Raw genomic sequence first — 55572 nt, 5'->3', positions numbered from 1 at the left:
TCGACAAATCCTTCAACGAGGCCGCCTATCACGGCGCCGAGAAATTCAAGACCGAAACCGGCGTCGCCTATGTCGAATTCGAAGTCTCCAACGCCTCGCAGCGCGAGCAGGCGCTGCGCCGCTTCGCCGAGGACGGCCGCAACCCGATCGTGATGGCCGGTTTTGCCTGGGAAGACGCCCTGAAGGCGGTCGCGAAAGATTATCCCGACCTGAAATTCGCCATCATCGACGACGCCGTCGACCTGCCCAATGTGCGCTCACTGGTGTTCAAGGAAAACGAAGGCTCCTACCTGGTCGGCATCATGGCGGCGATGGCCTCGAAGTCGAAGAAGGTCGGCTTCGTCGGCGGCATGGACATCCCGCTGATCCGCAAGTTCGAATGCGGCTATGTCGGCGGCGCCAAGTCGGCCGGCGCCACCGACGTCATCCAGAACATGACCGGCGACACGCCGGCCGCCTGGAACGACCCGGCCAAGGGCGGCGAGATCGCCAAGACGCAGATCGACCAGGGCGCGGACGTCGTCTACGCGGCGGCCGGCGGCACCGGCGTCGGCGTGCTGCAGGCCGCGGCTGATGCCGGCAAGCTCGGCGTCGGCGTCGATTCCAACCAGAACGGCCTGCAGCCCGGCAAGGTGCTGACCTCGATGCTGAAGCGCGTCGACGTTGCCGTCTACAACGCCTTCATGGATGGCAAGAACGGCACCTTCAAGGGCGGCCTCGAAAACCTCGGCCTCAAGGAAGGCGGCGTCGACTACGCCATGGACGACAACAACAAGGCGCTGGTCACCGACGAGATGAAGGCGGCGGTCGAAAAGGCCAAGGCCGACATCATCTCCGGCAAGGTCCAGGTGCACGACTACACCACGGACAATGCCTGCCCGTATTGATCGGCAAGAATCGATTTTGAAAGCCGCCGGGTGAAAGCCCGGCGGTTTTGTTTTTGGGCCTGTCGAGGTTTCGGTTATCGAAACCCAGTACATCGTGAAGGAGGTATTTTGGGCTGGGTAATCAAAAACGTTGTGGGGGGGCTTATTAGATCAGCCGTTCAAACGCTATTCCTAGGTATATGTCTGTTCTTTGGTATTGCTCCAGATCGGTGGATCGCCTCCTTGATTGGCGCGCATGCAGATTTGTTTAGGCTATGGCCGGTTCGAGTTGGCATTGTGCTTGCTGCAGTCGCAGGCTTTTGGATCGTGTACAGATTTTGGCCTAAACCGCCACCGTCACGAATCCTCCTGAAAGAAGTGCGGCCAAACACATTTCAATTCGACTGCGCCGTCGGAGTATCTTTTGAATTGCAATTAACGGACAACGTGACATTGCTCACGCCATCAAACGCTAAGGAGGGCAATTATCGACTTCTAATTAGGCAATGTGCTGACAGTACTAAAGCGGTGACGTTCGTTGGATACGAAATTGAGGTAAACTCCAAACCGCTATCATCGCTACCAGGAGCAATCAACGTTATAGAAATCGAAGTAATATCTTCGCCGAATGGATTTCGGTTTCTTGCCCACGTTGTCCGATAGGTAGCTTTTTTCTCCTACAGCTACCTGGCATTCCCCTGGGTCTATAGCGTTCCGGCGAGGTAGCCGAGCGCGAAGGCGGCAACCAGGGCAAGCGCGATCACGAAGCCAAGCCTGCCGCCAAGAGCATGCAGGCCAATGCCATAGGGCTTGCGTTGCAGTCGGTGAATGACAACCGGCGGCGGTTCCGACTCGGCCACCGTCAGGGCGGCAAGCCGGTTGTGCATCTGCGGCAATGCGGCGAGGCGTTGCGTGACCAGCTCCCAGCGATCGTCGCGCCCTTCGGATGCCGCGGGATCGAGGACGCGCAAGCGCTCGGCCAGCCGCAGCACCGTGTCGCGAAAGGCGGGATCGACCTCGAGGTCGCGCTCGGCGCGGGCGCGCTCCCGGTCGTTCATCAGGCCGAAGACATAGTCGCCGGCCCGGGCGACGCGGTCGCTTTCACTGGACATGGCCGTCTTCTCCCATGCTCCTCACCAATGCGGCGGCTTGGTCACCGGCACGTCGGGCGCCGTCTGCTCCTCCAATTCCAGGAACCGGTCGGTCAAAGCGGCGAGCTTGCGCTCCATGCGCTCGATCACCTTCCACTGTTCGGCGATCTGGCCGGACAGTTCCTCGATCGTCTTTTCCTGCTCGGCGGCGCGGATCTCCAGCGTCGTCAGCCGGTCGGCGGGCGTGTTCATCCGAAGACTCGCTCCCAGCGCATGATGCGAATTGCAGCATCGCCATATTAATGCATGTCGCCCAAAAGTGCGCAGCGGTTTTGGGGCAACGACATTGATAAGAACAACAACCTGAAGCGCGTCGCATAAACCCGTTCAGATGCGACGCGCTTTAGCGAATGTGAGCCTCCCGGCCACGTTCGAAATTGACAAGCGTGCGGGGATTTGTCGAGAGTGAACGGCCGATTGGCATAAGCGGGGCATCATGCTAGGCATTTTGACCAAGCGATAAAAAAACTAAGTGGGAACAGGCTGCATGGCGCAAGCCGCAATCGAGCTCATAGGCATCAACAAGAGCTTTGGCGCCGTGCGCGCCAACCGTGACATCAACCTGGAAGTCGCGCGCGGCACCATCCACGGCATTGTCGGCGAGAACGGCGCCGGCAAGTCGACGCTGATGTCGATCCTCTACGGCTTCTACCAGGCCGACAGCGGCGAAATCCGCGTCGGCGGCAAGCCTGTGTCGATCCACACCTCCAACGACGCCATCGCGCTCGGCATCGGCATGGTGCACCAGCACTTCATGCTGGTCGACAATTTCACCGTGCTGGAAAATGTCATCCTCGGCGCCGAAAACGATGCGCTGCTGAAGAGCAGCATCGCCAAGGCGCGCTCGGAACTCGAGCGGCTCGAGCGCGAATACGGGCTCGAGGTCGATCCCGACGCCGTCATCGAGGAACTGCCGGTCGGGCTGCAACAGCGCGTCGAAATCCTCAAGGCTCTCTATCGCGGCGCCGAGATCCTGATCCTCGACGAGCCGACCGGGGTGTTGACGCCGGCAGAGGCCGACCACCTTTTCCGCATCCTCAAGCAATTGAAGGATCAGGGAAAAACGATCGTGCTCATCACGCACAAGCTGCGTGAGATCATGGCCATCACCGACACGGTTTCGGTGATGCGCCAGGGCACGATGGTCGCCACCAGGACGACGAAGGAAACCACGGTCGGCGAACTGGCCGAACTGATGGTCGGCCGGCGCGTTCTTCTGCGGGTTGAGAAGGGCCAGTCGGAAGCCGGCGCGATAAAACTCTCGGTCAAGAACCTGACGGTGAAGGATTCGCGCGGCGTCACCATGGTCGACAACGTCTCCTTCGACGTGCGCGGCGGCGAGATCGTCGGTATCGCGGGCGTCGCCGGCAACGGCCAGTCCGAGCTGCTGGAGGCGATCTCCGGCATCAGGCACGCGGTGTCCGGCGAGGTGACGCTCGACGGCAAGCCGATCGATCTCACCGGCAAGGCCGATCCCGGCGAATTGCGCGACCGGGGCCTCGCCCATGTGCCGGAGGACCGCCACCATGTCGGGCTGGTGCTCGCTTTCGAGGAGAACGAGAATTCGATCCTCGGCTATCACGACGACGAGCGCTATCTGAAGGGGCCGTTCCTCGACATCGACGCCATCATGGCCGACGCCAAGGACAAGATCGAGAAATACGACATCCGTCCTGGCAATCCGCGCTTGAAGACAGCCAATTTCTCCGGCGGCAACCAGCAGAAGATCGTGCTGGCCAGGGAAATGGAGCAGGATCCCGGCGTGCTGATCGTCGGCCAGCCGACGCGCGGCGTCGATGTCGGCGCCATCGAATTCATCCACAAGCGGCTGATCGCCATGCGCGACCAGGGCAAGGCGGTGCTGGTGGTGTCGGTCGAGCTCGACGAGATCCGCTCGCTCTCCGACCGCATCCTGGTGATGTTTGCCGGCCGTGTCGTCGGCGAGCGCGGGCCGGAGGCGACCGAAGGCGAACTTGGCCTCTTGATGGCCGGTGTCGAACACCAGGAGGCCGCCGAATGAGCACGCCTTACGCAAAGTTGCCGGCCTGGGCCGATTATGGGTTGATTCCGTTGATCAACCTCTCCGTGGCCTTCATCGTCGCCGGCCTTGTCGTCGTGCTGGTTGGCGAGAATCCGTTTCGCGCCGCCGTCATCCTCGTCGAAGGCGCATTCGGCAAAGGCACCGGCATAGCGTTCACGCTGTTCTACGCCACGACCTTCATCTTCACCGGCCTGTCGGTGGCCGTGGCGGCGCATTGCAGCCTGTTCAACATCGGCACCGAGGGCCAGGCCTATATCGGCGGCCTCGGCATCGCGCTGGTCTGCCTGAGCCTGGACAGCACGCTGCCCTGGTGGCTGCTGTTTCCGTTTGCCATTGTCGCTTCGGCCGCGTTCGGCGCGCTCTGGGGCTTCATTCCCGCCTATCTGCAGGCCAGGCGCGGCTCGCACATCGTCATCACCACCATCATGTTCAACTTCATCGCCGCCTCGACGATGGTCTATCTGCTGGTCGGTCCGCTGAAGCCGCTCGGCTCGCAGGCGCCGCAGACGCGCAATTTCGTCGGCGGCGCTGAACTGCCGAAGCTCAACTGGGTGATCGAGCTGTTCGGCGCCAAGATCCGCTCGGCGCCGCTCAACATCTGCTTCCTGCTGGCGCTGGTCATGGCCTTCCTGGTCTGGCTTCTGATCTGGCGCACCAGGCTCGGCTACGAGATGCGCACCTATGGCCACAGCCCGAAAGCGGCGCGCTATGCCGGCATTTCGGAAACCCGCATCGTGCTGACCGCCATGATGATCTCGGGCGCGCTGGCCGGTATGATGGCGCTCAACCCGGTGATGGGCGACCAGCACAATGTCGCGATCGATTTCGTTTCGGGCGCCGGCTATGTCGGCATCGCGGTGGCGCTGATGGGCCGGCTGCATCCGGTCGGCATCGTGCTGGCGGCAATCCTGTTCGGCATGCTCTACCAGGGTGGCGCCGAGCTTTCCTTCGAGATGCCGTCGATCACCCGCGACATGATCGTCATCATCCAGGGTCTGGTGATCCTGTTCGCCGGCGCGCTGGAGCACATGTTCAGGCCCTATATCCAGGCGATTTTCGCCTCGTTCAGCCCCAAATCGGTCGGCATGGAAGCGATCAAGGGAAAGGGCGCCTGAGATGGATATCTTCATCGCCATCGTCCAGATCCTGGACTCCACCATCCGCCTGTCGGTGCCGCTGCTGCTCGCCTGCCTTGCCGGCCTCTATTCGGAGCGCGCCGGCGTGTTCGACATCGGGCTGGAAGGCAAGATGCTGGTCGGCGCCTTCGCCGGCGCCTCGGCGGCCGCGGTCTTTCACTCGGCACTGATCGGCCTCGGCATGGCGATCCTGATGTCGATCGCCTTCGCCATGGTGCATGGCTTCGCCTCGATCACGCATCGCGGCAACCAGATCGTTTCCGGCGTGGCGATCAATTTCATCGCCGCCGGCTCGACCATCATGCTCGGTCAGGCCTGGTTTCAGCAGGGCGGGCGCACTCCGGCGCTGCAGCCGGGCGAACGGTTCGAGGCGATCATCTGGCCCGGCGCCGACGCGGTCAGGGATGTGCCGATCATCGGCCCGATCTATGCCGAGCTGATCTCCGGTCATTCCATCCTGGTCTACATCGCCTTCCTGATGGTGCCGTTCACCTGGTGGGTGCTCTATCGCACCCGCTTCGGCCTCAGGATGCGCGCGGTCGGCGAAAATCCGGCCGCCGTCGATACAGCCGGCATCTCGGTCGCCTGGTTGCGTTACCGCGCGCTCATCTGCACCGGCATCCTCACCGGCATTGCCGGCGCCTATCTCTCGATGGTGCAAAATGGCGGCTTCGTGAAGGATATGACGGCGGGCAAGGGCTATATCGCGCTGGCGGCGCTGATCTTCGCCAAATGGAAGCCGGTCAACGCCATGTTCGCCTGTCTCTTGTTCGGCTTCCTCGACGCGGCGTCCATTCGCCTGCAGGGTTCGCCGCTGCCGCTCATCGGCAAGGTGCCCGCGCAATTCATGCAGGCGCTGCCCTATGTGCTGACCGTGATCCTGCTCGCGGGCTTCATCGGCAAAGCGATTCCGCCGCGCGCCGGCGGCGTGCCTTATGTCAAGGAACGCTGAGGCGGGATTTCGCCCGGCGCGACCGGCATTTGAACAAGATCGTGGGAGAGAACAACCGGATGTCGCATGATCTGTTCGAGGCGGCGAAGACGGCGATGGCCAAGGCCTATGCGCCCTATTCGAAATTCCCGGTGGGTGCAGCACTTCGCACCGAGGACGGGCGCGTCTTCACCGGCGCCAACATCGAGGTGGCGTCCTACCCTGAAGGCTGGTGCGCCGAAACGACGGCGCTCGGCCACTACATCATGGGCGGCGGCGGCAGGATCGTGGAGATCGCGGTGATTGCCGAACGCATGGCCAAATGCTCGCCCTGCGGCGGCTGCCGGCAGCGGCTGGCGGAATTCTGCCGGCCGGACACCAAGCTTTATCTGTGCGACAACACCGGCGTGGCCGAGACGGTGACCATGGGCGACATGCTGCCTTACGGCTTCAGAGGCGACATCTTGAAATGATGGAAGCGCTGGATCATCTGGTCGAGAAGCTGGACGGGCTGGCGCCCACGGCGGCGCTCGTGCTGGGCTCGGGCCTCGGCGGGCTGGTCGACCAGGTCAAGGATGCCAGGCGCATCGCCTATGCCGAGCTGCCGGGCTTTCCGCGCAGCGGCGTTTCCGGCCATGCCGGCGATGTGGTTGCCGGGCATTTCGCCGGCACGCCGGTACTGATGCTGTCCGGCCGCGCGCATTATTACGAGCATGGCAATGCCGCGGCGATGCGTCCGGCGCTCGAAGTGCTTGCCGGCATCGGCGTCTCGCATTTGATCCTGACCAATGCCGCCGGCTCGGTCGATCCCGAGATGGGACCTGGGTCGGTGATGCTGATCACCGACCACATCAACTTCTCCGGCTCCAATCCTTTGATCGGCGAGCCGAGCGACCGCCGCTTCGTCGGCCTCACCGAGGCCTATGATGCCGGCCTGCGCGGCGCGATCGAAAAGGCGGCGAAGGCGACCGGCACGGCGCTGCATCAGGGCGTCTACATGTGGTTCTCCGGGCCATGCTTCGAGACGCCGGCCGAGATCCGCATGGCGCGCGTCATGGGCGCCAATGCGGTCGGCATGTCGACGGTGCCGGAAGTCATCCTCGCCCGTTTCCTCGGGCTCAAGGTCGCCGCCTGCTCGGTCATCACCAATCTGGCGGCCGGAATGACGGGAGCAGAGCTTTCGCACCAGGAAACCAAGGACATGGCGCCGATCGGCGGCGCGCGGCTGGCGACGGTCCTGCGGCGCGTCTTCCAGGACGGTCTGCCCGACTGATGCTGCCGCAGGAGATCATCCGCCGCAAGCGCGACGGCCACAGGCTCTCGACCGACGAGATCGCTGCCTTCGTCAAAGGGTTGACGGCCGGCACCATCTCCGAGGGCCAGGTCGGCGCTTTCGCCATGGCCGTGTTTCTCAACGGCATGAGCCGCGAGGAAGCGGTGGCGCTGACCATCGCCATGCGCGATTCCGGCGATGTGCTCGACTGGTCCGATCTGCCGGGCCCGGTCACCGACAAGCATTCGACGGGCGGCGTCGGCGACAATGTCTCGCTGATGCTGGCGCCGATCGTCGCCGCCTGTGGCGCCTATGTGCCGATGATCTCCGGCCGCGGCCTCGGTCACACCGGCGGAACGCTGGACAAGATGGATGCCATTCCGGGCTATGCGAGCCAGCCGGACGTGGCGCTTTTCCGCAAGACGGTGCTCGAGACCGGCTGCGCCATCATCGGCCAGACCGCTGACCTCGCGCCCGCCGATCGCCGGCTCTACGCGATCCGCGACGTCACCGGCACGGTCGAATCGATCCCGCTGATCACCGCCTCGATCCTGTCTAAGAAGCTTGCCGCCGGGCTCGGCTCGCTGGTGCTCGACGTCAAGGTCGGCAGCGGCGCCTTCATGGAAAAGTCGCGCGACGCGGTCGCCTTGGCGAACAGCCTGGTCGAGGTCGCCAATGGCGCCGGTTTGAACGCATCCGCGCTGGTGACCGGCATGAACGAGCCGCTGGCTTCGGCAGCCGGCAACGCGGTCGAGGTGAAGAATGCCGTCGATTTCCTCACCGGCCGTTTTCGCGATCGGCGGCTGGAGGATGTGACGCTGGCGCTGGCCGCCGAGATGCTGCAGTCGGCTGGGCTGGTCTCGTCCAACCAGGATGGCATCAGGCGCGCCACAGAGGCGCTTGCCGGCGGCCGGGCCGCCGCCGTCTTCGCGCGTATGGTGGCAGCACTTGGCGGTCCAGGCGATTTCATCGAGAACCCGGAAAATTATCTGCCGACGGCGCCGGTCGAACTGGCTGTGACGGCGGGACAGGACGGATTCGTGACCGGCATTGCCACGCGCGATATCGGGCTTGCCGTCGTCACGCTCGGCGGCGGGCGTTCCCATCCGGACGACAAGATCGATCATGCCGTCGGTTTGACCCGGCTGCTGCCGGTCGGCGCCGAGGCGCGTTCGGGCGAGGCGCTGGCGCTGGTGCATGCCCGCACCGACGCGGAGGCTGAAGCGGCTGCCGCCGCCGTGCGTGCCGCCTATACGATCGGAGTTTCCAAGCCGCCCGCCGAGAAGACGGTGCTCAGGCGGATATTGCCTCGGTAAAGCCGGTTACTGCACCAGCAGCAGCGCGCCGTCCTGGACCTGGTATTTCTGCAGACGCTGCAGGAAGCTCATGCCGATCAGATTGGTCTGCAGCGCCCTGTCGTCGAGGACCATCGCCTGGACGTTGTCGACGGCGATCTTGCCGATCTGCAGATGGTCGAGCGACACCACTGCGGCCTTGATGGCGCCGTTGGCGGTGTTCACCTGATGATTGAAATCGGACGGGTTGAGCGAGATGCCGATCCTGCGCGCCGTCGAGGTGTTGATGGCGACCAGCGTCGCGCCGGTGTCGATCATGCCGTCGACCTGGCGGCCGTTGAGCTTGAACTGCGATGTGAAGTGGCCGCGGGCGTCGGCATTGACCAGCACCTGTCGGCCAAGCGGCAACGGCGCCGCCGGCTTGTCCGGGACTGAAGCGAGATTGACCTGAGGCTGCGCTTCCGGCGCCGCCGGCTGCGAGGCGACGGTCGATTGCAGCATGCCGTCCACCAGATGCGGATTCGCCTGGTAAAGGATCGGAATCGAAGCCGAGGTTCCGGCAAAAATGCCAAGGATGAGAAGCTTGCGCAGCATGGATGACGCCCCTAGGTCCAGGGTGCATCCTTAGATCGACATGGTGTTTTCCGCTTTAACGCGTGCCGGAACCGCGCCTTTGCGTAAACGCTTGGTAAACGGATGCGCTCACTTGGTCCCGTACATGCGGTCGCCGGCGTCGCCGAGGCCGGGCATGATATAGCCCTTGTCGTTCAGCTGGCGGTCGATCGAGGCGGTGAAGATCGGCACATCCGGATGCGCCTTGGTGAAACGCTCGATGCCTTCCGGGGCGGCCAGGAGGCAGAGGAAGCGGATGTTGGTGGCGCCGCGCCCCTTCAGCTTGTCGATGGCGGCGATCGCCGAATTGGCGGTCGCCAACATCGGATCGACGACGATCACCAGCCGGTCGGCAAGATCGCTCGGCGCCTTGAAGAAATATTCGACCGCTTCCAGCGTGTCATGGTCGCGGTAGAGGCCGATATGGGCGACACGCGCCGCCGGCACCAGGTCGAGCAAGCCTTCGAGCAGGCCGTTGCCGGCGCGCAGCACCGAGGCGAAGACCAGCTTCTTGCCCTCCAGCGTCGGCGCCTCCATCTCCTCGATCGGCGTCTCGATCATGGTGGTGGTCAGTTCGAGATTGCGGGTCACCTCATAGCCGAGCAGCAATGAGATTTCGCGCAGCAGCCGCCGGAAGCCGGCCGTCGAGGTCTCCTTCTTGCGCATGATGGTCAGCTTGTGCTGGACAAGCGGGTGGTCGACGACGGTGACGCCCTGCATGATGTGCTCCGACTGGTTCGCAGTGGGTGGTAGTCAGTAGTGAGTAGTGAATAGTGAGCCGATTTGCGAGTCCTCGCCCGGGGAAAGCTCCGGCCTTCAACTGCTCTATGCGCGCTCGGCCAAATCCATGACTACTGACTACCGACTACTCCCCACCCACTCACCGCACCTTCGCGTCCAGCCGGCCTAGCAGCATCACCTTGGTCTTCCTGTCGACGAAGGCCGCTTCGATGGCCGTTCTGGTGATCGCGGTGAGCGCCTTGTCGGTCATGGCGAAATGCTCGGCGGCGATATCGTATTCGCGCTTCAGCGAGGTCCAGAAATAGGGCGGGTCGTCGGAGTTGAGCGTCACCTTGCAGCCGGCGGCGCGCAGCGTCGGAAAGGGATGGTCGGCGAAGCTGTCGAACACTTTCAGCGCGATGTTGGAGCCCGGGCAGCATTCCAGCACCACGCCCTGGTCGGCGATGCGGCGCACGAGGTCCGGGTTCTCGATGGCGCGCACGCCATGGCCGATGCGTGAGGGGCGGATGTGGTCAAGGGCCGCCTTGACGCTTTCCCAGCCCATCAGCTCGCCGGCATGGATGGTGATGCCGAGGCCGGCTTCCCGCGCGATCTCGAAGGCGCGGACATAATCCTCGAAATCGCCCATGCGCTCGTCGCCGGCGACGCCGAAACCGGTCACCAGCGGATGGCCGCAGCGGGCGGCGAAGCGCGCCGCCTGCTCGATCGCCTCGACCCCGACATGGCGCACGCCGGTGACGATCATGCGGCCCTCGATGCCGGTCTTGGCCTTGGCGCGGGCCATGCCTTCGCCAAGTGCGTCGGTATAGGCTTTCGGCGACAGGCCGGCCTTTTTGGCATGGTCAGGCGAGGTGAAGACTTCGGAATAGATGGCGCCGTCGCGAGCGAGGCTGGTCAGGTAATGGTCGGCGAGGCGCGCATAATCCTCTTCGGTGCGGAACAGGTCGGAGGCGAAATCGTAGGCGGCGAGAAACGAGGTGAAATCGTGCCAGACGAAGGACCCGTCGTGGATGTAGGGCGAAGGATCCTTGCCATATTTGCGGGCTTGGGCGACGACGAGCTCGGGCGCCGCCGCCCCTTCGATGTGGCAGTGCAATTCGGCTTTCAAAATCATGCGGTCATCCTGTCCGGTATGCTGCTCGCGCGCAGATTCTGGCCGAAAAATCATGCGAGACCTTTCCCGGCCGGGTTTTGAAAGCGCGGCCGAAAACCGCGCCTTGGACAATAGCGTCGGCACCATCGATCGGCTATGGTCCCGCCGGTTTTATGACGGATCAAAATAATGTCAGTTGAGAGAACCACCGCCGCAGGCGGCATGGAAACCTCCTATGGTTTCAGGAAGGTGGAGGAGGGCGAGAAGCAGCCGCTCGTCAACGACGTCTTCCACAAGGTGGCCAATCGATACGACCTGATGAACGATCTGATGTCGGCCGGGTTGCATCGCTTGTGGAAGGACGCGATGGTCGCCTGGCTGAACCCGCCGAAGCGGCCCGGCTGGAAGGTGCTCGACGTCGCCGGCGGCACCGGCGATATTGCCTTCCGCATCGTCGAGGCAAGTCAGCGCCAGGCCCATGCGACGGTGCTCGACATCAATGGCTCGATGCTGGCCGTCGGCCGCGACCGCGCCGAGAAGCTGGGCCTTGCGGCAAACACCGATTTCGTCGAGGCCAATGCCGAAGAGCTGCCGTTCGCGGACGATAGCTTCGATGCCTATACGATCGCCTTCGGCATCCGCAACGTGCCGCGCATCGAGGTCGCCCTTGCCGAAGCCTATCGGGTGCTGAAGCGGGGCGGGCGGCTGCTCTGCCTCGAATTCTCCGAAGTCGAGATGCCGCTGCTCGACAAGGTCTACGAGGCCTGGTCGTTCAACGCGATTCCCCGGATCGGCAAGGCGGTCACCGGCGATGGCGAGCCCTATTCCTATCTCGTCGAATCCATCCGCAAGTTCCCCAACCAGCAGAATTTCGCGGCCATGATCACCCGCGCCGACTTCGACCGCGTCACCTTCCGCAACTATTCGGGTGGCATTGCCGCCCTTCATTCGGGCTGGAAGCTTTGAGGCAGGATCCTTTGAAGCAGGCCCCTTTGACCAAGGCCCTTTTGAATCAGGACGGACAATGAGCAGCGTCGCCGCCGCCTTCAGGCTCGCCAGGGCCGGCTGGGTGCTGGTTCGCGAGGGCGTCGTCGCGGCGCTGCCGGGCGAAGAACTCTCCGGCATGCCGAAATTCGGCTGGCAGGTGGCGCGGCTTTTCACCCGCCGCCGGGCGCTGAGCTATCAGCGTGGCGACAGGCTGGCGCGCGCGGTGGTGCGGCTCGGGCCGTCCTACGTCAAGCTCGGCCAGTTCCTGGCGACGCGTCCCGATGTCGTCGGCAACGACATGGCGCTCGACCTGGCGCTGCTGCAGGACAAGATGCACACCTTCCCGAAGGCGGAAGCGGTGCATGCGATCGAAGCCTCGCTCGGGCGCAGAATAGACGATCTCTATTCCAGCTTTGGGGATCCCGTTGCCGCCGCCTCGATCGCGCAGGTGCACGGCGCAGACGTCGCTCGTGAGGGAGCGACGTCGCGGGTGGCGGTGAAAGTCATCCGGCCCGGCGTGCGCCATCGCTTCTTCCAGGATCTCGAAAGCTATTTCCTCGCCGCCCACTTGCAGGAGAAATACATCCCCTCGTCACGCCGCTTGCGCCCGGTCGAGGTGACCCAGACGCTGGCGCAGACCACCAGGATCGAGATGGATCTGAGGCTCGAGGCGGCCGCGCTTTCGGAGCTTGGCGAGAACACCAAGGACGACCCGGGTTTTCGTGTGCCGGCCGTAGACTGGGAGCGGACGGGCCGCGACGTGCTCACCATGGAGTGGATCGACGGCGTCAAGATGAACGACATCGCCGGCCTTGCCACCGCCGGTCACGATCTCAAGGCGATTGCCGCCAACCTGATCCAGTCGTTCCTGCGCCACACGCTGCGCGACGGTTTCTTCCATGCCGACATGCATCCGGGGAACCTGTTCGTCGAGGCCAGCGGCACCATCGTCGCGGTCGATCTCGGCATCGCCGGCCGGCTCGGCAAGAAGGAGCGGCGTTTCCTCGCCGAGATCCTCTACGGCTTCATCGTGCGCGACTATCAACGCGTCGCCGAGGTGCATTTCGAGGCGGGCTACGTGCCGCGCCAGCACAATGTGTCGGCCTTCGCGCAGGCCATCCGCGCCATCGGCGAGCCGATCCACGGCCAGTCGGCCGAGACGATCTCGATGGCGAAGCTGTTGACGCTGCTGTTCGAGGTCACCGAGCTCTTCGACATGGCGGCCCGGCCGGAACTGATACTGCTGCAGAAGACCATGGTCGTGGTCGAGGGGGTGGCGCGCACGCTCGATCCCGCCTTCAACATGTGGAAGACGGCGGAGCCGGTGGTCGGCGACTGGATCGCCGGCAATCTCGGCCCGCGCGGGTTGCTCACCGACGCACGCGACGGCGCCAAGGCATTGTTGACGCTGGCAAGGCAGGCGCCGGACCTCGCAGCCCGGACGGATCGGCTGTCGCGCGAGATCGACCTGATGGCGGAGAACGGCCTGCGCTTCGACGAAGCGACCGCGCGCGCCATCGGCAAGGCCGAAGCGCGCCACACCCGCTCCGGCCGCGTGGCGCTGTGGGTGATCGCGCTGACCTTGATCTACATCGCGTGGAAGCTGCTCTGAGCGCCATTCGGCTTGCTGTCATTTGATTGCATTGCTATCATTGCAAGCGCGTTCCTGAAAGCGAGTGCAATCACATGGCCAGCATCACGATCCGCAATCTCGATGACGAGGTCAAGGACCTGCTGCGGCAGCTCGCCGCCGAAAATGGTTGCTCGATGGAGGAGCAAGCGCGGGCGATGATCCGCGCCGCGGTCGAAGGCAGGGCAGGGCAGGCCGACCGCATCGGCCAGATCGAGGAGGCGCTGCGTGCGCTGAAAGGTTCGAAGGAGCAGGCAACGACGGTTGTCGCCGCTTCCGGCAAGCGGGTCCCGCGAGGCTCGCTCTCCGGCAAGCGCATCCTGCTCATCATCGGCGGCGGCATCGCCGCCTACAAGGCGCTCGACCTGATCCGGCGGCTGCGTGAACGCGGCGCGTCGGTGCGGGTGGTCATGACGGCGGCCGCGCAGGAATTCGTCACCACGCTGTCGGTCGGCGCGCTGTCGGCCGATCATGTTTTCACCGAGCTGTTCGACCGCAATGACGAGCACGATGTCGGCCATATAAGGCTGTCGCGCGAGGCGGACCTGCTGGTCGTGGCGCCGGCTACGGCCGACCTGATGGCGAAGCTCGCCAACGGTCATGCCAACGACCTTGCCTCGACGGTGCTGCTGGCCACCGACAAGAAGGTGCTGATGGCACCGGCGATGAACCCGAAAATGTGGGCGCACGCCGCCACGCGGCGCAACCGCGCCGCACTGCAGAAGGACGGCATCGCCTTTGTCGGCCCCGCCAAGGGCGAAATGGCGGAGAGCAACGAGGCGGGTGAGGGGCGCATGGCCGAGCCGCTCGAGATCGTCGCCGCGATCGAGGCGATGCTCGACGAGAAGCCGAGGCCACTGGCCGGCCGCAGGATCATCGTCACCTCTGGGCCGACGCATGAGCCGATCGACCCGGTGCGCTACATCGCCAACCGCTCGTCGGGCAAGCAGGGCCATGCCATCGCGGCCGCGCTGGCGAAGCTCGGCGCCGATGTGCGGCTCGTCTCCGGCCCGGTCACCGTCGCCGATCCGGCAGGTGTCGCGACCACCCATGTCGAAACAGCCGCGCAGATGAAACAGGCGGTGGAGAGCCTGCTGCCGGCGGATGCCGCTGTGTTCGTCGCGGCGGTCGCCGATTGGCGCACGGCCAACGCCGCTGGCGAGAAGATCAAGAAGGTGGCGGGCGAGGGGCCGCCTTCGCTGCAGATGGTCGAGAATCCGGACATCCTTGCCGGCATCGGCCATCACAGCCAGCGGCCGGGCCTCGTCGTCGGCTTCGCCGCCGAGACGCAGGACCTCATCGCCAATGCCGAGGCCAAGCTGAGGAAGAAGGGCGCCGACTTCATCGTCGCCAACGACGTCTCGCATGAGAGCGGCATCGGTCCGTCCGGCGTGATGGGCGGCGACCGCAACAAGGTGCGCATCGTCTCCAGGACCGGCGTCGAGGAATGGCCGGAGATGGGCAAGGACGAGGTGGCGGCGCGGCTCGCCGCGCTGATTGCCGAGCGGCTGCGGACCATTGTCGTCTGAGCGGCAGAGCCGGCACACGCGCTCGCGTGCCGGACGCTCTTCGATGATCTCACTCCGCGGCGATGCTAGGGACACTCGTGTTCGCGACAAGCCCGGCTTCGATCGCCTCGCCAATGATCTTGAGCCCGAGGTCCAGTTCTTCCTCGGAGATCGTCAGCGGCGGGGCGATACGGAAGACGCCGCCCATGCCGGGAAGCTTGACGATGTTCATGCTCAGCCCGCGCCGAAAGGCTTCCGCCGCAATCGCGGCGCCGAGTTGGTGATCGGGAACCCGGTCCTTGCGGTCCTTCACGATCTCGACGCCGAGCAGCAGGCCGCGGCCGCGCACGTCACCAACGCAGTCGTAGCGCTGTTTCAGCCGCGACAGGCCGTCGAACAGTTGGGCGCCGAGACGCTGGGCGCGCTCGACCAACTTTTCCTCTTCCACCACGTCAAGCACCGCGAGGCCGACGGCCGCCGGCAGCGGATCGGAGACATGAGTTGTGTAGAAGAGAAAACCTTTCGCGTGCGCTTGCTCCTCGATCTCGGCCGTCGTCATGACGGCCGAGAGCGGCAGGCCGGCGCCGATCGTCTTGGAAAGCGTCAGGATATCCGGGGTGACGCCGTCCCGCTGGAAGGCGAACATATGGCCGGTGCGACCGATGCCGGTCTGTGCTTCGTCGAGGATGAGCAGCATGCCGCGCTCGCGGCATTTCTTCTGGAGCGCGGCGAGATAGCCTTGCGGCAGTTCCAATATGCCGCCGCTCGACAGGATCGGCTCGGCGACGAAGGCGGCGAGATTACCCGTCGACTGGCTGTCGACCAGATCGAATGCATCGTCGAGCTCGGTCTGCCAGTCCAGCGAGCCGTCGGTATGCCTGAAGCGCGGCCGGAAGCTGTTCGGCGCGGGGATGGCGAGCGAGCCGACGGCGGCCGGCCCATAGCCCTTGCGGCCGGCGCTGTAGGTTGCCGAAGCGGCGACACCGGTCATGCCGTGCCAGCTCTTCGAAAAGGCGACGATCTCATGCTTGCCGGTGACAAGCTTGGCCATGCGGATCGCGGCTTCGTTCGATTCCGCGCCCGTCGACAGCAGCAGCACCCGGTCGAGCCCCGGCGCCAGCGCCGCGAGGCGCTCGGCAAGCTCGACGACGGGACGCGACAGCATGCCGCTGAACAGATGCGCGACCTTTTCGACCTGGCGGCTTACCGTCGAAACGATGCGGGGATGGGAATGCCCAAGCAGCGCGCTCATCTGACCGGAGGTGAAATCGAGGATCGGCCGGTCGTCGGCGTCATAGACGAACGATCCCGCCGCGCGCTCGATAATCGCGGGCTCGAAGCTGCCGCCATAGCGGATCAGATGGTTTCGCGCCGCATTCCAGAAAGCCTGGTCCAGGTTCTTCGACATCGTCCAACTCCATCAAGGCGTCAGGCAACACATAGCGGCTGGCAGGTGTGCAGTAAAATTGATAGTAATCGGATCCGGATATCAACGGATTTGATATGCTAGATCTCAAGCTGTTGTCGACATTCGTGCGTGCCGCGCATTCTGGCACGCTGAGCGCCGTGGCGGTGCAGGTCGGGCGCACGCAATCCGCCGTGACCATGCAGATCCAGCGGCTGGAGGAGGCGCTTGGCCAGAGCCTGTTTCACCGCAGCGGCAGCGGTGTGCGGCTGACCGGCAACGGCGAACGATTTCTGGCCTATGCCGAGCGCATCCTCAAAATCCACGATGAGGCGATCTCGGCGTTTTCCAAGAAGGGCCTGCATGGCTCGATCATCTTCGGCAGCCCCGAGGATTACCTGAGCGCGTTCTTCCCCGCGCTCTTGAAGAGTTTCGGTACCATGTATCCCGACGTCGAGATCAAGGTGGTCTCGGCGCCGACGGTCGAATTGCGCACGCTTCTGCATGGGCGCCAGATCGACCTGGCGCTCGTTTCGACGCCCGATCCAAGCGACGCGGCGGATGTCGTGCGCAGGGAGGCGCTGGTCTGGGTGGGCAGCAGACCCGCGCTGGAACTCTATGATTTCGGCGACACCGTGCCGCTGGCTTTGGCTGCGTCGAACGCCATCGACCATAAGGGTGCTTGCGAGGCCATGACCCGCGCCGGGCTGCGCTACAAGATAGCCTATGCCAGCAACAGCCTTGCCGGGCTGATCGCCGTCGCGCGATCGGGTCTGGCGATCAGCGTGATGGCGGAGGAGGCCGTGCCTCCCGATCTCAATATCCTCGGCGCCCCGCTTCCCGCCTTGCCCGGCCTCGGCATCCTGGTCGCCTTCGCCGAGGCCGAACGATCGCCGGCGGTCGAGGCATTTGCCGGCCATATCCGGAAGGTTCTTCCGTCGCTTTGAGAGTCTGCCGCCTTGCAGCTTCTCGATCAGTTCCGGGCCTGGAGCGTCAGCCCGCGGCGAATTGTGGCCGGTTCGCCCTCGAAGATATCCTGAGTGCCGCAAGGCAGCCGACGATCCCGAGCGGCACGAAAGCCAGGAACAGCCAGCCGGCGACGCTCGCGGCCGCCTCCCGGCTCAGGCCATCGGAGAAGCCACAGGCATTGGCGATAATGCCGGCAATGGCGGCGCCCACCGCATAGCCGATGCGCTGCATCGTCGGCACGGCGGCGGAGGCGATGGTCTGCTCGCCCTCTCGGGCCGAGGCAACGATGACGCGCGTCAGGAATGGCCAGGAGACGCCGAAGCCGCCGCCCTGCAGAAGGGCGCAGAGCAGGATCAGCGGGATCGAACCGGTCGGGATCGTGTAGGCGAAACCGGCGAGGCCGGCGGCGATCATCAGCGCGCCGACGACGATGATCAGCCTCTCGCGCTCCAGCGGCGCATTGGCGACGGCGATCGACAGGATCGACCAGGCGATCGATTCGGCGGCGATGATGTAGCCTGTCGTCAGGATCGGGATGCCGTGCAGCGTGGTCAGCAGCAACGGCCCGTAAATGGCGAAGGTGCAGGTTGCCACCGAGAAGGCAGCCACCATGGTCATGCCGCTGCCGAGCGCGGAATTCCAGGAAAAAAGTTGCGAGGGAAACAGGCGCGAGCGCGGCTTCAGCGCATCGACACGGAAGAACAGCGCGAGGCCGGCCAGACCGAGCAATATGAACAGCGATGAGCGCAGCAAGGCAATGTCGACGCCCGCCGCGGCGATCAGCACGACGCTGACGGCAAGGCAGCCGAGTGCCAGGAAAGGAAAGGACGGCGTCGGGCCGGCGCTGGCCTGCGGCCGCTTCGCCTGTAGCGTGCCGAGCACGGCGAAGCTTGCAAGCGCCATGGCCGCGCCGCCAAGCGTGAAGACGCCGAAGGCCCAGCGCCAGGACAAGAAGTCGACCATGATTGCGCCGAGCATCGGACCGCTGAAAGCGGCGACACCCCAGATCGCCGAGATGATGCCGAAAAGCTGCGGCCAGATGTTGCGCGGGAAGAGGCGCTCGACCGAGACGAATGCGAGCGAGACGAGCGCACCGCCGCCCAGGCCTTCGATCAGCCGCCCGGTAAGGAAGACCGGCATCGATGGCGCGGTGGCACAGACCAGCGCGCCGGCAGCATAAAGAAGGGCCGCGGCCATCATGTTGGTGCGCAGGGCGACGAAGCTGACCAGCCGGCCGGCGGCGGCACCCGCGACGATGGCGCCGAGTTCGTATACGGCCAGCGACCAGCCGACGAACTGCACGCCGGCAATATCGCCGACCATCGCCGGCATGACCGTTGCGATCATCGTCTCATTGGTGGCATGGAGCAGGATGCCGAGGCTGATGAAGCAGAAGCGCGCCAGGTCGCCATTTGCCCACAGCGCGCGCCAATCTATCTTATCGCCGCCTGCCTTGTTGCCGCTTGCTGCCGTCACGTCGATCTCCTGCTCACGATTCGCAGCCTCATCCGCATTGCGAATGGGCGCCAGATCCAGTTCGGCAGGGCTTGTAGAACCTCAAGTGCGGTTGAGCTCAAGAGGCTTTTTCGCGAATGTTCGCGGCCGGGCGCGGTGATGGCGCGGCCCAATCGATCCTGGACGGAAAGTTCAGTTCGCCGTGCTGCGCAGCTGGAACTGGCTGACGCCGATGGCGATGTTGAGGCCGGTCTGGGTCTGGACGCTGAGCGGCTGCAGGGTGAAGGCATTGCCGGTGCCGCCGACCAGAAGGTTGGCGCCGGCGCCGACCGCGGCGGTCACTTCGGCGCTGGCGCCGACATAGTCTCCGGCAAGCGCGCCCGGGGCATAGATGTTGTTCATGGGCGTCAGCACCAGCCAGCGCATCACGCTCTGGCTGGTGGTGCCGATGTCGAGACCATATTTGTTGACGGCGCCGAAATAGGCTTCGGGCGCGAAGCTCTTGTCGGCAGGCGTGAAGGTGCAGCTCAAATCCTTGCTGGAGCCGAAGACGAAGCCGGTGCCGCCGCCAATGGCGCAGTCGAGAACGCCGAGCTCGATCCCGCCGGTCTCCGCTCGAGCCTGCCCGGCCAGTGCAACGATCGCGGTCGCGGCGGCGGCGATGATCCTCGACATATGTCCCCCTCTTCTTTTGACGCAATTCCGGACGGAAAACCGTGTCACACTTTTCCTGGAATTGCTCAAAAGAATGCGGCCCGGAACGACTACAATGTCCTGTTCCGGGCCGCGCGTATAGGGGAGCGTATGTCGTCGTTAGCCGCTCTACGCCTTACTTGTAGGAGTGGACCAGATCCAGCGACGCCACGGCGACGGCCAGGTTGACGCCGGTCTGCGCCTGGACGCTGAGCGGCTCCAGCATGAAGGCGCCGTCGAGGCCGCCGACCAGGAGGTTGGCGCCACCGCCGGTCACGACGGAGGCCTCGGCGTTGACGCCGTAATAGCTGCCGGCGAGGTCGCCCGCTTCATGATGGCGCGTCGCGGCGAGCACCGCCCAGACGAGCTGGCCCTGATGCGTCTGGCCGAGATCGACGCCGAGCTTGGAGATCATGCCGGTATACTGCTCGGCTGGACCGTGGTGATACGGGCGGAAGGTGCAAGAGACCCCCTTGTTCGAGGTGATGACATAGCCGACGCCGCCGTCGATGGTGCAATCGAGCGTGCCGAGCCGGAGCGTGCCGGCGCTGACCGGAGAAGCGAGGACCGTGGCGGCAAGCGCGGCAGCGGCACAGGCAAGGGATTTGATCATTGGAAAGGTCCTTTCGCGAAAATCTTTGCCCCGGCTTAAACGAGCGAGGCGCGCCGAGCGTTCCGCCGAAAACTTGGCGCGAACATGGCAAAGGTTAACGCGTTGTCATCAGCGGTTAACAAGGAGTGATAATTGCGCAACGGTGCCGGGATGCGAAGGCTCAACAAGGCTTAATGAACCCAGAGACGCCCGAATGCGGACCGGATTCTGTCGAGTGGGCCTTGGCTTTCCGGAGGCTCCTGATCCGGCAGCTCGATCAGCACCGTGCCATGGAATTCCTTGGGATAGCGCCCATAGAAGCCGATATCGTTGACGATCCGCCGGCCGCGAAGCGAGCGCTTCATATCCGGATGCGGCTTCAACGGTGAGTGGGCCAGTTGCCTTGCCTTTTCGACCAACTCGTCGAAATCCTGCCGTGTGAAATCATCCACCTCGTAGGCGATCTTCGAACGGACATAGCTTCCGGCGTTGATACGCTGCGCAATGAGCTTGAGCATATCCCAGACAGGGTCCCGGTTGGCGTCTGATCCCCCATTCTCCAGGGCCATAATGAGGTACCAGGCCGGCTGCCCCAGCCAGAACATGGTCAAGGCCGTGGCCTTGTCGCATTGCGGCTGACGCGCGATCCAAAACAGCGGGTCGATGTCCCAATCCCAGTTGAAGTCGAGCACGGCCCGGTGCCAATCGTCGGGAGAGGCATTTTCCAGCCAGGCGATCTGCTGCTGGATGCTATGCTCGTTCTCATCCATCGGGTGTCGGCTCGGTGTTCGCGGATGACCGGCGCTTGCCGGTGTCACCCCGCTACCTTGACACGCAATGGTTGCGATTTGCCTGCGCCCGACGCGGCAATTGGAACGATATCGAGGCCGGCGTCGTGAAACGCCGGCTCGTAGTCAGCTGGCGTTGGCGCCGGTGCGCGACAGGCCGTCCTTGGCCGGCTGGTAGTTCGGGTCGAGGTGGATCGCCTCGCGATAGGACTTGGCCGCCCTTACCTTGTCGCCGCGCTTTTCGTAGATCAGCGCCTGGTTGGCCCAGGCCTCGGCATTCTTGCCGTCGAGCTTGATGGCCATGTTGAAGTCGGAGAAGGCGTTGTCCTCGTCGCCCGTCGCCAGATAGGAGAGGCCGCGGCCGTTGTAGGGCTCGGCGGCGTCCGGCGCCAGCGAGATCGCGGTCGAGAAATCCTCAATGGCGAATTTGTGCTGGCCCTGGCTCTGATAGATCAGGCCGCGATTGTGGTAGGCGCGCGCGTCGGTGGTGTCGAGCTGGATCGCCTTCTGGAAGTCGTTGAAGGCATCCTGGGTGCGGCCCGCCTTACGGTAGAGATTGCCGCGGCCGATATAGGCGGCATCGTAATTGGCGTTGATCTGGATCGAGCGGTTGTAGTCGGCGAGCGCTGCCTCCTGATTGCCGAGGAAGCGCTGGATCAGCGCGCGGTTCGAATAGGCCTGGTAGAAGTTCGGATTGAGCTGGATGGCCTGGTTGAAATCCTTCAGCGCCGCCTGGTACTGGCCGCCACGGCCATAGGCCGAGCCGCGCACATTGTAGCCCTCGGGATCCTGCGGGCTGCGCTGGATGACCGCCGAAAGCGAGGAGATGTTCTCGCTCGACCCTTGCGCCTTGTCGATGTTGTTGAACTCGCCGGTCGGCGTCGTCTGGCATGCTGCAAGCGTCAGACCCGAAACAAGGGCTGCCGTCAGGGCGAAGCCGCGAAAAGCGGTTCTGCGCTCCACGGGTATAGCGTTCATCTTTGTCCTCACTGCCGCGCCGCCGTCAGTCCGTTCCCTCTCCGAACCGGCTCGAATCTGTAAACAAAAAGGTGGCGGCGATTCCACATCGCGCCACCTTCGGTATCCTTCGAAAAGGACGAAAAATAGGCGTTATGAGCGCGGCGAACGCGGCGCGCCGCCAGCACCAGCCGGAGCCGGACGCGGGGTCATCGGCAGCAGGCCTTCGCGCTGAGCGCGCTTGCGGGCCAGCTTGCGGGCGCGGCGCACGGCTTCCGCCTTCTCGCGGGCACGCTTCTCGGACGGCTTCTCGTAGTGACCGCGCATCTTCATTTCGCGGAAAATACCTTCGCGCTGCATTTTCTTCTTCAGCGCGCGAAGCGCCTGATCAACGTTGTTGTCGCGGACGAGTACCTGCACGGGCAATCCTGTCTTCGGGTTTGAAATCGTTAGGCAATCGGCCATAGCCGGGATGCCTCCGCGGCGAGTTGCACCGCGAATTGTGGGCGGCTGATAGCAGAATCAGCCTGGGATGTCCACCGTTGATTGCAGGAAAGCGTGATCAAAAACCGGAGCGCTCCACCTGCCCGCTATTCAGCCTTCCGCCGCCGCCAGATGCAGGCGCGCGAAATCCTCGAAGAATTCGCCGTAATCGCAGGTGATTTCCTCGCCGGCGGCGATGTCGCGCGTGGCGGTGGCGCCGCCATATTGCGAGAAATCCGTGTTCGGCCGTTCGGCATGGTTCATGAAGCGGCCATTGTCGACCTCATAGACCATGAAGCCGGGCTTGTCCGGGCTCGGGTAGGCGTAGCGGTCGAGCAGTTCTCTGAGATGCGCTGGCGCGGCCTCATATTTTTCCATCGGGATCAGCCGGTCGAAATCGGGATCGAGCCGCCAGATCGAAGCGCCTTTGCGGACCGGCTCGGCGGCGAAGACGCCGACGCCCTCGATGGCGCTCTGGGCAACATAGGTTCTGATCAGCAGCATCGTTCCGGTCCGATTTCGACGGGAAACGAAAATCGTCAAAACGAGCCGGAATGCAAGGCCGTATCGCGAGATTTCAGCGGATGAAGCATGTCTGCTGTCCACCTCGCGGATCACGTCCGGTTGATCGAGACTCCGCCATCGGCAAACAGCGCCGTGCCGGTGGTGAAGCTCGAGGCGTCGGAAGCCAGGTAAAGCGCGGAGCGGGCGATCTCCTCCGGCTGCGCCATGCGCTTCAGGGCATGGATGCCTTCGACGAAGGCGCGCGCCTCGGGCGTGGTGGTCGTGGCGCCGGGCGTATCGGTGCCGCCGGGCAACAGCGCGTTGACGCGCAGGCCTCTCGGACCATATTCGGCGGCCAGCACCTGCGTCAGCCCGATCAGCCCGGCCTTGGCAGCGGCATAGGCCGCCATGCCGGGCATGCCGGCGGTGTAGCCGACGAAGCTGGAGGTGAAGATCAGCGAGCCGCCGCCGCGCTCCAGCATGGCCGGTATCTGATGCTTCGCGGCGAGATAGGCGCTGGTCAGGTTGGTGTCCATCGTCTCGTGCCAGGTCGCCGGTGGCATATCCGGCACCGGTCCCATCGCGCCGACCGCGCCGGCATTGTTGAAGGCGATGTCGAGGCCGCCGAACTGCTTTACAGCGAGCTCCACCAAGGCCTTGGCATAGGCCTCATCCCTGACGTCGCCGGCCAGTGCCGCCGCCGTGCCGCCATCCGCCTCTATTTCACCGACAAGCGAGTCGAGCTCCTGCTGACGCCGCGCCGCGACGACGAGATTCGCGCCCTGCTCGGCGAACAGCTTCGCGGTGGCGCGGCCGATGCCGGAACTGGCGCCGGTGACGATGGCGACCTTGTTTGTCAGGGTGAACATGTCTCTGCATCCTTCCTCTATGCCGGGCTTACCGGCGGTTGGATGCTTGGTCGCAAATGGGGCAGGCCGGGGCCACCCGAAACCGGCAAAGGCCGCTATTGCCGCAACAGCCAGCCCAGCCGGTCCAGCGAGAAGGCGTAGCTGAAGGCGATCAGCAGAGCCATGATGATGCCGGCTGCCGTGTGGCCCGCCAGGTAGAATCCGCCAGCGCCACCGAACAGGATGACCAGCTCTAGCACCAGCCGCGCCGCGCCCGGTACGGGCACAGGTGCACGACCAGATCGGCTCGGATCGTTCGGAACCGCGAAGGTTCCCCACAGCGCGGCTGCAATAAGTGGCAAGGCCAAGGCGAGGAGCCAGCGCCACCAACCTTCGGACAGGCTCCAGGCCGCGATGCCAAGACCAAGCAGCGCCGCAAGTTCCAGCAGAAAGCGCAGGGTCAGATTCCACCAGGCGTTGCCCATCATCATCCTCCAAGTCTCGGAACAGCCGGTATGGCTGATCGCCGCCGCGGCTACCAGCCCGGATGCCATCCTTTCGGCATGGCGCAAAGCGGCAAGCGCCGTCGCAAACAGCGCAAGGATGACATCGCCGTTTCGCTAGTGATACACCTCGCGTGACGGGAGAGGCCCGGACCATATCCGCGATTTTTTGGCGCGAGGCTTAACGTGAAGAAATACTCGGTATTCGCCATTGCCCGCGAGGCGATGCGCGGCCACAAGGGCTGGGAAGAGCAGTGGACCTCGCCCGAGCCGAAGAAGGAATATGACGTCGTCATCGTCGGCGCCGGCGGACACGGTCTGGCGACGGCCTATTATCTGGCGAGCGAGCACGGCATCACCAACGTCGCGGTGCTGGAAAAGGGCTGGCTCGGCGGCGGCAACACCGGCCGCAACACCACCATCATCCGCTCCAACTACCTCTATGACGAAAGCGCCGGCATCTACGACCATGCGCTGAAGCTGTGGGACGGGCTCAGCCAGGAGCTCAACTACAACGTCATGTATTCGGCGCGCGGCGTCATGATGCTGGCGCACAACGTCCATGACGTGCAGGTCTTCAAGCGCCATATCCATGCCAACCGACTCAACGGCATCGACAATGAATGGCTGACGCCGGAGCAGGCGAAGGCATTCTGTCCGCCGCTCAATATTTCCAGGGAAGCGCGCTATCCGGTGATGGGCGCCGCGCTGCAGCGGCGCGGCGGCACGGCGCGGCACGACGCGGTCGCCTGGGGCTATGCGCGCGGCGCTTCGGCGCGCGGCGTGCACATCATCCAGAATTGCGAGGTCACGGGCATCAAGCGCGCGGCCAACGGCGCGGTCAGCGGCGTCGAGACGACACGCGGCTTCATCGGCGCCAAGAAGGTCGGCGTGGTCGCGGCCGGCCATTCCTCGGTCATCATGAACATGGCCGGCGTGCGCATGCCGCTGGAAAGCTATCCGCTGCAGGCGCTGGTGTCGGAGCCGATCAAGCCGGTGGTGCCCTGTGTGGTGATGTCGAACACCGTGCACGCCTATATCTCGCAGTCGGACAAGGGCGAGCTCGTCATCGGCGCGGGCACCGACCAGTATGTCTCCTATTCGCAGACCGGCGGCCTGCACATCTTGCAGCATACGCTCGACGCCATCTGCGAGATGTTCCCGATCTTCACGCGCATGAAGATGCTGCGTTCCTGGGGCGGCATCGTCGATGTCACGCCGGACCGGTCGCCGATCCTGGCCAAGACGCCGGTGCAGGGCCTCTACGTCAATTGCGGCTGGGGCACGGGCGGCTTCAAGGCGACGCCCGGCTCGGGCAATGTGTTTGCGCATACGATCGCGAAGGACGACCCGCACCCGATCAACGCGCCCTTTACGCTCGAGCGCTTCCGCACCGGCCGGCTCATCGACGAGGCCGCCGCGGCCGCAGTGGCGCACTGATGACGGCTCAGTTGCTTTGCGATCAACCGGCCGGCGCGCGCGCCGGTCACGGCAAGTTTTAGGATCACCCAGATGCTTCTCATCCGCTGCCCCTATTGCGAGGAAGAGCGCCCGGAACTCGAGTTCCGCAATGCCGGCGAGGCGCATATCGCGCGCTCCACCAACATTGCCGGCGAGAGCGACGACGATTTCGAGAAATTCTTCTTCATCCGCGCGAACCCGAAGGGCGTCATCTATGAGCGCTGGCGCCACATCCATGGCTGCGCGCGCTTCTTCAACGCGGTGCGCGACACCGTCACCGACAAGTTCATCATGACCTACAAGGCCGGCGAGCCGAAGCCCGCGAAACTGCCTGGAGCCGCGAAATGAGCGCTGCATTCCGCATCTCCGGCGCTGGTCGCCTCAGCCAGGCCAAGACCGCCTCCTTCAGCTTCGACGACAAGTCCTACACCGGCATCGAGGGCGATACGCTCGCCTCGGCGCTGCTCGCCAACGGCGTGCATCTGGTCGGCCGCTCGTTCAAGTATCACCGGCCGCGTGGCTTCCTGTCCGCCGGCGCGGAGGAACCCAACGCGCTGGTGCAGATCGTGCGTGACGATGCGCGCAAGACGCCGAATGTGCGCGCTACCGTGCAGGAGCTCTATGACGGGCTGACCGCCAATTCGCAGAACCGCTGGCCGTCGCTCGCCTTCGACGTCGGCGCGGTCAACGACCTTGCATCACCGCTATTTTCGGCCGGCTTCTACTACAAGACCTTCATGTGGCCGAAGTCGGCCTGGAAGAACCTCTATGAGCCGAAGATCCGCGCCGCGGCCGGCCTCGGCGTTTCGCCCGAGAAGCCGGACCCGGACCACTATGCCGCGCGTTATGCGCATTGCGAGGTGCTGGTGCTGGGCGGCGGCGCCGCCGGCATTGCGGCGGCACTTGCTGCGGCCGAGACCGGCGTGCGGGTAATCCTCGCCGACGAACAGGCCGAGTTCGGCGGCAGCCTGCGCTTCGAGAGCGGCGCCAAAATCGACGGCGAGAATGGCTTTGCCTGGGCACAAGCCGCGATCGCCAGGCTGAAGGCGATGGACAATGTGCGCGTGCTCTCCCGCACGACTGCCTTTGGCTATTACGCGCAGAATTTCGTCGGCCTGGTCGAGCGGGTCAGCGACCATCTCAAGAGTCCGGGCCGCGAATTGGCGCGCGAACGCTTGTGGCAGGTCCGCGCCAATCGCGTCGTGATCGCCACCGGCGCCATCGAACGCCACATGGTGTTCGCCAACAACGACCGTCCGGGCGTGATGCTGGCTTCGGCGGCGCGCACCTATCTCAACCACTATGGCGTCGCGGTCGGCAAGAACGTCGGCGTCTATACCGCCAACGATTCCGCCTACGCCGCGGCCATCGACCTCAAGAAGGCCGGCGTCAACATCGCGGCCATCGTCGACCTGCGCGACAATCCGGCCGGGCCGGTGATCGACGAGGCGAGGGCGCTCGGCATCGAGATCAATTTCGGCCGCGCCGTGGTCAGCGCCGGCGGCAAGCTGCGTGTGTCCTCGATGACCGTGCAGCCGAAGAATGGCGGCGGCGAGCGCACCATTCCGGTCGACGCGATCCTGATGTCGGCCGGCTGGACGCCGTCGGTGCATCTGTTCTCGCAGTCGCGCGGCAAGGTCGCCTTCAACGACGAGACCAGGCGCTTCGTGCCTGGCACCTACGCGCAGGACTGCGTGTCGGTCGGCGCCTGCAACGGCACGGACGGGCTGGATGCGACGATCGACGAGGCCTATGCGGCCGGCGCCAAGGCGGCGAAGGAAGCCGGCGGCAAGGATTCCAGCGGCAAGACGGGGAAGGGCGCCAAGCCGAAGGTCGATGCCGGCGAGAGCTGGTCGCGTGGCATGCTGGGTGCCGGGCCCGGCGCCGGGCCGGGCACCACGGTCAAGGCCTTCGTCGATTTCCAGAACGACGTCACCGCCAAGGACATCCGCCAGGCGGTGCATGAGGGCATGCGCTCGATCGAGCACGTCAAGCGCTTCACCACCAACGGCATGGCGACCGACCAGGGCAAGACGTCGAACATGCACGGCCTGGCGATCGCCGCCGACGAACTCGGCAAGCCGATCCCGCAAGTCGGCCTCACCACCTTCCGCGCGCCCTATACGCCGGTGACCTTCGGCTCGATCGTCGGCCACGCGCGCGGCGCGCTGTTCGACCCGACCCGCCGCACGGCGACGCATGGCTGGGCGGCGTCGCAAGGTGCCGTGTTCGAGGATGTCGGCCACTGGAAGCGCGCCTGGTATTTCCCGAAAGCCGGCGAGGACATGCACAAGGCGGTCGACCGCGAATGCGTGACGGTGCGCAAGGTGGGCGGCCTGTTCGACGCCTCGACGCTCGGCAAGATCGAAGTGGTCGGGCCGGACGCCGCGAAGTTCATGGAACTGCTCTACACCAATCCGTGGGAGAAGCTGGAAACCGGCCGCTGCCGCTATGGCATCATGCTGCGCGAGGACGGCTTCATCTATGACGACGGCGTCGTCGGCAGGCTGGCGCCGGACCGCTTCCACGTGACGACGACGACCGGCGGCGCGCCGCGCGTCATGAACCATATGGAGGATTACCTCCAGACCGAGTTCCCGCACTTGAATGTCTGGCTGACTTCGATCACCGAGCAATGGGCGGTCATCGCGGTGCAGGGGCCGAAGTCGCGCGAGATCATCGCGCCGCTGGTCGAAGGCATCGACATGTCGGATGAGGCGATGCCGCATATGTCGGTGCGCGAGGGCAAGATTTGCGGCGTGCCGACAAGGCTGTTCCGCATGTCCTTCACCGGCGAGCGCGGTTTCGAGGTCAACGTGCCGGCCGACTATGGCGAGGCGGTCTGGGAAGCGCTGTGGGCCGAAGGCCAGAAGCATGGCGCTGTCGCCTACGGCACCGAGTCCATGCACGTGCTGCGCGCCGAAAAGGGCTACATCATCGTCGGCCAGGACACCGACGGCACGGTGACGCCGAACGATGCCGGGCTCGACTGGGCGGTCGGCAAGAAGAAGACCGACTTCGTCGGCATTCGCGGCCTGACCCGCTCGGACCTGGTGGCCAAGGGCCGCAAGCAGCTCGTTGGCCTGAAGACCAAGGATCCGAAGGTGGTGCTGGAAGAGGGTGCGCAGATCGTCGCCGATCCCAAGCAGCCTATCCCGATGAAGATGATCGGCCACGTCACTTCGAGCTATTGGTCGGAGAATTGCGGCCGCTCAATCGCGCTGGCGCTGGTCGCCGGCGGCCGCGACCGCATGGGTGAGACGCTTTATGTGCCGATGCCGAACGGCACGGTCGAGGTGGAAGTCACCGGCATGGTGTTCGTCGACGAGAAGGGAGAGCACCTCAATGGCTAAGGCCGCCGCCAACACAAAAGCCACTGCTGCTTCCGTCGAACGGCGTCCGGCACTTGCCGGCCGCACGCTGTCGGCGCCGGGCGTGAAGGTGGAGATGCTGCCGCCAGCCGAGCGCATCTCGCTGCGCGCGCCGCAGGCTTCGCTTGCCGCGCTCTCCAAGGCGCTCGGCGTGACGCTGCCGGTCAAGCCGAAGAGCTCGGCGACGAAGGACGGGCGCACGGCGCTGTGGCTCGGCCCGGACGAATGGATGATCATCGACGAGGCCGGCAACGATCCGCTCGCCGACTGCGCCAAGGTGACAGTGCTGCATTCGGCGGTCGGCATCTCGCACCGCAATGTCGGGATCTCGGTTGCCGGACCCGCGGCCGCGGTGACGGTCAATTCGGGCTGTCCGCAGGATCTGTCGCTCGACGCCTTCCCGATGGGGGCTGCCTCGCGCACCATTCTCGGCAAATCCGAGATCGTGCTGTTGCGCACCGCGGCGGATGCGTTCCGGGTGGAGTGCTGGCGTTCCTTCTCGGACTATGTCTTTACTCTGCTGTCGGAAGCGGCGAGCGACGCGGCGAACTGAATTTTCGCAGCATCGGTTCGAAAGGAACCATCGCCTGTCCGCGCCGTTTCTGCGGTCTGCGAGGGAGATTGCCGATGCCGTCCAAACCTGCGCCGAAATCGCCAAGGAAGACCCCGGCCGTCCGCTCGCTGGAGCAGGAGCGGCATCACGAGATCGAGGAAGAGGAACTCGAGGAAGGCCTCGAGGACACTTTTCCGGCCAGTGACCCCGTGTCGATCACCAGCAGCGCCATCCCTGGCGCGCCGGCCAAGCCGGGCAAGGCTAAAAGCGTCGCGGGAACGAAATCGCGCCAGAAATAGGCTTGGGCGGATCGCCCAAGGCGACAAGCAAAACGAAAAAGGGCGGCCAAGTGCCGCCCGTTTTCGTTTGGGTCTTGGTGATGGTGCTTAGAGGCCAGGCACGAACCAGGGGTTCACGTCGATGCCGAGGCGCGCACCCTTGCTGGTGTCGCTCTTGGTGGTGTCGGCCTTTTCGACCGAACCGGTCGCGCTGCAATCAAGCTTCACATTGGCCTGGGTGCAGGCGGCGGGCGCATGCTTGGCGGGCTGGGCAGCGCCGGCAAAGGCGGCGCCCGAGAAAGCCAGCACGGCGGCGAGGGTGAGGATGGTCTTCTTCATGTTCCGTCTCCAGTCGTGTCCGTACATGTACAATGTAACGTACACATACGACCGGCAGAGGCGAAATTCAAGAGAAAATCTGTACGCGTACGACAACTTTTTTTGAACGTAGGAATCCGATGCCGCGGATCAAGCGATCGCGGCGCATGATCACGACGACTTGATCAGCAGTCGACCGGTGTTTCGGTGAGCGGGGGGATATCCTGCGCCGACAGCGAGGCCACCATGAAATTGCACATGCGCTTCACGTAGGCCTCGGGGTCGCCGAAAGGATAAAACGGAAAGGTGATCAGCAGCGAGATCGTGCCGTGACCGACGGTCCACAGCATGGTGGCGATCGCGCGCGGGTCGCCCTTGAGCTTGCCGGCGGCGACGCAGGCCTCGACCCGCTTGATCAGCACCTTCATGGCCGGATTGCCTTCCTCCATGTCCTCGTAGCTGCGGCCTTCCGGCAGACGCGTTTTCTCGGTCATGAAGACGGTGCGGTACTCGTTGGGATTGCCGAGCCCGAAAGCGGCATATTCCGTCATCACCGCCTTGAGCGCCTCGACGGGATCATCGGCAGGATGCGCCTCAATGCGCCGCGCCAGCGTCTCGAAGGCGTCCTCGGCGAGCGCGAAGAGGATGTCCTGCTTATCGGCGAAATAGGAATAGACCGACATCGGCGCATAGCCGACCCGCTTGGCGAGCTTTCGGATGGTCAGGCCCTCATAGCCCTCTTCCTGCACGAGCTTGTGGGCGGCCGCGACCAGTTCGGAACGAAGTTCGGCTTTCTGCCGTTCGCGGCGTTTCTGAACGCTGAGCGTCAATGTTCGCCTGCCTTGTTGCTTGGTTGCCTCACGAAATTATATACGCTGTACGGAAACGGACAAGAGCGCGAACTGGTTCCGCTACGTCCGGGGTTAATGGAATTGCTCAGATGGCGCCAATGCCGCCGTCCAGCGCCAGCGTGTGGCCGGTCATGAACGAATTGGCCGGGTCGGCGAGGAACAGGATGCCGGTGGTGATCTCGTCGACCTCGCCGACACGCTTCATCGGCACGCCGCGGGTGAGCTCGGCAAGCGCATCGGCTTCGGGCGCGCCGCTGAGACGGACGAAGCCGTCGACCATCGCCGTTCTGGTGTGGGCGGGACAGACCGCATTGATGCGGATGCCCTTGCTGGCATATTCCACCGCCGCCGAACGCGTCAGCCCGACCACGCCATGCTTGGCGGCGGCATAGACCGAGAGCTTGGGCGCGCCGGAGAGACCGGCGACCGAGGCGACGTTGACGATGACACCGCCCTTGCCGCTCTCCCTGAACTGGCGCTCCATCTGCGGGATCTGGTGCTTCATGGCGTAGAAGACGCCGAGCAGGTCGACCTCGACCACGCGGCGCGCCTCCTCCGACGTCACCTGCGGCAGGCGCACGAAGGAATGCACGATGCCGGCATTGTTGACGGCGATGTCGAGCCGGCCGAATTTCTCGACGGCCAGTTTCACGAGATCCTCTGACAGCTTTTCGTCGGCGATGTTGCCGGCAAGGCAAGCTGTCTCTGTGTCGAGCGTCGCGGCGAAACCGCCGAGCGCAGCCTCGTCGAGATCGGAGAGCACCAGTCGCGCGCCTTCGGCGGCGAAGGCTTTTGCCGCGCCGCTGCCGAGGCCGCCGGTCGCGCCGGTGATCAGCACGGTCGTTCCCTCGAAACGGCCCATCCTCAGCGCTCCCGTTTTTCAGCTATTCTTGTCGATCAGTTCCACCGCGAGCGCGGCGAGCAGTTTTACCGCCTGGCCGTAGGTCTTGGCCTTTTCCGGATTGGAGGCGTTGCCGTCCAGCGCGCGGCGGTAGACGCCCTGGCAGATCGCCGCCAGCCGGAAGAAGGAGAAGGCCAGGAAGAAGGTCCAGTTGCCGATCGCCTCGATGCCGCGCCGCTTGCAATAGGCGGCGACATAGGCCTCCTCTGAAGGCAGGCCCGCCGCCGCGCGGTCGATGCCGCCGAGGCCACGAAAGCCCGAGGCATGCGGCAGCCGCCATTGCATGCATTGATAGGCGAGGTCGGCGAAGGGATGACCGAGCGTGGACAATTCCCAGTCGAGCACCGCGATGACCCTGGACTCGTCCTTGGCGAACATCATGTTGTCCAGCCGGTAGTCGCCATGGACGAGCGAAACGCGGCCGTCATCGGCCGGCATATGCGTCTCCAGCCAGGCAATCAGCCGATCCATGTCGGCGATGGTTTCGGTTTCGGAGGCGCGGTACTGGCTGGTCCAGCGGGCGAACTGGCGCTCGAAATAGCTGCCGGGCCTGCCGAAATCGCCAAGGCCGACGGCCTCCACATCGACATCGTGCAAGGCGGCAAGCGTGGCATTCATGGCGTCATAGATCGAGGTGCGCGCGTCATTGCCGGAAACGTCCGGCAATGACGGATCCCAGAAGATGCGGCCGTCGAGAAACTCCATGACATAGAACATGCGCCCGATTGGCGATTCCTCGCCTGAGAGATGCAGCATGCGCGGCACCGGCACCGCGGTACCGGCAAGCGCCTGCATCACCCGGAATTCGCGGTCGACCTGATGCGCGGATTTCAGCAGCTGCCCCGGCGGCTTGGCGCGCAACACGTAGCGACCGCTGGCGGCGGTCAGGAGATAGGTCGGATTGGATTGCCCGGACTTGAATTTCTCGATCGCGGACAGCCCGGCAAAATCCTGGATATGCGCTTCGAGATAAGGCGCAAGCGCTGTCTGGTCGATCGCAAGCGACGACTGGTCGATCGCAAGCGACGACTTGTCTAAAGTATTGGCGTCGCCACTCATGCGGTCTCGGGCTGGCGCTCGAGCAAGGTGAGCGTCAGCCAGCGGGCGGTCAGCGCGGGCTTTTTCGAACCCTCGATCTCGATGGTCACGTCATGCGCCGTCTGCACCCAGCCGGACGGCCTCACCTTGACGTCGGCAAGCACGAAGCGGGTGCGGATCCTGGCGCCGGTCTTCACCGGCGCCAGGAAGCGCAGCGTGTCGAAGCCGTGGTTGACGCCCATCTTGGTGTTTTCGAGCGGCGGCATGGTCTCGAAGGTCATCGCCGACAAAAGCGAAAGGGACAGGAAACCATGCGCGATGGTGCCGCCGAACGGCGTCTCGCGCTCGGCGCGCTCGGGATCGCAATGGATGAACTGGTGGTCGTCGGTGGCATCGGCGAACTGGTCGATCATGCGCTGCGTCACCGTGCGCCAGGGCGACACGCCGACCTCCTTGCCGACGCTTGCCAGAAGCAGATCCAGACTGATCGGTTCCACGCTGATGTCCTCCGCGCCCCCGCCCCGATTCCTTGAAACCGGGCGCCTTATTCCTTGAACCCCGCCCGGATTCCTTGAACCGGGCGTCCTATTCCTTGAACAACGTCATCCCATGCTGCACCGACTGGCCGCCGTCGATGGGCAGGATGGCGCCGGTGACATAGCTGCCGGCACGGCTGCACAAATAAAGCGTTGCGCCGGCAATGTCATCCGCCACGCCGATGCGGCCGAGCGGAACATGGTTACCAACATGTTTCGCCTGCTCCTTGGTCGCGGTGGCGAATGCCGTCATCCGGCTCTGGAAGGGACCGGGGGCAAAGGCGTTGACGGTGATGCGGCGGGCGGCGAACTCGATCGCCAGCGTACGCGTCAGATGGTGCACGGCGGCTTTCGAGGCGGTGTAGGAGTAGGCGTCGTCGGCCAGCGGCTGGGTGCCCATCACCGAGCCGAGATTGATCACGCGGGCCGGATCCTCGTCGCTCGCGGCGGCATCGAGCAGGGGCAGCAGCTCCCTGGTCAGGTGAAAGACGGCGGTGACGTTGACGCCGAACACCTTGGCCCAGGCGTGGTAAGGGAATTCCTGCAGCGGCGCGCCCCAGGAAATGCCGGCATTGTTGACCAGGATGTGCAGGCGCTCCGTGCGCGCCTTGACCTCGGCGACCAGCGCCGCGATACCGGCTTCGCTGGACACGTCGCCGGCAAAGCCTTCGGCCAGGCCGGAGCCGCCGAGCGCGTTCAATTCGTTGGCGACTTTCATGCAATCCTCGCCCTTGCGCGAGGCGATCATCACATGCCCGCCGGCGCGCACCAGCCCGGTCGCCACCATGCGGCCGATGCCGGTCGCCGCACCCGTCACCAGCGCGGTCTTGCCGGCGACCGAGAACAGCTTGTCCAGATAGCTCATCGCATTCCTCCGCATCCTGCCCCGGCCGGGGACTCGCCCAAGGACTCGCGTTGACAAGGCTAGCCGAAGTACGGTCATCCTTGCCACGGGTAAAGATGTATCTTCGGAAAGGCCGGAAGCGATGGCGGACATGAATCTCGGCATGACCGAACGGTTGAAGCCGATCCACCAGCGTGTGGCGGCGATGGTGCGCGATGAGATCGCGCCGATGGGCGAGGAGTTCCTCGCCGAGGTCGGCAAGAATGGCGACCGCTGGGCCTATACGACCAGGCAGGCCGAAATCCTCGAAGGGCTGAAAAAGACCGCGCGGGAGCGTGGGCTGTGGAATTTCTGGCTGACCGATTCCAAACGCGGCTACGGCCTTTCCACCGTCGAATATGCCTATCTGGCGGAGGAGATGGGCAAGGCGCATCTGGGCGCCGAGACCTTCAACTGCTCGGCCCCGGACACCGGCAACATGGAGGTGCTGGAGCGTTACGGCTCGGACACGCATAAGCGGGACTGGCTGGAGCCGTTGCTCGACGGCAGGATCCGCTCGGCCTATCTGATGACCGAGCCGGACGTCGCCTCCTCGGATGCGACCAATATTTCGATGTGCTGCGAGCGCCGGGGCGACGATTATGTGCTCAACGGCGAGAAATGGTGGGCGTCGGGGGCCGGCGATCCGCGCTGCGCCATCTACATCGTCATGGTCAGGACCGGGTCGGACGAGGAACCGCAGCATCGCCGGCACTCGATGATCCTCGTTCCCTCCGACAGCAAGGGCATCACCAAATTGCGGCCGATGCAGGTCTATGGCGACGACGACGCGCCGCATGGCCATATGCATCTGAGATTCGACGATGTGCGGGTGCCGGCGGCGAACCTGATCCTCGGCGAGGGCAGGGGGTTCGAGATCGCGCAGGGGCGGCTGGGACCTGGCCGCATCCATCACTGCATGCGCGCCATCGGCCAGGCCGAGATGGCGCTGGAGATGCTGTGCCAGCGCTCGGTGCGGCGCGAGGCCTTCGGCCAGCCGCTGGCCAAGCTCGGCGCCAATTTCGACATCATCGCCGAATGCCGAATGGAGATCGAGATGGCACGGCTGCTCTGCCTCAAGGCGGCCTGGATGATCGACCAGGGAGACCCTCGCGCGGCCGCCCCCTGGATCAGCCAGATCAAGGTCGTGGCGCCCCGCGTCGCGCTCAAGGTCACGGACGAGGCCGTGCAGATGTTCGGCGCGCAAGGCATCAGCCAGGACACGCCGCTCGCCCGCTCCTGGACGCATCTGCGGACGCTGCGGCTGGCCGACGGGCCAGACGCGGTGCACCGGCGGCAGGTGGCGCGCGCGGAACTGAAAAAATACACGCAGGAAAAGGTGTAACGGCCATGACGCTTCCATCGCAAATGCAGGGTCTGCTGCTTGTCGGCGACGGCTACACAAGGACGCCTTCGGCGGCCGCGCTGGAGGCGATGGAGCCCTATCTCCAGCCGGGCAGCATCGCGGTGCCGGAGCCCGGTCCGTCGCAGGCGCTGATCAAGGTCAGCCTCGCCTCGATCAACCCGTCCGACATTGCCTTCATCAAGGGCCAATACGGTCAGCCGCGGGTCAAGGGTCGGCCCGCCGGCTTCGAGGGCGTCGGCACCGTCGTTGCCACCGGCGACGACGCCTATGCGAGGAGCCTTGCGGGAAAGCGCGTCGCCTTCGCCACCGGCGTGTCGAACTGGGGGGCGTGGGCGGATTATGCGGTTGCCGAGGCTGCGTCCTGTATTCCCCTCATCGACACCGTGCGCGATGAGGATGGCGCGGCGATGATCGTCAATCCGCTGACGGCGCTCGCGATGTTCGACATCGTCAGAGAGGAGGGCGAAAAGGCCTTCATCATGACTGCCGGCGCCAGCCAGCTCTGCAAGCTGATCATCGGCCTGGCGAAGGAGGAAGGTTTTCGCCCGATCGTCACCGTGCGCCGCGACGAGCAGATTCCGCTGCTGAAGGAATTGGGCGCCGCCCATGTGCTCAACGAGAAGGCGGCGGATTTCGAGGTGACGCTGCGCGAGGCGATGAAGGCCGAGCAGCCGCGCATCTTCCTCGACGCGGTCACCGGTCCGCTGGCTTCGATCATCTTCAACGCCATGCCGAAGCGCGCGCGCTGGATCGTCTATGGCCGGCTCGACGCCGAACCGACGGTAATCCGCGAGCCCGGCCAGCTGATCTTCCAGCACAAGCGCGTCGAAGGTTTCTGGTTGGCCGAATGGATGCGGCAATTCCGCGACAGGCTGGGCCCGGCGGTGATGGAGGCGCAGAAGCGCTTTTCCGACGGACGCTGGTCGACCGACGTCACGGCGGTCGTGCCGCTGGACGAGGCGATGGCGCGGCTGCCGGCCGAGCTCGCCAGGCCCAACGGAAAGGTGTTCATCAGGCCGTAAGCACCGGGCGCCGATCGCCGCTGTTTTGGGATCGGAGCAATGGCTTTGAACACAGAACTGTGATCAGCGCGGCGGAAAAATGCCGCTGTTCCAACGTCTTTGCCCCGCGCCGGTAACTGTCACGCGCGGATTTTCTATTTCATTTCGATGTGATATCTCGCCGGCGCTGAAGGCCAGGCGGCGATGGGAAGAGCCGCCCTGGTCGGAACGCGGGGTGCGCTATGACGGTAACCAAGCCGGTTTTCGACCGTTTGGGGTTTTGGCTGTGGGTCGGGTCGTTTCTGGTCGTGCTTGGCCTGGCGCTGTGGTCGCCCGACGCGCGTTCGGTCGTCCATATCTACAGGCATGGCAGCGAAGCTTTTCTGAACGGCCAACCGCTGTATCACGTCGAAGTCGCCATGGGGTATCTGTACGCTCCCGCCTTCGCCGCCCTCTATGTTCCCCTGCTGAAGCTCGGGCCGTATCTGGGCAACATTTTATGGCACATGCTGGGCTTTTCGGTGCTGACCCTTGCCGCGATGCGTCAGGTGCGCAGGCTCGGCGGCGAGGAGCAAACATGGCTGCTTTCCTTCGGTCTTTTCCTTGCCTTGCCGGTGGCGCTGGCAGCGCTTCGCAACGGCCAGGCAACGATCCTGCTCGCCGGGGCATGCTGGTTGCTGACGCTGTCGGCACTCGAGGGGCGGCGGGCGGAGAGCTTCTTCTGGGCCACGCTTGCAATCATCGCCAAGCCGACCGCGATCATCATGCTGCTTCTGGCGGGAGCGCTGCGTCCCAGGCTGATACCGGTGCTGGCGCTGGCGGTGCTTGTCGTGCTCGCCATCCCCTATGGCTTTGCGTCGACCGACTATGTCAACGCGCAATACCATGATTTCTTCCGGATGCTGACGTCGATGACGGTCGATCCGACCGGCCCCTTCGTTCCGGCCGACTTCACGGCGCCTTTCACGCGGTTCGGGATGCCAATCCCTGAATCCGTGGCGACGATCGTGCGCGTCGTCGCGGGCTTGCTCACGCTCTGGCTGGTGCTCCAGTTCGACCGCAGGCTGGACCCTGACATCAGCGGACTCGCCATCTTCCTCGCCGCGGCGTTCTACATGTGCGTCTTCAATCCGAGGGTCGAGCAGAACACCTATGCCATGGTGGCGGTGCCTGCCGGTCTCGCCATCGCCCTGCTGTGGCGAGAGAAGGGAGCCGGGGCCATGCGATGGTTTTTGGCAACGCTTCTTTTCGTCACCGGGCTGACCAGCGTCGAGCCGCGGCTGCACGATCTTTTCCATCTTTGGTTCCGGCCAATCAGCATCAGCATCATCGCCTGCCTGCTGATCGGCTGGTTCTGGACGCAAGGCAGGCAGAAGATACCGGCTGCCGGAGCCGTTGCGCATGGCTGAGATGCTCGACGTCATCGCGCCGTTCTTCAACGAGGCCGAATCCGCGATTGCCTTCGTCGGTTTGCTCGACAAGCTCGAGGCGGCCGTGGCGGAGCGCTTCGGCATGACGGTCCGCAAGATCCTCGTCGACGACGGCAGCCGCGACGGCAGCGCCGAGATATTCGCCGCTTCATTGTCGGGCTCCTGGGAGATCGTGCGGCTCAGCCGCAATTTCGGCAAGGAAGCGGCGGTGCTCGCCGGGCTCGATCATTCGCGCGGCGACATGGTGCTGATCATGGATTCCGACCTCCAGCACTCCATGGACATCAGCCTGAAGATGATCGGCGAACTGGTCGACAACCCGGAGATCGACGTCGTCTTTGCGCAGAACGATCGGCGCGAAGGGAGCTGGCGGCGCAGCCAGCTGGCGCGGCTTTTCTACAAGGCGATCAACAGCAGCCAGCGCTTCGATATTCCCGAGAACGCCGGAGACTTCCGCGTCATGCGCGGCGCGGTGGCGCGGGCCTTGACCAGCGTGCGCGACAAGCGCCGCTTCAACAAGGGCCTGTTCGCCTGGGCCGGCTTCCGCCAGAAGGCGGTGCTGTACTCGCCGGAAAACCGCGCCAGCGGCACGTCGAAATGGAGCAGGTTCAACCTGATCGCCTTCTCGCTGGAAGGGTTCACTTCGTTTTCCGTGATCCCGCTGCGCGTCATCAGCCTCATCGGGCTGCTGGCGGCGTTTGCCGGCTTGGCCTATGGCGTGAAGGTCCTCTTCGAGGTGCTGTTCTACGGCGTCGCCGTGCCCGGCTATCCCAGCATCATGGTTGCCGTCGTGCTGCTGGGCGGGCTCAACCTGGCGCTGCTCGGGCTGATCGGCGAATATGTCTGGGTCACGCTCAGCGAAAGCAAGGACCGGCCCGTCTACATCGTGCGCGACGTCCTCCACGGCAACGCCGCCGAGCAGGCTGCCCCCGGCAAATGACCCGGTCGATCCGCCTGATCGCCGACGATTATGGGCTGGCGCCGGGCGTATCGAGCGCGATCCTCGACCTCGTCGAGCGCGGTCGCCTGACCGGAACCGGATGCATGACCGGTTTTCCCGAATGGCAGGAGGCGGCCGCGCGCATCAGACCCTTTCGGGGCAGGGCCGCCATCGGGCTGCATCTGACCCTTACAGATCAGATCGCCGCGGCCGGCCCCTCCAGCCTGGCGCCGGAAGGCAAGCTGCCGGGGCTCGCTTCGCTGGCGCTGCCGGTGCGGCGCGGGCGTATCGAGGAACGGGACGTTCATGCCGAGCTCGACGCGCAATACGGCCGCTTCGTCGAGGCGCTGGGCGGCCCGCCCGATTACATCGACGGGCACCAGCATGTGCATTTTCTTCCCGTGGTCCGACATTGGCTGCTCGCGCGTTTTGGGCAAAGCGCGCACAAGCCGGCGCTGCGAGGCGCACCGGGGCTCGCCGGCCTGGATGCCAAGGTTGCGGCGATCGCCACGCTGGCCGCCGGCTTCAACAGATCGATGCGGCGCGCCGGCTTCAGCGTGATGACGCCGCTATCGGGCATCTATGATTGGCGCCAGCCGGAGAAATTCGCCTCAACGCTGCGTGCCGCGGTCGATGGCTTGCCAGAACAAGGCGTCTTCATGTGCCATCCTGGCCATGTCGATGACATCTTGCGCAGGCGCGACCCGATGCAGGGCGTGCGCGAGGTCGAGTTCGATTTCCTGGCTTCCGACGATTTCGGCGCCAGCCTCGACAGGGCCGGGGCCCGTGTCATGGACGGCAGCTCATGAGCAGTGCCGGCCAGCCGCGGCGTTCGACCGGCGACAAGATCGTCCGCTTCGCCGTGGTCGGGCTGGTCAACACCGGTATCGACCTCACGACGTTTTTCCTGCTGCTCAAACTCGCGGCGCCGGCCTTGGCGGCCAATGTCGGCGCGTGGTTCGTCGCCGTGCTCTTTTCCTTCGTGGCGAACCGGTTCTGGTCGTTCGAGCGGGACCCGGACATCCGGCTGCACCATTCCTTCCTGCGCTTCGTCTCGCTGGGGGCGCTGATTTCGCTTGGCGTCTCCAGTCTGTCGATCGCCGTCCTGGCCGGGACCATTGGCGTGTGGCCGGCGAAGGTCATCGGCGTCGTGGTGGCCGCCGCACTGAACTTCCTGGCGGCACGCTGGTCGATCGAGGGGCGGCTGTTGCGATGAGTCCAGGGATTTCGCTGCCTGGCCGGCTGGATGTTGGGACCTGATCCATGATCTGCTCGTGCCGAAAGCGGTGGCGCGAAGATGGCGCAGGCGAGCTCCTGTCGGCGAGCCCGGTGAGTCGAGATAATCGGGAACGTGAAGCCGGACTGCCGTCCCGGTCCCCGATCTCTGCCGTACTTTCGCGAAGGCTAAAGGTGCTAGCGCAAGCTTTCCAGGTCGCGGATGCGTTTGGCGCCGGCGGCTTCCAATTGCCTGGTCACGGCGCCGATCAGGGTTTCGGCGACGACGAAGAGCGCGGCGGACGAATCCCATGCCGAGGGCACGGCGGTGCGCCCGGCGATCACATGGCGGGCAAAGCGGGCGATCGGCGACAGCCACTGGTCGGTGAACAGAATGATCTGCACGCCACGCTGATGCGCCTTCTCGGCGAAGCGGATCAGGCTTTCCTGATAGCGCCGGATGTCGAAGATCACCAGCACGTCACGCTTGCCCATGTCGATCAGCCGGTCGCGCCAGATGCTTTCCTGGCCCGCCAGGTGGTAGACCTCGGGCTGGATAAGCGCGAGGTGGGCGGCCATGTAGCGCGCCAGCGGATCGGTGAAGCGGCCGCCGATCAGGAAGGTCTTGCCGCGCCGCTCGGCAAGCCGCGCGGCGATGTCGGCGAGCTGCTTGTCGCTGAGGTGACGGAACGTCTCGCGCATATTGTCGAGCGTCGCCTCCAGCATCGGCGAGACGGCGCCGCTGGGCGAGGACGGATCGAGCGCGCGCGATGCCGGCGACTGCAACTGCGCCGCCAGTTCGTCCTGCAGCGCCGACTGGAACTCAGGGTAGTTCTGGAAGCCGAGCCTGGCGACGAAGCGCAGGATCGTCGGCGAGGACACGCCGGCCGCGGTCGAAAACTCGGCGACGGTCTTCAGCCCGGTCAGCGGATAGTTAGCGATCAGCGTCTGGGCGGCGCGGCGCTCGCCGGCCGGCATCGTTCCGATGCGGTCCGAGATCAGTTCGGCAATGCTGGAAATCATGGTTTTCCCCCGCCTCTTGGCCCGCCGCCGCCGTTTTCCGGAATTCGCGTTTGACAAAGCCGTTTAAACTGTATGAAATCATTCACCGGGACGCAATGAGGCAAAATACGTAACATAAGATACAGCGCTCCCAAGGGGACGGCAGTATGGAGAAAGCACGGCCCGCCAGCCTTGCACCGTCGGAAACCGTAAGGGTGACCAACCCTGGCGGCTCGAGCCCTTTCGTCTTCACCTGCGACCACGCCTCGAACTTCCTGCCCGCCGAATTCGGCACGCTCGGCCTGCCGGCCGAAGACCTGACCCGCCACATCGCCTGGGATCCGGGCGCGCTTCCCGTTGCCTGCCGCATGGCCGAGGCGCTGGACGCTCCTTTGGTCGAAACCCGCGTGTCGCGGCTCGTCATCGACTGCAACCGGCCGCTCGATGCGCCGGACCTGGTGCCGCCGGTCAGCGAGACGACAGCCATTCCCGGCAATGCCGGCCTTTCCGAGAAACAGCGTGCCGCGCGGGTCGATCTGTCCTGGCGTCCTTTCCACGACACGATCGCGCAGATCATCGATGGACGGCTGGCGCGCGGCCAGGAGACGCGGCTGGTGTCGGTGCACTCCTTCACGCCGGTCTACAAGGGCAAGAGCCGGCCCTGGCATATCGGCATCATCCACGATGAGGATCGCAGGCTGGCTGCGCCACTGATATCGGCGCTGCGCCGGCTTGCTGGCGTCACCGTCGGCGCCAACGAACCCTACTCGCCGGCCGACCGCGTCTATTTCACGCTGGAGCGGCACGCGCGCTCGCGCGGCCTTGCCTGCGCGATGATCGAAATCCGCAATGACGAAATCGCCGGCGAGACCGGGCAGCGGAAATGGGCGGATCTGCTCACCGGCATATTTTCCAATCTGGAGCCCGAGGAGGCCAGGGGCTCGCGACAACAAGCAATGGGAAAGTCAGTACTTACGGCCAGCCAAGAACGATAAGGGGAACTCCAACATGACAACGGATCACGCAGAGAAATCGGAGGACGTAAAGATCCTTCACAGCATGGGCTACGCCCAGGAATTGGCCCGCCGCATGAGCGGCTTCTCCAACTTCGCCATTTCCTTCTCGATCATTTGCATTCTGGCAGGCGGCATCACGTCGTTCCCGCTGGCCATGGGCACCGGCAGCGGTTTCGAGGCGAGCATCGGCTGGATCATCGGCGGTGTCTTCGCCCTCGTGGTCGCCGCTTCGCTTGGCCAGATCGGCTCGGCCTATCCTACCGCCGGTGGCCTCTACCATTGGTCCTCGATCCTTGGCGGGCGCGGCTGGGGCTGGGCAACAGCCTGGATCAATCTGCTCGGCCTGATCTTCGTCGTCGCCTCGGTGAATGTCGGTGTCTACCTGCTGTTCCAGGGACTGGTCGCTGGACCGATCTTCGGCTGGGACACGTCGACGTGGGGCTTCTGGCAGCAGACGACGGCGGTCGTCATCATCACCGTCACCCAGGGCCTGTTCAACCATCTCGGCATCAAGACGACGACGATGCTGACCGACTTCTCGGGCTACCTCATCCTAGTTGTCGCGGTCGTGCTGACGCTCACCTTCCTGATCTGGGGCGCGCATGGCTTCGAGCTGTCGCGGTTCACGACCTTCGTCAACACGACCGGCGATCTCGGCGGCGGCTACGTTCCGACGGCCCGCACGGCGTTCGTGGCCTTCCTGATCGGTCTTCTTTATCCGCTTTACACGATCACCGGCTTCGACGCCTCGGCGCATACCGCCGAGGAGACGCACAATGCGCGCGTCGCGGTGCCCAGGGGCATGATCCACGCGGTTCTGTGGTCTCTCGTCTTCGGCTTCGTCATGGCGGTTTCCTTCGTCGTCGCGAGCCCCGATCTGGTGGCGACCGCCAAGGACGGCGGCAATGCCTGGTTCAACCTGTTCAACAACCTGCCGGCGCCGACCTGGCTGAAGGATCTGCTCGGCATCGCCATCGTGGTGTCGAATTACCTGTGCGCGCTGGCCGGACTGACATCGACCTCGCGCATGATCTTCGCCTTCTCGCGTGACGGGGGCCTGCCGGGGTCGTCCTTGTGGAAGCAGGTTTCGCCGACCTGGCGCACACCGGTGCCCGCCATCTGGCTCGGCGTCGTGCTGTCGATCGCCGCCACGCTCTATTCGCCGGCTTTCGCGGCGCTGGCGGCAGGCTGCGCTCTCTTCCTCTACGTCTCCTACGCCATGCCGGTGGCGGCAGGCCTGCTGGCGGAAGGCAAGACCTGGACCGAGTTCGGCCCGTTCCGTCTCGGCATCTGGTCGAAGCCCTTCGCCATCGTCACCGTGCTCGGCGTCCTGGTGCTGATGTATGCCGGCATCCAGCCGCCCTTCGACATCCTGATCAACTACGCCATCGGACTGATCATTCTGCTGGTCGTCCTTTGGTTCGGCATCGAATCGCGTCGCTTCAAGGGCCCGCCGATCGGCGCCGACATTGCTCGTCGCGCGGCGGAGATCGCGGCCGCGGAAAAAGCCGTCGGCCAGACAGCGAGCTGACGGCGACACAATACCGCCCGATCGACCCAGGCCGATCGGGCATCGACGTGCAGGACCGGCCAGCCAAGAACCAGAGGGGAATTCCAATATGACGACACCGGGTTATACCGAGTCAGACAAGGCGGAGGACGTAAAACACCTCCACAGCATGGGCTACGCCCAGGAACTGGAGCGGCGCCTCAGCCGCTTCTCGAATTTCGCGGTTTCCTTCTCGATCATCTGCATCCTGTCCGGCGGCATCAACTCGCTGGCGCAGGCGACGTCGGGCGCCGGCGGCATAGGCATCGGCATCGGCTGGCTGGTCGGCTGCTTCGTGTCGCTCACCTTCGCCGTCGCCATGTCGCAGATCAGCTCGGCCTATCCGACGGCCGGCGGCCTCTATCATTGGGGCTCGATCCTCGGCAATCGCGGCACCGGCTGGGTGACGGCCTGGCTCAACCTGCTTGGCCTCATCACCGTGCTCGGCGCCATCAATGTCGGCACCTGGACCTTCTTCATCGGCGCCTTCGGTCCGGCGCTCCACATCGACGGTTCGCTCACCAACCAGATGATCTTCCTGGTCATCATCACCGGCGCCCAGGCGCTGATCAACCATCTCGGCATCAAGCTGACGGCGAAGCTCACCGATTTCTCGGGTTACCTCATCTTCTTCGGCTCGATCCTGATCGCGGTGGTCTGCATGGCCTTTGCGCAATCCTGGGATTTCGGCCGTCTCTTCACCTTCCACAACTATTCGGGCGACGCCGGCGGCGGCGTGTGGCCGTCGGTCTCGAACGGGTGGGTGTTCGCGCTCGGTCTGCTGCTGCCGATCTACACGATCACCGGCTACGATGCTTCCGCGCATACCTCGGAAGAGACCATCAAGGCGGCGTCTTCCGTGCCACGCGCGATGGTGATGTCGGTCATCTGGTCGGCGCTGTTCGGCTACTTGTTCCTCGCCGCCTTCGTGCTGATGATCCCGAACATGGACGATGCAGCCAAGCAGGGCTGGAACGTGTTCTTCTGGGCTTTCGACCAGCGCGTCCCCTCGGGCATCAAGGAATTCGTCTATCTCGTCGTGTTCATCTCGCAGCTTCTGTGCGGCCTCGCCACGGTCACGTCGGCATCGCGCATGATCTTCGCCTTCTCGCGTGACGGCGGCCTGCCAGGCTCGGCGGCGCTCGCCAAGGTCAGCCCGACCTATCGCACGCCGGTGGCGGCGATCTGGACGGCCTCGATCCTGTCGGTGCTGTTCGTGTGGGGCTCGTCCGTGGTCTCGGTTGCCGGCACCTCGGCCTATACGATCGTGGTGTCCTGCACCGTCATCTTCCTGTTCCTCTCCTTCACCGTGCCGATCGTGCTCGGCATGATGGCCTGGGGGACGCCGAAATGGGACAAGATGGGGCCGTGGAACATGGGCCGCGGCATCTTCATGCTGTTCGCCTTCCTGTCGATCGTGTCGATGATCCTGATCTTCGTCATCGGTATCCAGCCGCCGAACGACTGGGCGCTCTACATCACCGTCGGCTTCTTCATCCTGACGGCGATCGTCTGGTTCGCTTTCGAGCGCAACCGCTTCCAGGGCCCGCCGCTCGGTGACATCATCGCCGCGCGCCAGGCGGCCATCAAGGCAGCCGAACAGGCGGTCGGCGAGACTGGCCACTGACAAACGACACCAAGGCCATGGCCGGCACCATGCCGGCCATGGCTTTCGTCTCTCCCTTTCAACGACCAAGCACTGGAGCGCCAAAGGAATGGCCGGGAATTTCTCGTTCGATCAGTTGAAGAAGGCGGTCTCGAATGGCGAGATCGACACGGTGCTCGCCTGCATCGTCGACATGCAGGGCCGGCTCTCGGGAAAACGCTTCCTGGCTCAGTATTTCGTCGATTCCGCGCATGGCGAGACGCATGGCTGCAACTATCTCTTGGCCTGCGACATCGATATGGAGCCGGTGCCGGGCTACAAGGCGGCGAGCTGGTCGAAGGGCTATGGCGACTTCGTCATGAAGCCGGACCTGTCGACGCTGCGGCGCATTCCATGGCTGGAGAAGACGGCGCTGGTCATCTGCGACGTGCTCGACCATCACACGCATGAGGATCTTGGACACTCACCCCGCGCGATCCTGAAGAAGCAGGTCAAGCGCCTGCAGGAGCGCGGCTATATCGGCTATTTCGCCTCCGAGCTCGAATTCTACCTGTTCAGCGAAACCTACGATTCCGCCCGCAAGAAGCACTGGCAGGGCCTGGACTCCGCGTCGCCCTATATCGGCGACTATCAGATCGGCATCACTTCCAAAGAAGAAGGCGTCATGCGCCGGCTTCGCAACGAGATGGAAGCCGCGGGCATTCCGATCGAGAATTCCAAGGGCGAGTGGGGTCCCGGCCAGGAAGAGATCAATGTGCGCTACGCCGAGGCGCTCGACATGGCCGACCGCCACGTCATCCTGAAGAACGGCGCCAAGGAGATCGCCGATTCCGAAGGCAAGGCCATCTCTTTCATGGCCAAGTACAATTACGGGCTCGCCGGCAATTCCAGCCACATCCACAACTCGCTGTGGAGCGCCGACGGCAAGACGCCGCTGTTCTTCGACAAGAAGGCGGACTGGACGCTGTCCAGCCTCGGCCAGCAATGGGCGGCGGGCCAGCTCAAATACGCCAAGGAGTTCACCTGGTTCCTGGCGCCCTACATCAATTCCTACAAGCGCTTCCAGGCTGGCACCTTCGCGCCGACCAAGATCATGTGGAGCGAGGACAACCGCACGGCGGGCTTCCGGCTTTGCGGCGAAGGCACCAAGGGCATCCGGATGGAGTGCCGCATCGGCGGCGCCGATCTGAACCCCTATCTCGCCTTCGCGGCGCTGATTGCTTCCGGTCTTGCCGGCATCGACGAGAAGCTGGAACTGCAGAAGCCCTTCGTCGGCGACGCCTACCAGGCCTCGCGGCTGCCGGAGATCCCGAAGACTTTGCGTGACGCCACCGAGACGCTGGCCAAGTCGAAGATGCTGAAGCAGGCCTTCGGCGAGGAGGTGATCGAGCACTATGTGCACACAGCCCGCTGGGAGCAGTTCGAATACGACCGCCGCATTACGGATTGGGAACTGCATAGGGGCTTCGAGCGGTACTAGAGTGCCGCGAGATCGGCACTGCCTGCCTTCGCTGAAAGAAGGGCGGGCAGCGCCTCGGCTTTGAGCCCCGGCATTCGGGCAGGCCGTGCCGGCTGGCGCGTGAAGGAAGCGCCAGCCATATCATTTCGATTGTTGTGAAACTGCGAGGAAGCCATGACCGAAACGGTCAAACTCAAATCCCCCATCGACGGCTCGATCTATGCCGAGCGTCCCGTCGCGAGCGACCAGGCGATCAACGCGGCGGTCGAGCGCGCCAGGGCGGCGCAGGAGAAATGGGCCGAGACACCGGTCGTCGAGCGCGGCAAATACATGCTGGCGATGCTCGAGGCGCTGGTCGCGATGACCGATGAGATCGTGCCCGAGATCGCCTGGCAGATGGGGCGGCCGGTGCGCTATGGCGGCGAGTTCGGCGGCGTCAAGGAACGCACCAATTACATGGTGGAGATTGCCGAAGCCGCGCTGAAGCCTGTGCTGGCCTCCAATCCGAAGGACGGTTTTCGGCGCTATGTGAAGAAGGTGCCGCTCGGCGTCGTCATGGTGATCGCGCCCTGGAACTACCCCTACCTCACGGCGGTCAACACCATCGTGCCGGCGCTGATGGCGGGAAGCGCCGTCATCCTCAAGCATGCTGCGCAGACGTTGCTGGTCGGCGAACGCTTCCAGCAGGCCTTCGACAAGGCCGGCCTGCCCAAGGGCCTGTTCCAGAACCTGGTCATGAACCATGGCCAGACCGAAAGACTGCTCGGCTCGGGCAAGATCGACCATGTCAATTTCACCGGCTCGGTCGGCGGCGGCCGCGCCATCGAGAAGGCGGCGGCTGGAACCTTCATGACGCTCGGCCTCGAGCTCGGCGGCAAGGATCCCGCCTATGTGCTGCCCGACGCCAAGATGGACCATGCGGTCGCCAATCTGGTCGACGGCGCCTTCTTCAATTCGGGGCAGTGCTGCTGCGGCATCGAGCGCGTCTATGTGCATGAGAAGGTCTATGACGAGTTCGTCGAAGGCTTCATCGCCGAGACCAGGAACTATGTCGTCGGCAACCCGCTGGAGCAGGCGACCACCCTGGGTCCGATGGCGCAGGCGCGCTTCGCCGACCTGATCCGCGAGCAGAAGGCCGAGGCGCTGCGCAAGGGCGCCAAGGCGCATATCAATATGAAGGTCGAGAACGATCGCGAAGGCTCGCCCTATCTGGCGCCGGAGGTGCTGACCGAGGTCGACCACCAGATGAGCGTCATGCGCGAGGAAAGCTTTGGCCCGATCGTCGGCATCATGAAGGTGCGCAACGACGAGGAGGCGATCGCGCTGATGAACGACAGCCCCTACGGCCTGACCGCCTCGATCTGGACCCGCGACACCGAACGCGCAATCGCCATCGGCGACCGCGTCGAGACCGGCACGGTGTTCATGAACCGCTGCGACTATCTCGACCCGGCGCTGGTCTGGACCGGCGTCAAGGACACCGGCAAGGGCGCCGCGCTCTCGGCCATCGGCTACGACAATCTGACCCGGCCGAAATCCTACCACCTGCGCGAGGCGATCTGAGCGGGCGATCGATAGGGGCATTGGAAAGGCTTAGAGAGAGGAGTAATGGCGGAGACACAGCAGTCAGCGGCCTTGCCGGCTCGTGAAGGGCCGAAGGGCATTGGCGGATGGCTCGTTCTGCCGATGCTCGGGCTGATGCTTACGCCGATCGTGGGGCTGATACTGCTCTACGATACGGACTATGTCGGCATCCTGCAGAACTGGCGTGCCCTCAGTGCTTTGCAAATCGCGCTGGTGGTCGCGGAGCTCGTGGTCAGCGGCATCCTGAACCTCACGGCCCCGGCGCTGCTGTTATTCTTGATGTTCAAGCGCTCGGAGATGTTTCCCGGCTGGTACATCATCTGGGCCGCGGTCACGCCGGTCTATCTGCTGCTTGATCCGTGGGCCGCGCACCTGACCTTTCCCGACACCTTTCCGACGCTGGCCGACGCCTACGACAAGGACACGGTCCGGTCGATCTCCCGAACGATCTGGGGGGCGATCATCTGGATTCCTTACATGATGCGGTCCGTGCGCGTGGCCAACACCTTTGTGAACTAACGACGAAACGAAAATATCTGCACTCTAGAAGGTCGAAATGTCCAAGCTCATCTCCAAATGGAACTACCCCACCACCGTCCGCTTCGGCGCCGGGCGCATCAAGGAACTGCCGGATGTGCTCGCGGCCGCCGGCATCAAGCGGCCGCTCTTTGTCACCGACCCGGGCCTGGCAAAACTGCCGGTCGTCGCCTCGACACTGAAGATCCTCGACGCGGCACAAGTGCCCTATGGCGTATTTTCCGAGGTGAAGCCGAACCCGGTCGATTCCAACCTCACCGCCGGCATCGCCGTGTTCAAGAAAGGCAAGCATGACGGCGTCATCGCCTTCGGCGGCGGCTCGGCGCTCGACCTCGGCAAGCTGATCGCCTTCCAGGCCGGGCAGACGCGCCCGGTATGGGACTTCGAAGACGTCGGCGACTGGTGGACGCGCGCAAACTCCGACGCGATCGCGCCGATCATCGCCGTGCCGACCACGGCGGGCACCGGCTCGGAGGTCGGCCGCGCCGGCGTCATCACCAATGAGGAAACCCACACCAAGAAGGTCATCTTCCATCCGAAACTTTTGCCGGCAATCGTCATTGCCGACCCGGAACTCTCGGTCGGCATGCCCGGCTTCATCACCGCCGGCACCGGCATGGACGCGCTCGCGCACTGCCTCGAAGCCTATTGCGCGCCGGGCTATCATCCGATGGCCGACGGCATCGCGGTGGAAGGCATCCGGCTGGTGTTCGAGAATCTGCCCAAGGCCTTCGCCAACGGCAAGGATCTCGTTGCCCGCGCCCATATGATGAGCGCGGCCGCCATGGGCGCGGCCGCCTTCCAGAAGGGGCTGGGCGCCATCCACTCGCTGTCGCACCCGATCGGGGCGCTCTACGACACCCATCACGGCATGACCAATGCGGTGTTCATGCCCTATGTGCTCGCCTTCAACCGCGAGGCGATCGAGGATCGCATCGCCCGGCTCGCCGCCTATTGCGGCATCAAGGGCGGCTTCGACGGCTTCGCCAAGGCGATCATCAAGCTGCGCAAGGAGCTCAAGGTGCCGCATGCGCTGCCCGGCCTGATCAAGGGTCTCGACATGGACAAGAAGCGCAAGGGGCTGATCGCCGACATGGCGGTGGTCGACCCGACGGCCGGCGGCAACCCGGTGAAGCTGACCAAGAAGGCGGCGCTGACGCTGCTCGAAAATGCGATCGCCGGCTCCGTCTGAGAGCCGGCTTTCAATGCCGGGAGTTGAATGAAGAGGCGTTCCAGAGGGGAAGGGAGTGGGCAAAAGACAAGGTGACTAACCATTAGCCGGAAAATTAAGTGCGGGCTAATTGCTACAGTCCGTTAAAAAGAGTTAACTTTTTGTGCCGCGGGGCTCGGGTTTCAAAAAGCCTTCATCTGGCTGTCACACGAAAACGATACCCGCATCGCAGGCGCTTAGCGCGCCAGTTCAACGGAGAGAACACATGTTCAAGTTCACGGGGAAGGTGCTTTCCCTCTCGGCCGCGGCGCTCTTCGCGTCGACGGTGATTTCGTCCGCGGCTTCGCTGGACGATCTCGTCAAGGCCGCGAAGGCTGAAGGCCAGCTCACTGTCATCGCGCTTCCGCATGACTGGTGCGGCTACGGGGCAGTGATCGACGCTTTCAAGGCTAAATATCCGGAAATCAAGATCAACGAACTCAACCCGGACGCCGGCTCGGGCGACGAGGTCGAGGCGATCAAGGCCAACAAGGACAACAAGGGCCCGCAGGCGCCCGACGTCATCGACGTCGGCCTGTCCTTCGGCCCGACCGCCAAGAAAGATGGCCTGCTGATGCCCTACAAGGTGTCGACCTGGGATTCGATCCCGGACAGCGCCAAGGATGCCGATGGCGCCTGGACGGGCGACTATTACGGCGTGCTTTCCTTCGAGGTGAACAAGGACCTGGTCAAGGAATCGCCGGCCGATTGGGCCGACCTCCTGAAGCCGGAATTCGCCAACACGGTCGCGCTCGCTGGTGATCCGCGCGCTTCGAACCAGGCCATCCAGGGCGTCTATGCCGCCGGCCTTTCGACGGGCGCTGCCGCAGGCGAAGCCGCCGGCACCGCCGGTCTCGACTTCTTCAAGAAGCTCAATGCCGCCGGCAATTTCGTTCCGGTCGTCGGCAAGTCCGCGACGCTGGCCCAGGGCCAGACGCCGATCCTGATCACCTGGGACTACAACGCTCTCGCCGGTCGCGACACGCTGAAGGGCAACCCGCCGGTCGACGTCATCGTGCCGAAGACGGGCGTCGTCGCCGGCGTCTACGTGCAGGCGATCAGCGCCTTCGCGCCGCATCCGAATGCCGCCAAGCTGTGGCTGGAGTATCTCTACTCCGACGAAGGCCAGATCGGCTGGCTGAAGGGCTACTGCCACCCGATCCGCTTCAACGATCTCGCCAAGAACGGCAAGATCCCGGCGGACGTGCTGGCCAAGCTGCCGCCGGCCGAGTCCTATGCCGCGGCCGTGTTCCCGACGCTCGACGAGCAGGCCAAGGCCAAGGAAGTCATCAGCAAGAACTGGGACGCCACCGTCGGCGCCAACGTCAAGTAAGACTTGAAATCGACCGGGCGGCCAATTGGCCGCCCGGCTTTCTCTCGAAGACGGTACAGGGCGCATGACCGATCTCTCGCTTTCAAATCAGTCGATTGCCACCAAATCCGCGCCGCCAAGCCAGGCCACGGCCTTTCGGCTGCCGACGCAATGGATAGGCGTCGCGCCCTTCTTTGTTTTCGTGCTGATGTTCCTGATCCTGCCGACGATCTATCTCGTCATCGGCGCGTTTCAGACCGGCGATGGCAGCCTTACGCTGGACAACATCCTGCAGCTGGTGAGCGATCCGTCGATCAGCAATTCCTACTGGGTTTCGATCAAGATCAGCTTCTGGTCGGCCATCATCGGCGCGTTCGCCGGGCTGGCGATAGCGATCGCCATCGTGCGCGGCGGATTGCCCAGCTGGGTCCGTTCCGCGACGCTGACCTTTTCGGGCGTCGCCTCCAATTTTGCCGGCTTGCCGCTGGCCTTCGCCTTCATCGCGACGCTGGGCCGGGTCGGCATCGTGACCGTGCTGCTGCGCGACATCTTCAATCTGAACATCTATGCGATGGGCTTCAATTTCCTCACCACCTGGGGCCTGATCGTCGTTTACCTGTTCTTCCAGATCCCGCTGATGATCGTAATCATCGTGCCGGCGATCGACGGCTTGAAGAAGGAATGGAACGAGGCGGCGGCCACGCTTGGCGCCACGCAGTGGCAGTACTGGCGCATGGTGGTGATACCGGTGTTGTTCCCGAGCTTCCTCGGCACAGTCATCCTGTTGTTCGCCAACGCCTTCGGCGCCATCGCGACCGCCTATGCCTTCTCCGGCCCGCAGCTCAACATCGTTCCGATCAAGCTCTACTCGCAGATCAACGGCGACGTGCTGCACAACCCGCAGCTCGGCTACGCAATCGCCTTCGGCATGATCGTCATCACCGGGCTGGCGAATGTCTTCTACATCTGGTTCCGGACCCGTTCCGAGAGGTGGCTGAAATGAAGTCGGGCAAATTCTGGGCCTGGGTCGTCTTCGGCATCGGCACGGCCTATTTCTTCATCCCGCTTTTGGCGACATTCGAGTTTTCGATGCGCATGCGGCGCGGCGTCCATTCCTTCGACGCCTATCAGGTCGTGCTCGGCGATCCACGCTTCCAGGCGACCTTCATGTATTCGGTCATCGCCGCCATCTTCACGATCATCCTCGGCGTGCTGATCGTGGTGCCGGCGGCCTACTGGATCCGGCTGCGCCTGCCGCAGCTCAGGCCGATCGTCGAGTTCATCACGCTCTTGCCGCTGGTCATCCCGGCCATCGTCATCGTGTTCGGCTACATCAGGATGTACGGCTCGAACTCGCCGCTGCCGTTCCTGTCCAGCGATCTCGGTGCCAGCGCCCTGCTGGTGATCGGCTACGCGACACTGGCGCTGCCCTATATGTACCGCGCCGTCGACACGGGCCTGCGTACCATCGATGTCAGGACGCTGACCGAGGCGGCGCAGATCCTCGGCGCCGGCTGGACCACGATCATAACCCGCGTTATTCTGCCCAACGTCCTGATCGCGGTGCTGTCAGGCGCGTTCCTGACCTTCGCGATCGTCATCGGCGAGTTCACGATGGCGAGCCTGCTCAACCGTCCGGCGTTCGGGCCGTACCTGCAGAATATCGGCGCCAACCGCGCCTATGAGCCGGCGGCACTTGCCATCATCGCCTTCGCCATTACCTGGGGCTGCATGTCGCTGATCCAGATCCTGTCCCGTTTCGCGCCGAAATCGGCGAACCGACCGAATTGACCTGAGAGAAAAGCCATGGCCGAGCCATTCCTGTCCATCCAGCATGTGCGAAAGTCCTACGGCACCAACACCGTGGTGCAGGATTTCAGCCTCGACGTCGAACCCGGCGAATTCGTCTCGTTCCTTGGCCCGTCCGGCTGCGGCAAGACGACGGTGCTGCGCATGGTCGCCGGCTTCGAGGAGCCGTCGGCCGGCAAGATCGTCGTCGGCGGCAAGGACATCACCCGGTTGAAGCCCAACCAGCGCAATGTCGGCATGGTGTTCCAAGCCTATGCGCTGTTCCCGAACCTGACGGTGGCGCAGAACATCGCCTTCGGCCTCAAGGTCGCCGGCATGCCCAAGGCTGATTCCGACAGGCGGGTCGCCGAGATGCTCGACATCATCAAGCTGCCGCAGATGGCCGACCGTTATCCCTACCAGCTTTCCGGCGGCCAGCAGCAGCGTATCGCGCTGGCGCGGGCGATTGCCCCGAAGCCCAAACTGCTCCTGCTCGACGAGCCGCTGTCGGCGCTCGACGCCAAGGTGCGCGTGTCGCTGCGCGAGGAAATCCGCTCGATCCAGAAGAAGCTCGGCATCACCACCATCTTCGTCACGCATGACCAGGAAGAGGCGCTCTCGATCTCCGACCGCATCGCGGTGATGTATGGCGGCAGGGCCGAGCAGGTCGGCACGCCGTTCGAGATCTACAACCGGCCGGCGACCAAGTTCGTCGCCAATTTCGTCGGCACGCTCAACGTGCTCGAAGGCACGGTGACCGATGCCGGCGCCGGCAGGGTGCGCGTGAACAGCCAGGAGGTTGCGCTGAAGGGCAAGCTCAACGGCTCGAAGTCCGGCGATACGCTGTCGCTGGCGCTGCGCCCCGAGGCCATCTCGCTGGCGCGCCAGCCCGGCCACGACACCAGCCTGTCGGGCGAGATCGCCGAAGTGCATTTCCTCGGCTCGGTCATCCGCGTGCGCGTCGGCATCGGCGGCAATACGGTGTCGCTCGATACCTTCAACAATTCGACGACGCCGCCGCCGGCCGTCGGCGACAAGGCGGATATCTCGTTCTCGTCGGGAGATATGCTGGTCCTGCACTAGGCTATGTCGATATTCAGGTGAGGCCGGCCTGCAAATGGCGGTTTCCTGCGCTTCCGGTGCTCACGTACGAAAAGTACGCTCCGCTCCGGTTCTCGGAAACCACCATTTTCGACTCGGCCTGACCTGAATCTCAACACAGCTCGAGCCAACTGGACTGAAGCTCTTTGAGCCTGTGCAAAGCCCATATAGCCGGACGATATCGGCGCGTTGGATAAATCAACAGTATCCTGTCTCAGGGTACTGCCAAGCTTCGCGCTTCGTCGCTACGATAAGCCATGGCGCTGTTCGAACTCACCCTTGTCCTGCTTCTGATCGCCGTCGCGCTGACGGCGCTGTCGCGGCGGCTAGAGATACCCTATCCGTCGCTGCTGGCGCTTGCTGGGGTGGGGCTGGCCTTCGTGCCCGGCGCGCCGATGATCGAGATCGACCCGGAACTGGCGCTCGCCCTGTTCATCGCGCCGGTGCTTCTGGATTCGGCCTATGACACCTCGCTGCGGGATCTGAAGCGCTACCGGCTGTCGCTGGCGCTCTTGGCGCAGGGCGCGGGCGCCTACCCCCCCGCGGTCGCCGCCTATGGCGAGGGGAAGATGGCCGGGTTCCCGATCGCGGCGGCGATCGCGCCCGGCGCGATCGTCGCCCCGCCGGACGCGGTGGCGGCAAGCGCCGTGCTCAATCAGTTCAAGGTGCCGCACCGCATCACCGCCATCCTGCAGGGCGAGAGCCTGCTCAACGACGCCACGGCGCTGCTGATCTACCGGATATCGGTTGCGGCAGCGGTCGGTACGCTCATGCTGAAAGACGCAGTGCCCGTCATCCTGCTCGC

At 64.3% G+C, this 55572-nt stretch carries 57 protein-coding genes (2 of these 57 only partly in view); 35 read left to right on the top strand and 22 right to left on the bottom strand.

Annotated elements, in window-relative coordinates; all coding sequences use genetic code 11:
• Positions 1 to 887, top strand: the 3' portion of a protein-coding gene (locus KVT37_RS10870) for a BMP family protein (protein WP_217572537.1). The gene continues 103 nt to the left of window position 1, outside the view; only the last 887 of its 990 coding nucleotides appear in the window; its start codon lies off the left edge, out of view; its stop codon occupies positions 885 to 887.
• A gap of 683 nt (positions 888 to 1570) precedes the next feature.
• On the opposite strand, the gene KVT37_RS10865 is transcribed toward KVT37_RS10870, so the two are convergent.
• Together KVT37_RS10865 and KVT37_RS10860 are read right to left on the bottom strand one after the other, a co-directional pair.
• On the bottom strand, positions 1571 to 1978 hold the full coding sequence (locus tag KVT37_RS10865; protein ID WP_217572535.1) for a hypothetical protein: 408 nt from the start codon (positions 1976 to 1978) through the stop codon (positions 1571 to 1573).
• 21 nt (positions 1979 to 1999) lie between these two features.
• Positions 2000 to 2209: a SlyX family protein gene (locus KVT37_RS10860; RefSeq protein WP_112096518.1), complete on the bottom strand. Its 210-nt coding sequence runs from the start codon at positions 2207 to 2209 to the stop codon at positions 2000 to 2002.
• 295 nt (positions 2210 to 2504) lie between these two features.
• Between KVT37_RS10860 and KVT37_RS10855 the strand changes: the two genes are divergently transcribed.
• Genes KVT37_RS10855 through deoA form a run of 6 tightly spaced genes read left to right on the top strand, consistent with a single transcriptional unit; the run spans position 2505 to position 8714 of the window.
• Complete coding sequence (locus KVT37_RS10855) at positions 2505 to 4037, top strand: ABC transporter ATP-binding protein (RefSeq protein WP_217572533.1); 1533 nt, start codon at positions 2505 to 2507, stop codon at positions 4035 to 4037.
• Entirely contained in the window at positions 4034 to 5173 is a 1140-nt protein-coding gene (locus tag KVT37_RS10850; RefSeq protein ID WP_217572531.1) for an ABC transporter permease, read from the top strand. The genes KVT37_RS10855 and KVT37_RS10850 overlap by 4 nt, the downstream gene beginning before the upstream one ends.
• 1 nt (position 5174) lies before the next feature.
• Positions 5175 to 6146, top strand: coding sequence for an ABC transporter permease (locus KVT37_RS10845; RefSeq protein ID WP_217572529.1), 972 nt, complete (start codon positions 5175 to 5177; stop codon positions 6144 to 6146).
• 59 nt (positions 6147 to 6205) lie between these two features.
• Entirely contained in the window at positions 6206 to 6598 is a 393-nt protein-coding gene (gene cdd / locus KVT37_RS10840; RefSeq protein WP_217572527.1) for a cytidine deaminase, read from the top strand.
• Positions 6595 to 7398: a purine-nucleoside phosphorylase gene (locus KVT37_RS10835; protein ID WP_217572525.1), complete on the top strand. Its 804-nt coding sequence runs from the start codon at positions 6595 to 6597 to the stop codon at positions 7396 to 7398. Before cdd ends, KVT37_RS10835 begins: the two co-directional genes overlap by 4 nt.
• On the top strand, positions 7398 to 8714 hold the full coding sequence (gene deoA / locus KVT37_RS10830; protein WP_217572523.1) for a thymidine phosphorylase: 1317 nt from the start codon (positions 7398 to 7400) through the stop codon (positions 8712 to 8714). The genes KVT37_RS10835 and deoA overlap by 1 nt, the downstream gene beginning before the upstream one ends.
• A 6-nt stretch (positions 8715 to 8720) precedes the next feature.
• On the opposite strand, the gene KVT37_RS10825 is transcribed toward deoA, so the two are convergent.
• From KVT37_RS10825 to KVT37_RS10815, 3 genes are all read right to left on the bottom strand, one after another.
• On the bottom strand, positions 8721 to 9287 hold the full coding sequence (locus KVT37_RS10825; RefSeq protein ID WP_217572521.1) for a TIGR02281 family clan AA aspartic protease: 567 nt from the start codon (positions 9285 to 9287) through the stop codon (positions 8721 to 8723).
• Between the two features lie 108 nt (positions 9288 to 9395).
• Positions 9396 to 10025, bottom strand: coding sequence for a uracil phosphoribosyltransferase (gene upp / locus KVT37_RS10820; RefSeq protein ID WP_112096510.1), 630 nt, complete (start codon positions 10023 to 10025; stop codon positions 9396 to 9398).
• Positions 10026 to 10185: 160 nt separating this feature from the next.
• Positions 10186 to 11160, bottom strand: a complete 975-nt coding sequence (locus KVT37_RS10815; protein ID WP_217572518.1) for an adenosine deaminase — start codon at positions 11158 to 11160, stop codon at positions 10186 to 10188.
• 168 nt (positions 11161 to 11328) lie between these two features.
• On the opposite strand from KVT37_RS10815, the gene ubiE reads away from it, so the two are divergent.
• From ubiE to coaBC, 3 genes are all read left to right on the top strand, one after another.
• Positions 11329 to 12105: a bifunctional demethylmenaquinone methyltransferase/2-methoxy-6-polyprenyl-1,4-benzoquinol methylase UbiE gene (gene ubiE / locus KVT37_RS10810; protein ID WP_217572514.1), complete on the top strand. Its 777-nt coding sequence runs from the start codon at positions 11329 to 11331 to the stop codon at positions 12103 to 12105.
• A 58-nt stretch (positions 12106 to 12163) separates the two neighbouring features.
• Positions 12164 to 13738, top strand: coding sequence for a 2-polyprenylphenol 6-hydroxylase (ubiB, locus tag KVT37_RS10805; RefSeq protein WP_217572513.1), 1575 nt, complete (start codon positions 12164 to 12166; stop codon positions 13736 to 13738).
• Between the two features lie 74 nt (positions 13739 to 13812).
• The gene (gene coaBC / locus KVT37_RS10800; protein WP_217572512.1) at positions 13813 to 15285 is read left to right on the top strand and encodes a bifunctional phosphopantothenoylcysteine decarboxylase/phosphopantothenate--cysteine ligase CoaBC; all 1473 of its coding nucleotides are present in this window, start codon (positions 13813 to 13815) and stop codon (positions 15283 to 15285) included.
• 49 nt (positions 15286 to 15334) lie between these two features.
• On the opposite strand, the gene KVT37_RS10795 is transcribed toward coaBC, so the two are convergent.
• Positions 15335 to 16672, bottom strand: a complete 1338-nt coding sequence (locus KVT37_RS10795; RefSeq protein WP_217572511.1) for an aspartate aminotransferase family protein — start codon at positions 16670 to 16672, stop codon at positions 15335 to 15337.
• A 95-nt stretch (positions 16673 to 16767) separates the two neighbouring features.
• Here KVT37_RS10795 and KVT37_RS10790 point away from each other — a divergent pair, with 95 nt between their 5' ends.
• Entirely contained in the window at positions 16768 to 17616 is an 849-nt protein-coding gene (locus KVT37_RS10790) for a LysR family transcriptional regulator (RefSeq protein ID WP_217572509.1), read from the top strand.
• Positions 17617 to 17662: 46 nt separating this feature from the next.
• On the opposite strand, the gene KVT37_RS10785 is transcribed toward KVT37_RS10790, so the two are convergent.
• From KVT37_RS10785 to KVT37_RS10745, 9 genes are all read right to left on the bottom strand, one after another.
• Positions 17663 to 19114, bottom strand: coding sequence for an MFS transporter (locus tag KVT37_RS10785; RefSeq protein ID WP_217572507.1), 1452 nt, complete (start codon positions 19112 to 19114; stop codon positions 17663 to 17665).
• A 171-nt stretch (positions 19115 to 19285) separates the two neighbouring features.
• Positions 19286 to 19768 carry a DUF992 domain-containing protein gene (locus tag KVT37_RS10780; RefSeq protein ID WP_217572505.1) on the bottom strand — a complete coding sequence of 161 codons (483 nt, stop codon included), beginning with the start codon at positions 19766 to 19768 and terminating at the stop codon, positions 19286 to 19288.
• 154 nt (positions 19769 to 19922) lie between these two features.
• Positions 19923 to 20399, bottom strand: coding sequence for a DUF992 domain-containing protein (locus KVT37_RS10775; RefSeq protein WP_127303991.1), 477 nt, complete (start codon positions 20397 to 20399; stop codon positions 19923 to 19925).
• Between the two features lie 170 nt (positions 20400 to 20569).
• A complete protein-coding gene (locus tag KVT37_RS10770) occupies positions 20570 to 21148 on the bottom strand; it encodes a DUF4274 domain-containing protein (protein WP_217572503.1) in 579 nt (192 codons plus the stop codon).
• A 144-nt stretch (positions 21149 to 21292) separates the two neighbouring features.
• On the bottom strand, positions 21293 to 22144 hold the full coding sequence (locus KVT37_RS10765; RefSeq protein WP_217572502.1) for a tetratricopeptide repeat protein: 852 nt from the start codon (positions 22142 to 22144) through the stop codon (positions 21293 to 21295).
• A 132-nt stretch (positions 22145 to 22276) separates the two neighbouring features.
• Positions 22277 to 22543: a 30S ribosomal protein S21 gene (rpsU, locus tag KVT37_RS10760; RefSeq protein ID WP_042639546.1), complete on the bottom strand. Its 267-nt coding sequence runs from the start codon at positions 22541 to 22543 to the stop codon at positions 22277 to 22279.
• 174 nt (positions 22544 to 22717) lie between these two features.
• On the bottom strand, positions 22718 to 23110 hold the full coding sequence (locus tag KVT37_RS10755) for an SET domain-containing protein (RefSeq protein ID WP_217572500.1): 393 nt from the start codon (positions 23108 to 23110) through the stop codon (positions 22718 to 22720).
• 110 nt (positions 23111 to 23220) lie between these two features.
• A complete protein-coding gene (locus tag KVT37_RS10750; RefSeq protein WP_217572498.1) occupies positions 23221 to 23979 on the bottom strand; it encodes an SDR family oxidoreductase in 759 nt (252 codons plus the stop codon).
• A 95-nt stretch (positions 23980 to 24074) separates the two neighbouring features.
• The gene (locus KVT37_RS10745; RefSeq protein WP_254633921.1) at positions 24075 to 24449 is read right to left on the bottom strand and encodes a YrdB family protein; all 375 of its coding nucleotides are present in this window, start codon (positions 24447 to 24449) and stop codon (positions 24075 to 24077) included.
• A 24-nt stretch (positions 24450 to 24473) separates the two neighbouring features.
• Here KVT37_RS10745 and KVT37_RS33790 point away from each other — a divergent pair, with 24 nt between their 5' ends.
• The 6 genes from KVT37_RS33790 to KVT37_RS10720 all read left to right on the top strand — a co-directional run bounded on the left by KVT37_RS33790 (position 24474) and on the right by KVT37_RS10720 (position 30145).
• The gene (locus KVT37_RS33790; protein ID WP_306796798.1) at positions 24474 to 24599 is read left to right on the top strand and encodes a hypothetical protein; all 126 of its coding nucleotides are present in this window, start codon (positions 24474 to 24476) and stop codon (positions 24597 to 24599) included.
• Between the two features lie 48 nt (positions 24600 to 24647).
• Complete coding sequence (locus KVT37_RS10740) at positions 24648 to 25901, top strand: sarcosine oxidase subunit beta (protein WP_217572496.1); 1254 nt, start codon at positions 24648 to 24650, stop codon at positions 25899 to 25901.
• A gap of 72 nt (positions 25902 to 25973) precedes the next feature.
• Positions 25974 to 26270, top strand: coding sequence for a sarcosine oxidase subunit delta (locus KVT37_RS10735; protein WP_140808277.1), 297 nt, complete (start codon positions 25974 to 25976; stop codon positions 26268 to 26270).
• A complete protein-coding gene (locus KVT37_RS10730; RefSeq protein ID WP_217572494.1) occupies positions 26267 to 29275 on the top strand; it encodes a sarcosine oxidase subunit alpha in 3009 nt (1002 codons plus the stop codon). The genes KVT37_RS10735 and KVT37_RS10730 overlap by 4 nt, the downstream gene beginning before the upstream one ends.
• Positions 29268 to 29846: a sarcosine oxidase subunit gamma gene (locus KVT37_RS10725; protein ID WP_217572492.1), complete on the top strand. Its 579-nt coding sequence runs from the start codon at positions 29268 to 29270 to the stop codon at positions 29844 to 29846. Before KVT37_RS10730 ends, KVT37_RS10725 begins: the two co-directional genes overlap by 8 nt.
• A gap of 74 nt (positions 29847 to 29920) precedes the next feature.
• Positions 29921 to 30145, top strand: a complete 225-nt coding sequence (locus tag KVT37_RS10720; RefSeq protein WP_217572490.1) for a hypothetical protein — start codon at positions 29921 to 29923, stop codon at positions 30143 to 30145.
• 87 nt (positions 30146 to 30232) lie between these two features.
• On the opposite strand, the gene KVT37_RS10715 is transcribed toward KVT37_RS10720, so the two are convergent.
• From KVT37_RS10715 to KVT37_RS10690, 6 genes are all read right to left on the bottom strand, one after another.
• Positions 30233 to 30463 (bottom strand): DUF680 domain-containing protein, encoded by a 231-nt coding sequence (locus KVT37_RS10715; protein ID WP_217572488.1) that lies wholly within the window; start codon positions 30461 to 30463, stop codon positions 30233 to 30235.
• A 164-nt stretch (positions 30464 to 30627) separates the two neighbouring features.
• Positions 30628 to 31272, bottom strand: a complete 645-nt coding sequence (locus KVT37_RS10710; protein ID WP_217572486.1) for a TetR/AcrR family transcriptional regulator — start codon at positions 31270 to 31272, stop codon at positions 30628 to 30630.
• Positions 31273 to 31378: 106 nt separating this feature from the next.
• Positions 31379 to 32155: an SDR family NAD(P)-dependent oxidoreductase gene (locus KVT37_RS10705; RefSeq protein WP_217572484.1), complete on the bottom strand. Its 777-nt coding sequence runs from the start codon at positions 32153 to 32155 to the stop codon at positions 31379 to 31381.
• A gap of 18 nt (positions 32156 to 32173) precedes the next feature.
• Positions 32174 to 33253, bottom strand: coding sequence for a phosphotransferase family protein (locus KVT37_RS10700; RefSeq protein ID WP_217572482.1), 1080 nt, complete (start codon positions 33251 to 33253; stop codon positions 32174 to 32176).
• Positions 33250 to 33735, bottom strand: a complete 486-nt coding sequence (locus KVT37_RS10695) for a MaoC family dehydratase (RefSeq protein ID WP_308642605.1) — start codon at positions 33733 to 33735, stop codon at positions 33250 to 33252. The genes KVT37_RS10700 and KVT37_RS10695 overlap by 4 nt, the downstream gene beginning before the upstream one ends.
• A gap of 82 nt (positions 33736 to 33817) precedes the next feature.
• On the bottom strand, positions 33818 to 34633 hold the full coding sequence (locus tag KVT37_RS10690) for an SDR family oxidoreductase (protein ID WP_217572478.1): 816 nt from the start codon (positions 34631 to 34633) through the stop codon (positions 33818 to 33820).
• 121 nt (positions 34634 to 34754) lie between these two features.
• Between KVT37_RS10690 and KVT37_RS10685 the strand changes: the two genes are divergently transcribed.
• The 6 genes from KVT37_RS10685 (at position 34755) to KVT37_RS10660 (ending at position 40604) form a co-directional block, all read left to right on the top strand.
• Positions 34755 to 35996: an acyl-CoA dehydrogenase family protein gene (locus KVT37_RS10685; RefSeq protein WP_217572476.1), complete on the top strand. Its 1242-nt coding sequence runs from the start codon at positions 34755 to 34757 to the stop codon at positions 35994 to 35996.
• A 5-nt stretch (positions 35997 to 36001) separates the two neighbouring features.
• The gene (locus tag KVT37_RS10680; protein ID WP_217572474.1) at positions 36002 to 37039 is read left to right on the top strand and encodes a zinc-binding dehydrogenase; all 1038 of its coding nucleotides are present in this window, start codon (positions 36002 to 36004) and stop codon (positions 37037 to 37039) included.
• Positions 37040 to 37260: 221 nt separating this feature from the next.
• Complete coding sequence (locus tag KVT37_RS10675; RefSeq protein WP_217572472.1) at positions 37261 to 38427, top strand: glycosyltransferase 87 family protein; 1167 nt, start codon at positions 37261 to 37263, stop codon at positions 38425 to 38427.
• The gene (locus tag KVT37_RS10670; RefSeq protein WP_217572470.1) at positions 38420 to 39388 is read left to right on the top strand and encodes a glycosyltransferase family 2 protein; all 969 of its coding nucleotides are present in this window, start codon (positions 38420 to 38422) and stop codon (positions 39386 to 39388) included. The genes KVT37_RS10675 and KVT37_RS10670 overlap by 8 nt, the downstream gene beginning before the upstream one ends.
• Positions 39385 to 40197, top strand: coding sequence for a ChbG/HpnK family deacetylase (locus tag KVT37_RS10665; protein WP_217572468.1), 813 nt, complete (start codon positions 39385 to 39387; stop codon positions 40195 to 40197). Before KVT37_RS10670 ends, KVT37_RS10665 begins: the two co-directional genes overlap by 4 nt.
• Entirely contained in the window at positions 40194 to 40604 is a 411-nt protein-coding gene (locus KVT37_RS10660) for a GtrA family protein (protein WP_217572466.1), read from the top strand. The genes KVT37_RS10665 and KVT37_RS10660 overlap by 4 nt, the downstream gene beginning before the upstream one ends.
• Positions 40605 to 40801: 197 nt before the next feature.
• Here the strand turns inward: KVT37_RS10660 and KVT37_RS10655 are convergent, their stop codons facing one another.
• Complete coding sequence (locus KVT37_RS10655; RefSeq protein ID WP_217572464.1) at positions 40802 to 41626, bottom strand: MurR/RpiR family transcriptional regulator; 825 nt, start codon at positions 41624 to 41626, stop codon at positions 40802 to 40804.
• Positions 41627 to 41772: 146 nt separating this feature from the next.
• Here KVT37_RS10655 and KVT37_RS10650 point away from each other — a divergent pair, with 146 nt between their 5' ends.
• From KVT37_RS10650 to KVT37_RS10595, 12 genes are all read left to right on the top strand, one after another.
• On the top strand, positions 41773 to 42600 hold the full coding sequence (locus tag KVT37_RS10650) for an N-formylglutamate amidohydrolase (protein ID WP_217572462.1): 828 nt from the start codon (positions 41773 to 41775) through the stop codon (positions 42598 to 42600).
• Positions 42601 to 42613: 13 nt separating this feature from the next.
• Entirely contained in the window at positions 42614 to 44152 is a 1539-nt protein-coding gene (locus tag KVT37_RS10645; protein WP_217572460.1) for an amino acid permease, read from the top strand.
• Between the two features lie 88 nt (positions 44153 to 44240).
• Positions 44241 to 45797: an amino acid permease gene (locus tag KVT37_RS10640; protein WP_217572458.1), complete on the top strand. Its 1557-nt coding sequence runs from the start codon at positions 44241 to 44243 to the stop codon at positions 45795 to 45797.
• Between the two features lie 88 nt (positions 45798 to 45885).
• A complete protein-coding gene (locus KVT37_RS10635) occupies positions 45886 to 47256 on the top strand; it encodes a glutamine synthetase family protein (protein WP_217572456.1) in 1371 nt (456 codons plus the stop codon).
• A 153-nt stretch (positions 47257 to 47409) separates the two neighbouring features.
• Positions 47410 to 48798, top strand: coding sequence for an aldehyde dehydrogenase family protein (locus KVT37_RS10630; protein WP_217572454.1), 1389 nt, complete (start codon positions 47410 to 47412; stop codon positions 48796 to 48798).
• Positions 48799 to 48843: 45 nt separating this feature from the next.
• Positions 48844 to 49338, top strand: a complete 495-nt coding sequence (locus KVT37_RS10625; protein ID WP_217572452.1) for a DUF2569 domain-containing protein — start codon at positions 48844 to 48846, stop codon at positions 49336 to 49338.
• A gap of 37 nt (positions 49339 to 49375) precedes the next feature.
• Entirely contained in the window at positions 49376 to 50548 is a 1173-nt protein-coding gene (locus KVT37_RS10620) for an iron-containing alcohol dehydrogenase (RefSeq protein WP_217572450.1), read from the top strand.
• Between the two features lie 244 nt (positions 50549 to 50792).
• Positions 50793 to 51899 (top strand): ABC transporter substrate-binding protein, encoded by a 1107-nt coding sequence (locus KVT37_RS10615; RefSeq protein ID WP_217572448.1) that lies wholly within the window; start codon positions 50793 to 50795, stop codon positions 51897 to 51899.
• Positions 51900 to 52086: 187 nt separating this feature from the next.
• A complete protein-coding gene (locus tag KVT37_RS10610) occupies positions 52087 to 52881 on the top strand; it encodes an ABC transporter permease subunit (RefSeq protein ID WP_254633945.1) in 795 nt (264 codons plus the stop codon).
• Entirely contained in the window at positions 52878 to 53669 is a 792-nt protein-coding gene (locus tag KVT37_RS10605) for an ABC transporter permease (protein ID WP_217572444.1), read from the top strand. The genes KVT37_RS10610 and KVT37_RS10605 overlap by 4 nt, the downstream gene beginning before the upstream one ends.
• 15 nt (positions 53670 to 53684) lie before the next feature.
• Complete coding sequence (locus KVT37_RS10600; RefSeq protein ID WP_217572442.1) at positions 53685 to 54749, top strand: ABC transporter ATP-binding protein; 1065 nt, start codon at positions 53685 to 53687, stop codon at positions 54747 to 54749.
• 275 nt (positions 54750 to 55024) lie between these two features.
• Positions 55025 to 55572 carry the beginning of a sodium:proton antiporter gene (locus KVT37_RS10595; RefSeq protein ID WP_217572440.1) on the top strand. The gene runs 1006 nt beyond the window's last position, so the window shows 548 of its 1554 coding nt (coding positions 1-548); its start codon is at positions 55025 to 55027; its stop codon lies off the right edge, out of view.

It is taken from the genome of Mesorhizobium sp. GbtcB19 (assembly GCF_019091085.1).
Lineage (GTDB): Bacteria > Pseudomonadota > Alphaproteobacteria > Rhizobiales > Rhizobiaceae > Mesorhizobium.
Note: the sequence above shows the minus strand (reverse complement) of the source record. Positions and strands in the feature narration are given on the sequence as shown.

Bases quoted from the DNA above. Each gene is read 5' to 3' on its own strand.
- KVT37_RS10770 (WP_217572503.1), bottom strand. From the start codon at position 21,148: ATGGATGAGAACGAGCATAGCATCCAGCAGCAGATCGCCTGGCTGGAA.
- KVT37_RS10610 (WP_254633945.1), top strand. From the start codon at position 52,087: ATGTTCCTGATCCTGCCGACGATCTATCTCGTCATCGGCGCGTTTCAG.
- KVT37_RS10685 (WP_217572476.1), top strand. From the start codon at position 34,755: ATGGCGGACATGAATCTCGGCATGACCGAACGGTTGAAGCCGATCCAC.
- KVT37_RS10720 (WP_217572490.1), top strand. From the start codon at position 29,921: ATGCCGTCCAAACCTGCGCCGAAATCGCCAAGGAAGACCCCGGCCGTC.
- KVT37_RS10670 (WP_217572470.1), top strand. From the start codon at position 38,420: ATGGCTGAGATGCTCGACGTCATCGCGCCGTTCTTCAACGAGGCCGAA.
- KVT37_RS10675 (WP_217572472.1), top strand. From the start codon at position 37,261: ATGACGGTAACCAAGCCGGTTTTCGACCGTTTGGGGTTTTGGCTGTGG.
- KVT37_RS10665 (WP_217572468.1), top strand. From the start codon at position 39,385: ATGACCCGGTCGATCCGCCTGATCGCCGACGATTATGGGCTGGCGCCG.
- KVT37_RS10715 (WP_217572488.1), bottom strand. From the start codon at position 30,463: ATGAAGAAGACCATCCTCACCCTCGCCGCCGTGCTGGCTTTCTCGGGC.
- deoA (WP_217572523.1), top strand. From the start codon at position 7,398: ATGCTGCCGCAGGAGATCATCCGCCGCAAGCGCGACGGCCACAGGCTC.
- KVT37_RS10630 (WP_217572454.1), top strand. From the start codon at position 47,410: ATGACCGAAACGGTCAAACTCAAATCCCCCATCGACGGCTCGATCTAT.
- upp (WP_112096510.1), bottom strand. From the start codon at position 10,025: ATGCAGGGCGTCACCGTCGTCGACCACCCGCTTGTCCAGCACAAGCTG.
- KVT37_RS10625 (WP_217572452.1), top strand. From the start codon at position 48,844: ATGGCGGAGACACAGCAGTCAGCGGCCTTGCCGGCTCGTGAAGGGCCG.
- KVT37_RS10660 (WP_217572466.1), top strand. From the start codon at position 40,194: ATGAGCAGTGCCGGCCAGCCGCGGCGTTCGACCGGCGACAAGATCGTC.
- KVT37_RS10690 (WP_217572478.1), bottom strand. From the start codon at position 34,633: ATGAGCTATCTGGACAAGCTGTTCTCGGTCGCCGGCAAGACCGCGCTG.
- coaBC (WP_217572512.1), top strand. From the start codon at position 13,813: ATGGCCAGCATCACGATCCGCAATCTCGATGACGAGGTCAAGGACCTG.
- KVT37_RS10650 (WP_217572462.1), top strand. From the start codon at position 41,773: ATGGAGAAAGCACGGCCCGCCAGCCTTGCACCGTCGGAAACCGTAAGG.
- KVT37_RS10600 (WP_217572442.1), top strand. From the start codon at position 53,685: ATGGCCGAGCCATTCCTGTCCATCCAGCATGTGCGAAAGTCCTACGGC.
- KVT37_RS10735 (WP_140808277.1), top strand. From the start codon at position 25,974: ATGCTTCTCATCCGCTGCCCCTATTGCGAGGAAGAGCGCCCGGAACTC.
- KVT37_RS10730 (WP_217572494.1), top strand. From the start codon at position 26,267: ATGAGCGCTGCATTCCGCATCTCCGGCGCTGGTCGCCTCAGCCAGGCC.
- KVT37_RS33790 (WP_306796798.1), top strand. From the start codon at position 24,474: ATGGCTGATCGCCGCCGCGGCTACCAGCCCGGATGCCATCCTTTCGGC.
- KVT37_RS10795 (WP_217572511.1), bottom strand. From the start codon at position 16,672: ATGTCGAAGAACCTGGACCAGGCTTTCTGGAATGCGGCGCGAAACCAT.
- ubiB (WP_217572513.1), top strand. From the start codon at position 12,164: ATGAGCAGCGTCGCCGCCGCCTTCAGGCTCGCCAGGGCCGGCTGGGTG.
- ubiE (WP_217572514.1), top strand. From the start codon at position 11,329: ATGTCAGTTGAGAGAACCACCGCCGCAGGCGGCATGGAAACCTCCTAT.
- KVT37_RS10865 (WP_217572535.1), bottom strand. From the start codon at position 1,978: ATGTCCAGTGAAAGCGACCGCGTCGCCCGGGCCGGCGACTATGTCTTC.
- KVT37_RS10705 (WP_217572484.1), bottom strand. From the start codon at position 32,155: ATGGGCCGTTTCGAGGGAACGACCGTGCTGATCACCGGCGCGACCGGC.
- KVT37_RS10680 (WP_217572474.1), top strand. From the start codon at position 36,002: ATGACGCTTCCATCGCAAATGCAGGGTCTGCTGCTTGTCGGCGACGGC.
- KVT37_RS10780 (WP_217572505.1), bottom strand. From the start codon at position 19,768: ATGTCGAGGATCATCGCCGCCGCCGCGACCGCGATCGTTGCACTGGCC.
- KVT37_RS10645 (WP_217572460.1), top strand. From the start codon at position 42,614: ATGACAACGGATCACGCAGAGAAATCGGAGGACGTAAAGATCCTTCAC.
- KVT37_RS10745 (WP_254633921.1), bottom strand. From the start codon at position 24,449: ATGATGATGGGCAACGCCTGGTGGAATCTGACCCTGCGCTTTCTGCTG.
- KVT37_RS10620 (WP_217572450.1), top strand. From the start codon at position 49,376: ATGTCCAAGCTCATCTCCAAATGGAACTACCCCACCACCGTCCGCTTC.
- KVT37_RS10755 (WP_217572500.1), bottom strand. From the start codon at position 23,110: ATGCTGCTGATCAGAACCTATGTTGCCCAGAGCGCCATCGAGGGCGTC.
- KVT37_RS10850 (WP_217572531.1), top strand. From the start codon at position 4,034: ATGAGCACGCCTTACGCAAAGTTGCCGGCCTGGGCCGATTATGGGTTG.
- KVT37_RS10775 (WP_127303991.1), bottom strand. From the start codon at position 20,399: ATGATCAAATCCCTTGCCTGTGCCGCTGCCGCGCTTGCCGCCACGGTC.
- KVT37_RS10700 (WP_217572482.1), bottom strand. From the start codon at position 33,253: ATGAGTGGCGACGCCAATACTTTAGACAAGTCGTCGCTTGCGATCGAC.
- KVT37_RS10640 (WP_217572458.1), top strand. From the start codon at position 44,241: ATGACGACACCGGGTTATACCGAGTCAGACAAGGCGGAGGACGTAAAA.
- KVT37_RS10765 (WP_217572502.1), bottom strand. From the start codon at position 22,144: ATGAACGCTATACCCGTGGAGCGCAGAACCGCTTTTCGCGGCTTCGCC.
- KVT37_RS10825 (WP_217572521.1), bottom strand. From the start codon at position 9,287: ATGCTGCGCAAGCTTCTCATCCTTGGCATTTTTGCCGGAACCTCGGCT.
- KVT37_RS10615 (WP_217572448.1), top strand. From the start codon at position 50,793: ATGTTCAAGTTCACGGGGAAGGTGCTTTCCCTCTCGGCCGCGGCGCTC.
- KVT37_RS10855 (WP_217572533.1), top strand. From the start codon at position 2,505: ATGGCGCAAGCCGCAATCGAGCTCATAGGCATCAACAAGAGCTTTGGC.
- KVT37_RS10790 (WP_217572509.1), top strand. From the start codon at position 16,768: ATGCTAGATCTCAAGCTGTTGTCGACATTCGTGCGTGCCGCGCATTCT.
- KVT37_RS10845 (WP_217572529.1), top strand. From the start codon at position 5,175: ATGGATATCTTCATCGCCATCGTCCAGATCCTGGACTCCACCATCCGC.
- KVT37_RS10655 (WP_217572464.1), bottom strand. From the start codon at position 41,626: ATGATTTCCAGCATTGCCGAACTGATCTCGGACCGCATCGGAACGATG.
- KVT37_RS10750 (WP_217572498.1), bottom strand. From the start codon at position 23,979: ATGTTCACCCTGACAAACAAGGTCGCCATCGTCACCGGCGCCAGTTCC.
- KVT37_RS10635 (WP_217572456.1), top strand. From the start codon at position 45,886: ATGGCCGGGAATTTCTCGTTCGATCAGTTGAAGAAGGCGGTCTCGAAT.
- KVT37_RS10605 (WP_217572444.1), top strand. From the start codon at position 52,878: ATGAAGTCGGGCAAATTCTGGGCCTGGGTCGTCTTCGGCATCGGCACG.
- KVT37_RS10860 (WP_112096518.1), bottom strand. From the start codon at position 2,209: ATGAACACGCCCGCCGACCGGCTGACGACGCTGGAGATCCGCGCCGCC.
- KVT37_RS10815 (WP_217572518.1), bottom strand. From the start codon at position 11,160: ATGATTTTGAAAGCCGAATTGCACTGCCACATCGAAGGGGCGGCGGCG.
- KVT37_RS10835 (WP_217572525.1), top strand. From the start codon at position 6,595: ATGATGGAAGCGCTGGATCATCTGGTCGAGAAGCTGGACGGGCTGGCG.
- cdd (WP_217572527.1), top strand. From the start codon at position 6,206: ATGTCGCATGATCTGTTCGAGGCGGCGAAGACGGCGATGGCCAAGGCC.
- KVT37_RS10725 (WP_217572492.1), top strand. From the start codon at position 29,268: ATGGCTAAGGCCGCCGCCAACACAAAAGCCACTGCTGCTTCCGTCGAA.